This is a genomic window from Paraburkholderia sp. RL17-373-BIF-A, assembly GCF_046030175.1.
In the GTDB taxonomy this organism is placed as follows: Bacteria; Pseudomonadota; Gammaproteobacteria; order Burkholderiales; family Burkholderiaceae; genus Paraburkholderia.
The window spans coordinates 1-51,641 of the sequence record NZ_JARESO010000058.1 but is presented as its reverse complement, the minus strand read 5'-3'; the positions used below and the strand labels follow the sequence as shown (position 1 = coordinate 51,641).

Annotated in this window: 48 protein-coding genes, 2 tRNA genes and 3 pseudogenes; 14 read left to right on the top strand and 39 right to left on the bottom strand. The window is 61.3% G+C overall.

Going from position 1 to position 51,641, the window contains the following annotated elements:
• Positions 1 to 95 precede the first annotated feature (95 nt).
• Complete coding sequence (locus tag P0D80_RS40005; protein WP_408291974.1) at positions 96 to 401, top strand: type 2 periplasmic-binding domain-containing protein; 306 nt, start codon at positions 96 to 98, stop codon at positions 399 to 401.
• 50 nt (positions 402 to 451) lie between these two features.
• On the opposite strand, the gene P0D80_RS40000 is transcribed toward P0D80_RS40005, so the two are convergent.
• From P0D80_RS40000 to P0D80_RS39985, 4 genes are all read right to left on the bottom strand, one after another.
• Entirely contained in the window at positions 452 to 988 is a 537-nt protein-coding gene (locus P0D80_RS40000; protein ID WP_408183539.1) for a carboxymuconolactone decarboxylase family protein, read from the bottom strand.
• Positions 989 to 1,060: 72 nt separating this feature from the next.
• Positions 1,061 to 1,198 (bottom strand): hypothetical protein, encoded by a 138-nt coding sequence (locus tag P0D80_RS39995; RefSeq protein WP_408291972.1) that lies wholly within the window; start codon positions 1,196 to 1,198, stop codon positions 1,061 to 1,063.
• A 39-nt stretch (positions 1,199 to 1,237) separates the two neighbouring features.
• Complete coding sequence (locus P0D80_RS39990; protein WP_408291970.1) at positions 1,238 to 2,251, bottom strand: MBL fold metallo-hydrolase; 1,014 nt, start codon at positions 2,249 to 2,251, stop codon at positions 1,238 to 1,240.
• Positions 2,252 to 2,343: 92 nt separating this feature from the next.
• The gene (locus tag P0D80_RS39985) at positions 2,344 to 3,540 is read right to left on the bottom strand and encodes an MFS transporter (RefSeq protein ID WP_408183542.1); all 1,197 of its coding nucleotides are present in this window, start codon (positions 3,538 to 3,540) and stop codon (positions 2,344 to 2,346) included.
• 165 nt (positions 3,541 to 3,705) lie between these two features.
• Between P0D80_RS39985 and P0D80_RS39980 the strand changes: the two are divergent.
• Positions 3,706 to 4,349, top strand: a pseudogene (locus P0D80_RS39980) (LysR substrate-binding domain-containing protein).
• On the opposite strand, the gene P0D80_RS39975 reads toward P0D80_RS39980, so the two are convergent.
• Positions 4,270 to 5,073 carry a hypothetical protein gene (locus P0D80_RS39975; RefSeq protein ID WP_408291968.1) on the bottom strand — a complete coding sequence of 268 codons (804 nt, stop codon included), beginning with the start codon at positions 5,071 to 5,073 and terminating at the stop codon, positions 4,270 to 4,272. The pseudogene P0D80_RS39980 and the gene P0D80_RS39975 overlap by 80 nt on opposite strands.
• A gap of 399 nt (positions 5,074 to 5,472) precedes the next feature.
• Here P0D80_RS39975 and P0D80_RS39970 point away from each other — a divergent pair, with 399 nt between their 5' ends.
• Together P0D80_RS39970 and P0D80_RS39965 are read left to right on the top strand one after the other, a co-directional pair.
• Positions 5,473 to 6,210 (top strand): SEL1-like repeat protein, encoded by a 738-nt coding sequence (locus tag P0D80_RS39970; protein ID WP_408291966.1) that lies wholly within the window; start codon positions 5,473 to 5,475, stop codon positions 6,208 to 6,210.
• 372 nt (positions 6,211 to 6,582) lie between these two features.
• Positions 6,583 to 6,987: a GFA family protein gene (locus P0D80_RS39965; RefSeq protein ID WP_408291964.1), complete on the top strand. Its 405-nt coding sequence runs from the start codon at positions 6,583 to 6,585 to the stop codon at positions 6,985 to 6,987.
• Between the two features lie 67 nt (positions 6,988 to 7,054).
• Here the strand turns inward: P0D80_RS39965 and P0D80_RS39960 are convergent, their stop codons facing one another.
• Positions 7,055 to 7,501, bottom strand: coding sequence for an anthrone oxygenase family protein (locus tag P0D80_RS39960; RefSeq protein ID WP_408291962.1), 447 nt, complete (start codon positions 7,499 to 7,501; stop codon positions 7,055 to 7,057).
• 305 nt (positions 7,502 to 7,806) lie between these two features.
• On the opposite strand from P0D80_RS39960, the gene P0D80_RS39955 reads away from it, so the two are divergent.
• Positions 7,807 to 8,055 carry a hypothetical protein gene (locus P0D80_RS39955; protein ID WP_408291960.1) on the top strand — a complete coding sequence of 83 codons (249 nt, stop codon included), beginning with the start codon at positions 7,807 to 7,809 and terminating at the stop codon, positions 8,053 to 8,055.
• A 246-nt stretch (positions 8,056 to 8,301) separates the two neighbouring features.
• Positions 8,302 to 9,222 carry an AEC family transporter gene (locus P0D80_RS39950; protein WP_132381484.1) on the top strand — a complete coding sequence of 307 codons (921 nt, stop codon included), beginning with the start codon at positions 8,302 to 8,304 and terminating at the stop codon, positions 9,220 to 9,222.
• 69 nt (positions 9,223 to 9,291) lie between these two features.
• Here P0D80_RS39950 and P0D80_RS39945 read toward each other — a convergent pair whose 3' ends face one another.
• The 17 genes and pseudogenes from P0D80_RS39945 to P0D80_RS39865 form a co-directional block, all read right to left on the bottom strand.
• Entirely contained in the window at positions 9,292 to 10,293 is a 1,002-nt protein-coding gene (locus tag P0D80_RS39945; protein ID WP_408182262.1) for a D-2-hydroxyacid dehydrogenase, read from the bottom strand.
• A gap of 13 nt (positions 10,294 to 10,306) precedes the next feature.
• On the bottom strand, positions 10,307 to 10,810 hold the full coding sequence (locus tag P0D80_RS39940) for an aromatic-ring-hydroxylating dioxygenase subunit beta (protein WP_132381481.1): 504 nt from the start codon (positions 10,808 to 10,810) through the stop codon (positions 10,307 to 10,309).
• Positions 10,803 to 12,077: an aromatic ring-hydroxylating dioxygenase subunit alpha gene (locus P0D80_RS39935; RefSeq protein ID WP_408291957.1), complete on the bottom strand. Its 1,275-nt coding sequence runs from the start codon at positions 12,075 to 12,077 to the stop codon at positions 10,803 to 10,805. Before P0D80_RS39935 ends, P0D80_RS39940 begins: the two co-directional genes overlap by 8 nt.
• A gap of 73 nt (positions 12,078 to 12,150) precedes the next feature.
• The gene (locus P0D80_RS39930; protein WP_408291955.1) at positions 12,151 to 13,149 is read right to left on the bottom strand and encodes an ABC transporter substrate-binding protein; all 999 of its coding nucleotides are present in this window, start codon (positions 13,147 to 13,149) and stop codon (positions 12,151 to 12,153) included.
• Positions 13,150 to 13,291: 142 nt separating this feature from the next.
• Positions 13,292 to 14,020 (bottom strand): GntR family transcriptional regulator, encoded by a 729-nt coding sequence (locus tag P0D80_RS39925; protein ID WP_408182256.1) that lies wholly within the window; start codon positions 14,018 to 14,020, stop codon positions 13,292 to 13,294.
• A 136-nt stretch (positions 14,021 to 14,156) separates the two neighbouring features.
• Positions 14,157 to 14,744, bottom strand: coding sequence for a UbiX family flavin prenyltransferase (locus P0D80_RS39920; protein WP_132381473.1), 588 nt, complete (start codon positions 14,742 to 14,744; stop codon positions 14,157 to 14,159).
• 52 nt (positions 14,745 to 14,796) lie between these two features.
• Positions 14,797 to 15,801: an ABC transporter substrate-binding protein gene (locus P0D80_RS39915; protein WP_408182269.1), complete on the bottom strand. Its 1,005-nt coding sequence runs from the start codon at positions 15,799 to 15,801 to the stop codon at positions 14,797 to 14,799.
• A 71-nt stretch (positions 15,802 to 15,872) separates the two neighbouring features.
• Positions 15,873 to 17,468, bottom strand: a complete 1,596-nt coding sequence (locus tag P0D80_RS39910) for a UbiD family decarboxylase (protein WP_132381471.1) — start codon at positions 17,466 to 17,468, stop codon at positions 15,873 to 15,875.
• Between the two features lie 38 nt (positions 17,469 to 17,506).
• A complete protein-coding gene (locus tag P0D80_RS39905; protein WP_408182255.1) occupies positions 17,507 to 19,042 on the bottom strand; it encodes a class I adenylate-forming enzyme family protein in 1,536 nt (511 codons plus the stop codon).
• On the bottom strand, positions 19,029 to 19,928 hold the full coding sequence (locus P0D80_RS39900) for a VOC family protein (RefSeq protein WP_408182253.1): 900 nt from the start codon (positions 19,926 to 19,928) through the stop codon (positions 19,029 to 19,031). Before P0D80_RS39900 ends, P0D80_RS39905 begins: the two co-directional genes overlap by 14 nt.
• Complete coding sequence (locus tag P0D80_RS39895) at positions 19,928 to 20,362, bottom strand: PaaI family thioesterase (RefSeq protein WP_132381465.1); 435 nt, start codon at positions 20,360 to 20,362, stop codon at positions 19,928 to 19,930. Before P0D80_RS39895 ends, P0D80_RS39900 begins: the two co-directional genes overlap by 1 nt.
• A gap of 16 nt (positions 20,363 to 20,378) precedes the next feature.
• Positions 20,379 to 21,392, bottom strand: coding sequence for a zinc-binding dehydrogenase (locus P0D80_RS39890; protein ID WP_408182252.1), 1,014 nt, complete (start codon positions 21,390 to 21,392; stop codon positions 20,379 to 20,381).
• A 96-nt stretch (positions 21,393 to 21,488) separates the two neighbouring features.
• Positions 21,489 to 22,298, bottom strand: a complete 810-nt coding sequence (locus P0D80_RS39885; RefSeq protein ID WP_408182251.1) for an ABC transporter permease — start codon at positions 22,296 to 22,298, stop codon at positions 21,489 to 21,491.
• 10 nt (positions 22,299 to 22,308) lie between these two features.
• The gene (locus tag P0D80_RS39880) at positions 22,309 to 23,088 is read right to left on the bottom strand and encodes an ABC transporter ATP-binding protein (RefSeq protein ID WP_408291950.1); all 780 of its coding nucleotides are present in this window, start codon (positions 23,086 to 23,088) and stop codon (positions 22,309 to 22,311) included.
• Entirely contained in the window at positions 23,085 to 23,828 is a 744-nt protein-coding gene (locus P0D80_RS39875; protein ID WP_132381458.1) for a GntR family transcriptional regulator, read from the bottom strand. The genes P0D80_RS39880 and P0D80_RS39875 overlap by 4 nt, the downstream gene beginning before the upstream one ends.
• Positions 23,829 to 24,009: 181 nt before the next feature.
• Complete coding sequence (locus P0D80_RS39870; RefSeq protein WP_408291976.1) at positions 24,010 to 25,050, bottom strand: porin; 1,041 nt, start codon at positions 25,048 to 25,050, stop codon at positions 24,010 to 24,012.
• 414 nt (positions 25,051 to 25,464) lie between these two features.
• A pseudogene (locus P0D80_RS39865) lies at positions 25,465 to 25,731 on the bottom strand (hypothetical protein); the annotation flags it as partial.
• Positions 25,732 to 25,827: 96 nt separating this feature from the next.
• Between P0D80_RS39865 and P0D80_RS39860 the strand changes: the two are divergent.
• Positions 25,828 to 25,920: pseudogene (locus tag P0D80_RS39860) on the top strand (IS6 family transposase); the annotation flags it as partial.
• 281 nt (positions 25,921 to 26,201) lie between these two features.
• Here P0D80_RS39860 and P0D80_RS39855 read toward each other — a convergent pair.
• The 7 genes from P0D80_RS39855 to fdnG all read right to left on the bottom strand — a co-directional run bounded on the left by P0D80_RS39855 (position 26,202) and on the right by fdnG (position 35,463).
• Positions 26,202 to 26,297 (bottom strand) — tRNA-Sec (locus tag P0D80_RS39855).
• A 30-nt stretch (positions 26,298 to 26,327) separates the two neighbouring features.
• The gene (selB, locus tag P0D80_RS39850) at positions 26,328 to 28,241 is read right to left on the bottom strand and encodes a selenocysteine-specific translation elongation factor (protein WP_408291948.1); all 1,914 of its coding nucleotides are present in this window, start codon (positions 28,239 to 28,241) and stop codon (positions 26,328 to 26,330) included.
• The gene (gene selA / locus P0D80_RS39845) at positions 28,238 to 29,668 is read right to left on the bottom strand and encodes an L-seryl-tRNA(Sec) selenium transferase (protein WP_408291946.1); all 1,431 of its coding nucleotides are present in this window, start codon (positions 29,666 to 29,668) and stop codon (positions 28,238 to 28,240) included. Before selA ends, selB begins: the two co-directional genes overlap by 4 nt.
• A gap of 35 nt (positions 29,669 to 29,703) precedes the next feature.
• Entirely contained in the window at positions 29,704 to 30,699 is a 996-nt protein-coding gene (fdhE, locus tag P0D80_RS39840; protein WP_408291944.1) for a formate dehydrogenase accessory protein FdhE, read from the bottom strand.
• Between the two features lie 110 nt (positions 30,700 to 30,809).
• On the bottom strand, positions 30,810 to 31,466 hold the full coding sequence (locus tag P0D80_RS39835; RefSeq protein WP_132381418.1) for a formate dehydrogenase subunit gamma: 657 nt from the start codon (positions 31,464 to 31,466) through the stop codon (positions 30,810 to 30,812).
• Entirely contained in the window at positions 31,453 to 32,385 is a 933-nt protein-coding gene (gene fdxH, locus P0D80_RS39830) for a formate dehydrogenase subunit beta (protein ID WP_408259338.1), read from the bottom strand. Before fdxH ends, P0D80_RS39835 begins: the two co-directional genes overlap by 14 nt.
• Before the next feature lie 9 nt (positions 32,386 to 32,394).
• The gene (gene fdnG, locus P0D80_RS39825; RefSeq protein WP_408291942.1) at positions 32,395 to 35,463 is read right to left on the bottom strand and encodes a formate dehydrogenase-N subunit alpha; all 3,069 of its coding nucleotides are present in this window, start codon (positions 35,461 to 35,463) and stop codon (positions 32,395 to 32,397) included.
• A gap of 99 nt (positions 35,464 to 35,562) precedes the next feature.
• On the opposite strand from fdnG, the gene P0D80_RS39820 reads away from it, so the two are divergent.
• The 5 genes from P0D80_RS39820 (at position 35,563) to P0D80_RS39800 (ending at position 39,695) form a co-directional block, all read left to right on the top strand.
• A complete protein-coding gene (locus tag P0D80_RS39820) occupies positions 35,563 to 36,018 on the top strand; it encodes a beta-xylosidase (protein WP_408291940.1) in 456 nt (151 codons plus the stop codon).
• A gap of 197 nt (positions 36,019 to 36,215) precedes the next feature.
• Positions 36,216 to 37,280, top strand: a complete 1,065-nt coding sequence (gene selD / locus P0D80_RS39815; protein WP_408291938.1) for a selenide, water dikinase SelD — start codon at positions 36,216 to 36,218, stop codon at positions 37,278 to 37,280.
• Positions 37,281 to 37,409: 129 nt separating this feature from the next.
• Complete coding sequence (mnmH, locus tag P0D80_RS39810; RefSeq protein ID WP_408291936.1) at positions 37,410 to 38,477, top strand: tRNA 2-selenouridine(34) synthase MnmH; 1,068 nt, start codon at positions 37,410 to 37,412, stop codon at positions 38,475 to 38,477.
• A gap of 24 nt (positions 38,478 to 38,501) precedes the next feature.
• On the top strand, positions 38,502 to 39,557 hold the full coding sequence (locus tag P0D80_RS39805; protein ID WP_408291934.1) for a permease: 1,056 nt from the start codon (positions 38,502 to 38,504) through the stop codon (positions 39,555 to 39,557).
• A 3-nt stretch (positions 39,558 to 39,560) separates the two neighbouring features.
• Positions 39,561 to 39,695, top strand: a complete 135-nt coding sequence (locus tag P0D80_RS39800; RefSeq protein ID WP_258194915.1) for a hypothetical protein — start codon at positions 39,561 to 39,563, stop codon at positions 39,693 to 39,695.
• A gap of 179 nt (positions 39,696 to 39,874) precedes the next feature.
• Here P0D80_RS39800 and dhaK read toward each other — a convergent pair whose 3' ends face one another.
• The 9 genes from dhaK to P0D80_RS39755 all read right to left on the bottom strand — a co-directional run bounded on the left by dhaK (position 39,875) and on the right by P0D80_RS39755 (position 49,496).
• Positions 39,875 to 41,578 (bottom strand): dihydroxyacetone kinase subunit DhaK, encoded by a 1,704-nt coding sequence (gene dhaK, locus P0D80_RS39795; protein ID WP_408291931.1) that lies wholly within the window; start codon positions 41,576 to 41,578, stop codon positions 39,875 to 39,877.
• Between the two features lie 292 nt (positions 41,579 to 41,870).
• Positions 41,871 to 41,947 (bottom strand) — tRNA-Val (locus P0D80_RS39790).
• 78 nt (positions 41,948 to 42,025) lie between these two features.
• Positions 42,026 to 43,516 carry a M81 family metallopeptidase gene (locus tag P0D80_RS39785; protein WP_408291929.1) on the bottom strand — a complete coding sequence of 497 codons (1,491 nt, stop codon included), beginning with the start codon at positions 43,514 to 43,516 and terminating at the stop codon, positions 42,026 to 42,028.
• Positions 43,513 to 44,793 carry a Zn-dependent hydrolase gene (locus tag P0D80_RS39780; RefSeq protein WP_408291927.1) on the bottom strand — a complete coding sequence of 427 codons (1,281 nt, stop codon included), beginning with the start codon at positions 44,791 to 44,793 and terminating at the stop codon, positions 43,513 to 43,515. Before P0D80_RS39780 ends, P0D80_RS39785 begins: the two co-directional genes overlap by 4 nt.
• Before the next feature lie 33 nt (positions 44,794 to 44,826).
• Entirely contained in the window at positions 44,827 to 45,528 is a 702-nt protein-coding gene (locus P0D80_RS39775; protein ID WP_408291925.1) for an ABC transporter ATP-binding protein, read from the bottom strand.
• The gene (locus P0D80_RS39770) at positions 45,525 to 46,292 is read right to left on the bottom strand and encodes an ABC transporter ATP-binding protein (RefSeq protein WP_132381396.1); all 768 of its coding nucleotides are present in this window, start codon (positions 46,290 to 46,292) and stop codon (positions 45,525 to 45,527) included. Before P0D80_RS39770 ends, P0D80_RS39775 begins: the two co-directional genes overlap by 4 nt.
• The gene (locus tag P0D80_RS39765) at positions 46,289 to 47,344 is read right to left on the bottom strand and encodes a branched-chain amino acid ABC transporter permease (protein ID WP_408291923.1); all 1,056 of its coding nucleotides are present in this window, start codon (positions 47,342 to 47,344) and stop codon (positions 46,289 to 46,291) included. The genes P0D80_RS39770 and P0D80_RS39765 overlap by 4 nt, the downstream gene beginning before the upstream one ends.
• Positions 47,341 to 48,201, bottom strand: coding sequence for a branched-chain amino acid ABC transporter permease (locus tag P0D80_RS39760; protein ID WP_106314729.1), 861 nt, complete (start codon positions 48,199 to 48,201; stop codon positions 47,341 to 47,343). Before P0D80_RS39760 ends, P0D80_RS39765 begins: the two co-directional genes overlap by 4 nt.
• Before the next feature lie 86 nt (positions 48,202 to 48,287).
• Positions 48,288 to 49,496 carry an ABC transporter substrate-binding protein gene (locus P0D80_RS39755; RefSeq protein ID WP_342960070.1) on the bottom strand — a complete coding sequence of 403 codons (1,209 nt, stop codon included), beginning with the start codon at positions 49,494 to 49,496 and terminating at the stop codon, positions 48,288 to 48,290.
• A gap of 275 nt (positions 49,497 to 49,771) precedes the next feature.
• Between P0D80_RS39755 and P0D80_RS39750 the strand changes: the two genes are divergently transcribed.
• Together P0D80_RS39750 and P0D80_RS39745 are read left to right on the top strand one after the other, a co-directional pair.
• The gene (locus P0D80_RS39750) at positions 49,772 to 50,620 is read left to right on the top strand and encodes a FadR/GntR family transcriptional regulator (RefSeq protein ID WP_132381392.1); all 849 of its coding nucleotides are present in this window, start codon (positions 49,772 to 49,774) and stop codon (positions 50,618 to 50,620) included.
• A 423-nt stretch (positions 50,621 to 51,043) separates the two neighbouring features.
• On the top strand, positions 51,044 to 51,508 hold the full coding sequence (locus tag P0D80_RS39745; protein ID WP_408182225.1) for a hypothetical protein: 465 nt from the start codon (positions 51,044 to 51,046) through the stop codon (positions 51,506 to 51,508).
• The last annotated feature ends 133 nt before the right edge of the window (positions 51,509 to 51,641 follow it).

Below are 51,641 nucleotides of genomic sequence, written 5' to 3'. Positions count from 1 at the left end.
CGGGATGCCACCGGGCGCCGTCTTGAGCCATTGATCGCACGCGGCCTCGTGTGACGCGTTCCGCTTCGGGACGCGCCGCGAGGCACGCGCTGTCGATGGGCTTTGTCGCCGTGCCACGCCATTACGTACTGGCCATGTTATCCCGCGAACCACTCCGTCATTTGGTGATGCCGTACGATCTGCCTTGCTACACCGTGAAGCAACATCGGCATGCGCGTTTCCATCGCGATCCCGGCAATGTCTGGTTGAGACAAACCATTGCCGATCCTATGCCCTCTGCCGTGATGAATCACCCGTATGATCGGCCGCCCGAAACAAATCTCATCTGCGACTTTGAGGCCTTCTTTAAACTCCTCAAGTCGCGCTCACTTTCCGGTGCAAACCGAGGAAGGGACCTTTAAAAAATCCCTTCACGTGTAGCTCCAGCCCGTCGCGAGAGCTGCCTCCCGTATTAATCCGCGGCAGGGAAGTCAAGCGTAGTGTCGTTGATACGGTTGAACAGGTTGGTGAAAGCAATGCTTGCTACCGCCATTGTGACGTCGACAATTTGCGTATCGGTGACACCTGCTTCTTTGACGGCCTCCACCACATCGGCAGGAACCGTGCCGCTGGTGGTGATCAGATGTAACGTAAACCTGGCCAACGCATCATTGCGCGCATCGCCCGACGGCTGCGCCTGACGCAACGCCAGAATGTCTTCGCGGCCCAGACCTATTCTCTTTCCCATCAGTGTGTGTGCGGCCACACAATAGTCGCAGCCGGTAGTCTGGCTGACGACCAGTTTGACGACTTCGATATCCATAGCGCTCAAGCTGCTTTTTTTGAGCGAGGCTTCCAGGTTCAATACGGCTTCCAGCGCAACCGGACTATTGCCGCCAATTCCAATATATGAATTGGGAACCTTTCCGACCGTGCTTTTGACAGCGCTGAATAATTCGGCTGCACGGCCTGTGGCTTCGGACAATGCGATTGTGTAGAGACGGCTCATGATGATTTCCTTTACGTAATACGTCGGTTGAGAAAAATCTGTGTCATGGTTTGTTGTATTGAGAGCGGCTATTTACGCACCCGTATCGGCGATCAACGCCTCCACTCTGGAGAAGCCCGCCAGTTGTTCGTTGGTAAGAACCACCGCACTTGTCATCGCCGGGGCGGGATGCCAGGCCACGAGGGTTTGGCCGTTGGTGTTTTCGCGCACGAGCCAACCAGCGGCAAACCAAGAATTAGATACGTCTTATTACAGGCCGTCGTAGACCATCTTCGTAAATTGACTGCCGTTGAACACAAAATTCCCCCATTTGGCGTCGAAGGCCGCCGTCGGCTTGGCGGCAATAATTTCGTCCAGTGATTTGCCTTGCGATTTCAAGGCTGCAACGTTGTTGCGTACCGTGACCAACATGTCGCGGAATTCGATCAGTTGGGCGCGTGTACCCACTGCGCCGTGGCCGGGAACGACGATGGTATGGTCTGTCGTAAATGCCACAGCCTTGTTGGCCCATTGGATCGCACCGTCGATGTTGCCGCCGTCTTCATTGTCGATATACGGATAGATTCCGTTCCAGAAGGTGTCTCCCAGCGCTAGTACGTCAGCGTTTTCGAAGTACACCCATAGATCGCCATCGGTATGGCCATGACCGAAGTTTTCCACTTCGATGTTCGTTCCTGCGAAGGTGAAGGTCTTTTCATCATTGACGATCAGCGTCGGGCGCGCGCCTGCCGGCACCGGATCGAAGGTCCAATTCCAGGCATCGACATGCGTCGTCTCGGTCAGATGCCTCACGGTATTCTTGTGTGCAACGATGGTGGCGCCAGCTGCATGCATCCATGCATTGCCATCGGTATGGTCCCAATGCCAATGCGTGTTCACCACGTATTTCAGCGGCGCGGGACTGATCTTGTCGAGCGCGGCTTGCAGTTTTTCTTGCGATTTGCTGATGCCCGCGTCAACCAGAAACTTGCCTTCCTTGCCCGACAGGACGGTAATGTTGCCGCCCGAACCCATTAGCACGGTGATATTTTCTCGCAGGGGTTCCACGACGATATCCCCATCGGCACGGCGTAAATACCGGGCGCCCGCACCGGTATGAAAATAGTCGTCTGGCGCGGCGTCCTCTCTTGATGAAGACTGACTGCCGGTTCCGGCGAAGGCTACCGTAGAGGTCAACGGTAAACCGGCAGCAATGACGATCGCTACACACAACAGTTTGGAAAGTGCGCCTGATCTTTCTGCTAACTTGAAAAACGTATTCATGGTTCTTCGCCTTCGTTGAGCAGACTCAATCGTCTGCATGTGTGTCGAGTATGGGGATAGCCGGTTTCGCGATAACTGTGAACTGCCCGACTTCATTGAAGGCAGAGCCTGCGGCATTGCTGCCGATGCGCCGCCAACCAGCTGCCGATCAATAGGGCCGAAAAAAAGGCACCGGCAACGCAAACTCCTGACCAGCCCGCCTTGTAATAAGCCACGCTAGCCGCACTTGAACCGATTGCGCCGCCAAAGAAATAACAGGTCAGATAAATGGTCGTGATTCGGCTCCGCGCGTCTGGAGCGAGTGCATAGATCACACCCTGGTTGGAGATGTGCAAGCCCTGTACGCCCACGTCCAAAAGCAGAACGCCAACGATCAATGACGTCAGCGAGTGCGCACCAAGGTAAATGAACACGAACGACGCCAGAATCGCGCTGCTGAAAAGTCCGGTCGCACGATGTCCATGCCCGCGATCTGCCATTCGCCCCGCCGAGCCGGCCGCGAGCGCACCAGCGGCGCCGGCCAGACCAAACACTCCGATCTTCGCCTCGGAGTAATGGTAGGGAGCGGCATTGAGAAGAAATGTCAGTGCGGTCCAGAAGATACTGAAGCAGGCATAGCCCAGAGCGCCATACAGTGAGCGCAGGCCGATCGTTGGGTGTCGATCCAGCAGTGTCAGCAGAGACCGCAGCAACTGACGATAGCGCCAGGCTTGATCACTTCTTCGGTCTTGCGGCAATGCTCGCAAAAGGCACAAGGTGAGAAGCAGGATCAAAAATGCGGCGACACCATAAACGATTCGCCAGCCCGCCAATTGCGCGATGGTTCCGGAGACTGTTCGTGCCAGCAGGATGCCGAGAAGCAAACCGCTCATCACGGTGCCTACTACGCGTCCACGCTCGTCGTCTGATGCGAGCGAAGCGGCGAACGGAACTTGCAACTGTGCAGCGCACGAGGTGGCACCGAGTAGCATGCTTGCCGCGGCAAACAGCTTGAAGTCAGGGCTCAGAGCTACTGCGAGCAACGCGAGCACCGTGAGCAGAAGCAAGGATACGATGAGTGTGCGCCGATTCAATACGTCGCCGAGTGGCACGATCAATAGCAGGCCACACGCGTAGCCAAGCTGGGTGAGCGTAACCAGGAAGCCAACCCGGGCCGGACTATAGCCGAAGGTACTCGCAATAGCGGCCAATAGCGGCTGTGCATAGTAGATGTTCGCGACAATGACGCCGGAAGCAAGCGCAAACAGTAGCGTCAGCCGTCTCGTCAGATCAGGTGTTCGGGCAGACATGAATGTCCTTGTCACGAGTGGGGGCCGCGTCAGGTGTGGTCGGAAAACCGTCGATCGGCTTTTGTACCGTCATCGCCTCAAGCCAGGGGTTGACGAGATAATGATGGGCGTTGGCTATAGCGTCCAAGATCGGTTTACTATTCGACCAATAAGCATCTCCTATAGTTGAGGCGTCTTGCTACTGCGGCACATTCGCGACTTCCAACACTGTCGCAACGGATCAAGCAGTTGGGATACGCAATGGGTGCGCAACTCCTGGAGCGGTCAGGACGCACAATCCGGCTCACTGATGCAGGCAGAGGCTATGCACGGTACGCCCGCCGTGCACTGCAGGATCCGGATGCCGGAAGGCGGGCCATTCATGAGGTGCAGGGACTGACTCGCGGTGATCTTCGATTGGCGATGACGCCGTCGCTCACCGCCTCTTTGATTGGCCCGTTGGTGGAGAACTTCAACGCGCGCTATTCGAGGATCAATCTCAGCGTTACGGAAATGAACCGGGATCGCGTCGAGACCCTTCTTGCGCAACCCGACGACGCCCGTTATCCATTCGTGAGTTCGAAAAGGAATCGCTCGTGCTGCTGAGCAGCGATTCTTCGACACGTGAACATATAGACCGCTATTGCCAGGCGCAACGCGTCAAACCCCAAATTGCGATCAAGGCGAATTCGCTCAGCGGGATCATCCAGCAACAGTCACCCGCCGCCGACGTCTCCTTTTTCGCGGCGGTTAGCGCTTCGTATCGTCTTGCCTGGAACCCAGGGCCGCAGCAATGCGGTTTTGTGCAGCGACGAGTTGGTCATCAGTAGTCGCCACCAGCCATAGACGTGCGTGCTCCGCAATCTGGCGGTTGTGGTCCTTCAACGGGCCCATCGCGGCGGCTGCCTTCCAGACCACCGAGCCAATTCGGCTTCGCCTGCCCGATGGCGCGCCTACAAGCAGGCAGTACGGTCCCAGTGGAAGCGATACAAACGGAAGCGCCGGACTGGCGCGCACGCGCCAGTCGATGAAGGGTGTCTCGCTGATAAGCAGCGGCGTGGGCAAGCCGTAAAGCACACTGAAATCGTACAGCGCCAGTTGTTCCGGCATGCCGGCGTAACTACGCCGGATGTCGTCGACAACCGCCGCGCGGATCTCGTCCTCGAACATGGGTTCCTGCGCGTAGCGGGCAAATGCCTCTCGCGCCGCCAATTGATATGCGCTGAACAGGCCGAGTTCAATGCAGTCCTGCACTGCGCGTTGAACCTCCGCTACAGAACCGGCCTCCTCTGGCTTGCCCAACTGCGCAGCCCGCAAAAACCGCGCAAGTCCCGCCTCCTGGATCGCAGGCCCATCCACAGATACATCGTCTTGAGCGTCCTTACCAAGGGGCACGTAGGTGTATTTCTCGGCTGCGAAATGCGATTTCTTGCCTTCATCAAACTTGATCTCGCCATCGACGCAGTCCAAATAGCGAGTCCCGATTCGACCATGCTCCCAAACCCAATTTTTCAGGAGTGGACGTAGTGGATGCAGTCTGTCGTGATCGGTCATTGAAACCTCCAGGTGCCCCAGTATAGTTCCAAGTTGCGGATTGTTCCGCGGACGACATGGCGATCGTTCAAACCGTTGGATCGGCCCTCTCCAATCAAGCCAGGCAGAGCCCTGCTGGCTCAGCAGCGACCGGCCCGACAGATCAACATCGACCCACGACGGTCCATCAGGTATATGTAAAGCGGCCATTCAATGCTGCCGTTTCTATCTTGAACACCGCTTGGCGCTCAGATTGGGCGTTATCGCGCAAATGCCTGTTTCTTAGAATGGGATTGACTGCATGCGAAACCAACGGTATTTTTTCTGACGGGGCATCACGCCCCCTGCGCCGCCTCACAGTTCATTTCGGTTCCGTGCCGGCTGTGAAGGCTCGTCGGCACGGATACTCGGACCGAAGCCATGCGTATCTACTTCCAGAACGCGTCTATCCCGACGCGGGCCGCCAATCGACTCAAATATCGCCTTTCTCTAAAGGAATCCCAGGCGCGCCAGGTGACCTCCGAAGTCTTCGGCTATAGAGACTGGACCGACCTCCACAGCGAGCTGGGCAGCAAAGCAGCTTCCGCGCTCGACGAGGCGTGTGACAGCGCGACGCTAACCGAGAGACGCGTCTATCAGGTGTCGCAATTGCTCGCATCGTCAGTTGATCTTCACGGCGAATCCGCGGACGACTTCGTTCGCTGGTGGCAACCATCGGCCGCGCATGCGCACGAAGAGGGTCGCAACGCGCCAGAAACGCCGTTTGCCGGTTCGAAGGAAGATCTGAGTTTTCAAGAGGCGCTTAGCACGTTGGCTCACGCCGGGCAGCATTCCGTTGGCCACTTCGAGCAAGCGCTCGTGACTGGCATACACAGAACGGAAAACGAAAGCTCGCTGAGGTTTGTAGAAACGATTGCTGATGAGTTGCTAAGCGGCAACCGAAACCGGGAACCCGAAGTGGCTCGTCACCTCCTTGAGGCTTTGGCCTCGCGAGGACTGCCCCGGTCGATACTTAACCTGGCGACGAGTTTGACGCTTGGCGATGGTGGGCCCAAAGACGAAAAGAGAGCCGCGGACTTGCTTGAGCAGTTGGCCGGATCTGCTTCAACCCCCGATGATCTGAAGCGGATTGCCGAATCGCGCCTAGGCACCGCCTAAGCACTGGGCGCTCCGCAGAAACCCAGTACGTCAATAGCTCTGCATTTGCGGGAGTGAGCGTCGGAGACGGGCGACGTCCCCGTAGCATTCAACTCCAGACCGTATCGCGACGCGCGGCGAAAAAAAGGGGGATCAACCAGCGGGTCCGGCGAATGCTGCTCGTACCTATGGGCTCGTAGCGGTCATCCAGAAAACGATTCGTGCGATCGCGGGCCGTCGAACGATCGCAAGGGAGCGGGCATTGTCGATTGGGCGCTCCGGGACATGCCGGGACGGCACTCGAATGAAGCGGCGGGTCGCCGATATGGCTGCATTGCCCGCGCCTGCGTCGTATCCTTGAAGACGTTCGCGACTGAACATGCGGAGACGAGGATGAAGACCGACAACGCATTGGAAGGAGGCTGCGCATGCGGCGCTATCCGCTATCAGGTCACCGTTGTTCCGACCGACGCCGGCTTTTGCCACTGCCGCTTGTGCCAGAAGACTACCGGCGCAGCGGTGACCGCATCCGCGTCGGTGCCGATCGGCGAGTTCAGGTACGTCAGGGGTGAGCCGCGGGTGTATGAGTCGAGCACTTGGGGCGAACGGCGCTTCTGCGGTCATTGCGGTACGCAACTCGAGTATCGCGAGTCGGCGACGCCGCAAACGGTCGAAATCAACTACGCGACGCTCGACGATCCCACAAGAGTCCGCCCGTCATGGCACGTGTGGTGCGCGAGCATGTTTCCTGGCCTCTCGTTGAGCGACGACTTGCCGAAGTATCAGGACGGCGCGTAGCCCGCTTCGCGGACTCTCGAAAGTCCGTTCGGTTCAGACGGCTCGGGCGGTTCGCGACGCCTGCGGCTCACACGTGCTGCATCAATGCGGCGGTCAGAAAGATCAGCGATGCGGCAAGGCTCGACACGCTGCGCACTGCATGAAGTCTGCCCCACTTGTCGAGCAACGCCCTCGTTTCAGCCGATGCGAGATCACGCCCTTGCGCTAAAAGTTGCGCGTTGGTGGGCTTAATGATGATCAAGGTGAACGGTACGACACTGCCTATGAGTAGCGCACCGACTAGCCATAATGCGGCTCCCCCGAGCCACCATGCCACGATACCGGCAATGCAACTCAAAACGGCCAACGGTGCTTGCATTATCGTCGCCCGACGGTAGCTCGGCGCCCAGACCGTCGCAGCCGTCCTGGTGTCGCATTGCATCCGGGCTGGATGTTCGACGAGACTGATGTAGATCGCCGCCCCAGAAAAAACGGTACAACCCAGCGTGGCGATGAATTGCGCAACTCCCAGCATGCAAGCCTCCCTAGAGGGCGATGGCCGATGAACTCCTGATTGATACATACCTCTATGCCTTTCCAAAGACCCGCAACGTGTGGCCGCCTGCCTCCGGTCGCAGCATGCATGGCCTGATAGGTTCGCGGCACCCCGATTTGGTCGGGTCGAAAATGCATAACCTATTGGTTATTGTTACCATGAAAAACATTAACTATCGTAAATTTCAAGCTGATCCTACTCTCTAGTCACCCCTCACGTCGTGCCTCGCTTGCAGCGCTCGAGCCGCCGGCAGCGTGACCGGGGCGAGGTCGAAGGAGAGGGTCATGAACACCGCCGAGAAGTCCCTGCATTACGTGGTCGAAAAGTGGCTTGCACCCGTTCCGCCGGTGCGGATCCGCGTGGTTCAGTTCGGTCGTATGCGTGCTGACGGCAGCCGCTACGTGCATGTCGAGGCGTCGGCTCCGGCCGGCTCGCGTGCAATCTTTTTCTTTCGGCACGATGACGGCCGCTGGTGCGTATTTCCTCCCCGGATCGCGCAACCGTCGATGACCGGTTATCTGCTTGCGGCTTGAACTGCGTCGCACGCCCGGCAAAGCAACGGACAAAAAACGAAACGGCATCGCCATGCAGTCCGCCCAGATGCAATGCAGCGAATCCGAGTTATTCGCTTCGTGAAAAATGTCGACGGTCAGCGGCCCGGTCTTAGCGGGAGATCAATTACGACTTCACCGCGCGTCGCGCCAGGTTTTCTCGGATAATGACGCCCAGTCAGGGATGAGCGTTGATGCGCCCAAGTCCCATAGCTATGGGAGGTCACTATGCATCTCGCCGGCACCATACTTCCGATCTTTGCCATCATTCTAACGGGATGGTTTGCCGGCGCCTCCGGCTACATGCCGCGCGCGCTGGCCGCACCGCTGATGCGCTTTGCCTACTACGTGGCGATGCCCTCCCTGGTCTTCCTGACGATCGCCGATCAGTCGCTTCACTCGCTCCTTGACTGGCGCTTTCTTGCTGCGTTCGGCGGCGGTTCCATGATTTGCTTTGTGGCTGTGATGATGTTTGTACGAATCGCGTGGGGCGCAGGCGTCGGAAAGAGCGGAATATTGGCTGCTGCCGTGTCGATGACGAACACCGGATTCGTTGCGCTCCCTATATTGAAGTCGCTTTTTGGCCCACCGGGCGTGCTCGCGGCTGCGATCGCAACCGTCTTCGTCGGCGCCATCATGTTTCCGATACTGGTACTGCTGCTCGAGATCGGGCGATACGATACATCGCGCAATATACGCACGGCGGCGCTGTTGCGGCAGATCGCCACCAATCCCGTCATCCTTGCCACGATTTTCGGACTGCTTTGGTCGATGCTCGGTTCGGAACTGTCCGGACCGGTCACGTCATTTCTCACGGTGCTCGGCGAAGCGTTGACGCCATGCGCGCTGTTCGCAATTGGACTTGATCTAACAATCGCCGAACTGCGCGAGCGGCTAGGTCTCTATGCGTTGCTGACGGCGCTCAAGCTGGCCATCATGCCGCTCGTGGTCTACGCGCTTTGCCTTGCGGCAGACCTCGACCGGACTGCGACCGTCGCCGCCGTCGTGTGCTCTGCCGTGCCCACCGCCAAGAGCGCGTACGTGCTCGCGGTTGAATACGACGTCGAAAAGGCCGTAGTGGGCGCAGTGATCTCGATGACTACGCTGTTTTCAGTCGTCACGCTGCTCGCCTGGCTTTACGTTTTGTAGCGCGGAGTCGCCATGGTCGCAGAACCTTTCTTCGGACCGTGATAACCGAGATGTCGAACTTCTTCCGGGTCAATAACCGCGTGTGCGGTCGACGATGTTCGTCAGCGGCTCGCCGCGCAGGAATCGCGCGAAATTGCCCAGCCAGAGTTCAAGCACCCGCAGATTGTAATCGGGCGCATCGCACGAAATGTGCGGCGTGACGACGAGTCCCGGCACGTCCCACGCCGCATGTTCCGTCGGCAAGGGTTCAGGGTCGAACACGTCGAGCAGCGCGCCGCCGCACTCGCCCGAACGCAGCCGCTCGAACAGTGCCGCATAGTCGATCAGCGCTGCGCGCGAGAGGTTGACGATGCCCGCACCGGGCCGCATGCGGGCGACGCGCTCGGCGGAAAGAAGACCGCGCGTCGCGGGCGTAAGCGGCGCGGTGACAACGACGAAGTCGGCTTGAGGCAGCCAGTCGTCGAGTGTGGAGATCGTCGCGAGCACATCGACCGCTTCCGCCGTCGGCGCGGCGCCGCTCCGGTTCAATGCAATCGTTCGCAGGCCGAGCAAACGTGCCGCGCGGCTCGCCGCCATGCCCAGATCGCCGAAGCCGATTATCAGCGCCGTCTTGCCGCGAATCGATGTGGTCAGCCGCACGTCCCAGCGATGCGCCCGCTGCGCCTGAAACACGGCCGGCAGTTGCGCATTCAGCATCAATAATGCCATCTGCGTGTACTCGAAGGCTTTCTCACTATGAACGCCGCTACTGTTCGTCAGGATCAAGTCGGGACGCAAGCGATCGAGCGGCATCAGATGATCGACGCCAGCACCCGTCGTGTGAATCCAGCGTAGACCTGGCGCGTCGTTCACCACGTCATGCGGAAATCTCGACGCCAGCAGGAAGTCGACGTCGTCGAGCGGACGCGCGAACCGTTCGCCGTCCCAGCCGAACGTCACATCGATGCGTTGTGCGAGATCGGGATGCCGCGCGCAGGCGGCCTGCCACACGGTTTCATGAAGATGAAAAGGTGGCGGCTGACGCCGCTGACTTTCGAGGTGCAGCCGGTAACGGCGGGTGGGCTCGGTCATCCGGGCAGCATCCTTAGAGAGGAAGTGCAACGAGCGTGTCGTAGCGGCACGAATCCGTGACGACCGTGCGCTCATGCAGCAACGCGCGGCCGCCCGCGAGGACGACCTGGTCGACGTAACGCCCCGCGCTAAACACGACCATCCCCCCTTCATAGCCGGTTCGCACGACCATGTAGCTGGTTTCGCAACCGATCAGCCCGTCTTCGACGCTGACGACTTCGGTCGGCCCAAGCACGTGACGGTAGACATGCGGCTCGAACACATTGACCGACTGGATCGAACTGACGCGATCCAGCAGCATGCCGCGCGTGTTGCAGAACCAGATACCGAAATCGCGGCCCGCTTCGAAATCGGTGCGCGTGAGAATGCGGTAAGTGCAATCTTCAGTGAAGAACTCCGGCCAGCGGCCGAGATCGCCATTGTCGATCGAACTGCAATAGTGGGTCATCAGGCGTGCGATACACGCGCCCGTCTGGGTGCTGACCTCCAGGTCAGGATAGCGCGCAACACTAGACATCCATCAGCTCTCTATAGAATTTCCAGAAGCCGCGCACCGAGGTTTCGGTTGCGCGGGTCGCCATCGGACCGGTGCCCTTGCCGCCCATCTCGATCACCGCAGCGTCGTCAAGATCGCCGCGAATGCCCTTTTCGACGAACGCGCCGATCGTGCCGTCTTCCATCGACACATAACCCGCGGGGCCGACCAAATTGCTTTGCTTGCGCCGGATGAGCGTTTGCTCCGGCGTGTCTTCCTCGAAACCGAGCACCGTCCAGATCAGTTCGCATCGATCCACGCCAAGCGGCACCACCTGCCGCACGCCTATCGAATTCATGATCTGATGCAGCACGAAGCCGGGGAAAATGCTCTGGATCGCGTTCGTGATCTGGTCGGGATACTCCATCCACTGATCGATCAGCGAAGGATCCTTCAGACCAAAATCGTCGCGCATGGCACGAATCACACCGGAGTCGTATGCCTGATCGCCGATGTCGGTATAGCGCTTCGTAAAGGTGATGTGATGCCGGCTGTCTTCATCCTGCAACGTACCGCCTTCCGCCGACAGCCGGTTGATCTTGAAGGTCGAGAAAAACGCGTGCAGCAGGCTCGGGTGATAGTTGTCGCGGCTATTCTCGACGTAGAGCTTCCAGTTGTTGTGCATCACCTGGCTATAGCGGCCAAGTATCTTTACGCGTCCATATAGCGTGCGCTCCATGTGCCGCACCATCGTTGGCCCGAGATAGTCCTTCAGTGCAGGGGCCTCGTCGGAGAATGAGCCGAACACAAGGCCGCGGATGGTCTCCACGCGCAGCTTCGTCAAACGGAACTTCGACTTGTCGAAATCCTCGGGCATACCACCTTTACCCTGCACGCCCTTCTCGAATGCGACGCTCGTCAGTTCACCGTCGAAGTTATAGACCCAGTTGTGATAGGGGCAAACGAAGTTCGAACGCTTGCGGTGACCCTGCGCTTCATAGCAAAGCACTGAGCCCTTGTGCACGCACTTGTTCACAAGCGCACCAATGGTGCCGTCCTGCTGGTGCACAACAATTACCGAGGTATGACCGACCCTGGTCGTAATGTAGTCACCCGGTTTGGGAATCTCGATGTCGAGGCAGAGGAAACTCCATGTGGGCCCACGGAACACGGCATCCTGCTCGCGCTCGTAGGTCGCCGCATCGGAGAACACACGCAGCGGCACGCGCGTAATGCCCTCTTCCGGCCAGCGGATCCGACTAGCGGGAAATCCAATGGTCGCGACCGTACCGTCGCACTTTTCCGTCATATTGCTGCTCCGTTGATGAAGGCCCGTACTCCGGTGTGGCCACAGCGGCCACGGGCCCATTCCCAATATCCGCTCATTTGACTGCTTCCGAGTCGAGATAAGGCTTCTGATAGAAGAGATCCGCGGGAAGCTCGCCCTTCAGCGTGCCGGCGGCCTTGAAAACTTCGAATGTGCGTTTCAGTGTGTCGATGTCACCCGATTTGAACGAGACCGTATTCATGGTCGTCCAGTGGTCGCCGTAAAAACGCGCTCCCTGGTCGCTCATGTTGCCGGCCTTCTTCAGTATCGCCACGACCGCGTCGGGATTGGCCGCGCCGAAGGCCAGCGCCTGGCGCATTGCCGCGAGCACCTTCACCGCATCCGCCGAGTTGTCCTTAAGCCACTCGCTGCGCATCACGGCGACACCGATATAGGGCGGTGTGCTCGCCTTCGTCATCTGTTTCCATTGATCGGACAATGTCGTGATCACGCGGACTTTCTGCGCACTGTCCGGCACTTGCGCCACCGTGGTGGGACGCATGACGGCGGCATCCACGTTCTTCTGAACGAGGAACTGCGCAAGACGCGGCTCGTCGCCCGCCACCAGGCGATAGTCGGCAAGCTTGAGTCCGTAATTGCCGTCGAGCACGGCGGTGCCGACGCCAGTGGTCGCACTGCCGATTGGCGACATGCCGATTTTCTTGCCGCGCAGTTCACCCGCGGAATGGATGGGCGAATCGGCAAGCACGACGATTTCCGCATCGACGATCTGCGTGGCGGCCACCATCCGGACCGGCACACCCTGCTGGCTCAGGCTGAATGCCCCCGCGAGGCTGGTGCCGAATGCCAGATCGATCGCGTTCGAAGCCAACGCGGTGGTCGGTCCATTCACGTCCGGAAAGTGGACAAACTGCACCTGCAGGCCCTGCTTCTCAAAGAACTTCTGCGCTTCGAGCACGGCACCGAAACCGAGGCTGGTGCCACTGGTCCAGTAGCCCACTCGCAACGGCGCCGCCGCATACACACTGGTGAGGCACACGCCGACTAACGCGAGTGCGCATACTGCCTTTAGAACGGAACGAAATGATTTCATTGTGCTTTGCCTGAAATAGCGACGCCGTCGGTCTCCCTGGCATCGTCTTTAAAGGATTACTAAATGTCCTTATCAAAACATGAAGCACGGTGCAACCATCCGTCGAGAGGTTCCGCCTGAAAGCAAAGGCGGAAACTCCGTATCACTTGCCGATCGCTACCAGCGGCGCGTGCTCGAAGTCCTGTTTCATGCTGCGGAGCACACGCTCCATCGTCATGTCGCGAAACTTCTCGATGTGCCGGCGCGCAATGCGCGCGCCTGCCTTGCCGTCGCCCGCCGCCAGCACCTCGACCAACTGGCGGTGATCGTCGGAAATTTCCGGGCTGTCGTCTTCGTCGCTGAAACCGAGTGCCACCAGTCGCGTCATTTCGTCGAACAGCACCGAGATGCTGCGCACCAGACGGTCGTTGCCCGACGCCATCGCAATCACCAGATGAAATTCACGGTTCGCATCGAGGAAAAAGCCGATCCGGTTGCCGTGATTCTTCGACGCCGTATTGCCGCGCGCTGTGCGGTCGATCCGCATCAACGCCTTCGCGTCCACCTTGCCGGCCGCAAGCCGCGCGGCTTCGGGTTCGAGAATGAGTCGCAGCGCAAACACCTCCTCGACATCCTTCAGCGTGACCGGCACGACGACGTAGCCGTGTCGCGGAACCGAACGTACCAACCCTTCGTGTGTGAGACGCGCAAGCGCCAGCCGGCATGTCGACTTGCCGACGCCGTATTGATCCATCAGCGCAGCCTCGGTCAGCATGCTGCCCGGTTTCAGCGAACAGGACAGTATCGCCTGCCTCATCGCCAGATAAGTCGACTCGCCCAACAACTTGCCCTCGGCCGCCGCCTTGCCCCCAGAAATCACTTTTCCTTCCATGTGGCCCCCCGTGCGCTCTATCCTGGAATGGCTGTGTATTATGCTTACGTCTTTCTGTAGGCACCTCACCAACCTCAACTCATTCTAGGAGATGCATATAGGGAAGTAAACTGGACACAAAAAAGCACATCGCGTATCAGCCGGCAGTGCCGCTCCATCGGCGTACGGTTCGTGATTCGATATCGAACAGGTCAAGCACGCGCCCGAGCGTATGATCGACCATCTGATCGAGCGTTTCCGGCAGCGCATAGAACGCCGGCACTGGCGGATAGACGATCGCACCGGCGTCCGTGACGGCGGCGAGGCTGCGGATATGACCGGCATGCAACGGCGTTTCGCGCACCATCAGCACGAGACGGCGACGTTCTTTCAGCATCACGTCTGCCGCTCGCGACAGCAGCGAACTGGTGCAGCCGGTAGCCACTTCCGACAGCGTCTTGATCGAGCACGGCGCAACGATCATGCCGTCGACGCGAAACGAGCCGCTCGAAATGGCCGCACCGATATCGGTGTTCGGATAGTTGACGTCGGCGAGCGCCTGCAGATCGGCGAGCCGCATTTGCGTTTCCTGTGCGAGTGTCACCTGCGCCGAACGGCTGACCACCAGATGCGACTCGACCTCCAACTCGCGTAACAGACGCAGCAGACGCACGCCGTAGATCGCGCCCGACGCGCCGCTGATACCGACCACGAGGCGTCGCCGTGCGGCGGATTGGGATTTCATGCGATACCTCCGTTATCCACCGGATGCGGCCATTGCCCGCGCAAACACGTCATCATGGCTTTTGACCCGCTATGATCTTCTTTGCCGTTTCGTACGGCCCGGTGACGAATACATCGGGCGGAAGCGTCCCTTTGATCGCGCCGCTCGCCGCGAAGATCTGCTGCTCGCGCTTGAGCGTATCGATATCGACTGGTTCGAAGGAAATGCTGTTCAGCTCGGCCCAATGCGCGGCATAGATCTGCGCGTCGCTTGCAGGCAGATTCGCTACTTTCTGCAGGATCGTCGCGACTTGGTCCGGATGCGCGTTGCCCCAGGCGATTGCATTGTGAATCGCAACGATCAGCTTCGCGACGGATTGCGGATCGCGCTGGATCAATTCCGTGCGTGCCGCAGCCACACCCAGATAAGGCATCGCATCGGACTTCGTCAGCTTGTGCCATTCTTCCACCAGCGTGCCCAGACGCCGTGTCTTCACTTCAGTCAATTGCGCGACCGTGACGGAGCGCAGCGCCGCGGCGTCGACCTGATGCTGTACGAGAAACTGCGCGAGACGTGCCTCGTTGCCCGGCACCAGTGAATAATCGCCGGCGTTGAAGCCATAGTTCGCTTTCAGCACCGCGGCCGTCATCAGCGCGACCGAACTTCCCGACGGTGACATACCGATCTTCTTGCCGCGCAACTGCGCAATCGATTGGATCTGCGAGTCGGCAGGTGTGACAAATGTGACATCGGCCGGCGCTGTTGCACCGAAGATCTTGACCGGCACGCCGGTCGCCGCGATGCTGAACGCGCTCGCGCCTGCCACGCTGAAGCTCACGTCGATCACGTTGGCGGCGAGTCCGCTCGCCGGCGCGTTGACCTCGGCGAAGTGCACGAAACGCGCGTCGCCGATGCCGGCTTTCTTCAGGAAGTCGCCTGTTTCCAGCACGGCGCCGAGGCCGAGGCTCACGCCACTCGTCCAGTAGCCGATGCGCAGCGGCGCGGCTTGCGCGGAAAGCGCAAGCACGGAAATCACGGCGGCGAACAGCACACGCCTTGCAAGCAGGTAAGGTTGCATCACGTCAGCTCATCAACGGGGTGAATGGAGCGCTGCCGGCCTGCGCAGCGCACTGAAGGACATCGCGGCAATCAACGCCGCGTCGGCGGCACGGCGTCGAAGCGCGAACCGCGCACGCACAACTTGCCTTCCGCGGTTTTCCACAACTGCTTGCGTTCATGCAGTTCGCCGAGCGCGCGGGCCAGCGTGCGGAAGTCGTATTTCGACAGCCGCTCGGCGAGTTCGGTGTAGTAAAGCGGCGTGTCGCCGATGAGCGCGATCGCTTCGGCTGCGGCAGCCTCCACCTGTTCCGGCTCCGACACATGCACCGTATCGGCCTTGCCGCCGACGTAGTCCGCGATCTTCGCCGTGTCTGCGTACGCGTACGAAATGCGCTCATAGCGCTCGTGCGGAATGCCTTCCGAGATCGTTGCGTCCACACCGACCTTGGCGCCCGTCGGCACCATGCCAGGCGGCATCACCGGCAGACTCGGGTCGAGCGGCTTCGCGCGTGCGCCGGGGATCACGATCAGATCGCGGTCACCCTGCACGCGCGTCGCGATCGCCCATTCGACCTGTTCGCCGTTGAACACGTCGATGTCGTCATCAACGACCACCACGTGCTTCAGATCCATCACCGACAGCGCCGCCAGCAGCGCGTTCTTGCCTTCGCCGGCCTGCTTCCTGATCGAAATAACCGCGTGCCAGAATGCGCGGCCACCCAACGTTACGTTGATGTCCTTTACCTGCACGCCTGCCGTGCGCAGCGCGCTGCGAATCGCCTGATAGCGCGTCGGTGCCGCGAGCCACGTGTTTTCCCACGGCATGTGCAGCGAGTAATACATCGCATCGCGCCGATGCATGATCGCCTTGATGCGCACATCCGGATTCCAGTGCAGCCCGCCCATCAATGCGGTGAATTCGCCGAAACGGCCTTCCGGTTGCGTCCAGCCCGTCGGCAGGATTTCCGCTTCGATCACGATTTCCGAGTCGGCGATATACGGCAGATCGACGGTCTCGCAAGGCGCCAGTTCGACCGGCACGCCACGAATGCCGCCCGCGATCGCCATCTCATCGACACCGATCGGCGCGCGATAGCCGGCGCCCATGATTTCCATCGGATGGTTACCGATCGAAATGGAAATCGGGCACGGACGTCCTTGTTCATACGCACGCTGCGCGAACATGCGCATATTGTTCGGCGTCACGATGTCGATGCCACTCAGCGCTTTTTCCTTCACCATGAAGCGATAGATGCCGCTGTTCAGGCCGTACTCCGGATCGCGCGAAATCACGATACCCGCGGTAATCATCGGGCCACCGTCGAAAATCGAAGACATCGGAATGGGCAGGCGGAACAGATCGACATCGTCGCCTTTGTAGATCACTTCTTTCGTGGCCGACGTCGCGACGTATTTAGGCGGAATCGGGTTCTGGATGCCATGCGCCAGCATCTTCTCGATTTCCGAGTAGCTGTCGCAGCCCATTGCCATCATCGCGCGCTCCTGCGTGCGGATGATGCCCGACAGCAGCGGCATGTCGTAGCCGATCACGTTATGAAACAGCAGCGCCTTGTCGCTCTGGTCGACGAGCGTGCCCACGTGGCGGATGTCGACGGGCTGCCGTATATCGATCAGTTGCTGTGCCGCGCGCAGCCGTTCCAGGAACTCGCGAAAGTTCTCGTTCATACTGAACTCCATAATGTTGAATGTCGTGTCGGTTTCACTTATGCGGTCTCGCTATCCTGCAACGACGCAAGCGCTATCGCTTTCAATGCGGCGCGATCGATCTTGTTCGTCGACGCAAGCGGCAATGCATCGACAAACCACACGCGTCGCGGGTGCTGGTATGCGGGCGCATGAGTCAGCGCGTGCTGTTTGGCTTGCTCTTCCGTTAGCGACGCGCCCGCGCGCCGCACGACGAACGCCACCGGCTTGGTTCCCTTGATGTCGTCGGCAACCGGTACCACGCAAGCCTGGACAATATCCGGGTGTGTCTCCAGCATCTGCTCGACTTCACCCGGAAAGATGTTTTCGCCACCCGACACGAACATGTCGTCCGCACGGCCGACGAATGCATAGAAGCCCTGTTCGTCGCGGTGAAATACGTCGCCCGTTACATAGAAGCCATCTGCTGTCACCGGTAGCGGCAGGTCCGGCCGGTTGTGGTAACCGAGCATGACGGCCGGGCTTTTTACAGCCAGCACGCCGGTCGCCACACCTGTCGGCGGTGCGTCGAGCAACTTCACGCTCACTTCGGGATGCGGATATCCGACCGACAGCAAAGGCGGTTCGATCCTTTGCGGATGGGGCCCGAACACGATCGGCCCGCCCTCGGTCGTGCCGTAGACGTTAGTGAGCTTCGCATTCGGAAGTACCTCGCCGATTTGCGCAAGCAGACTCTCGCTAACGGGCGCCGAACCCATCCGGATGAAGCGCACCGACGAAAGATCCGTGCGCGCAAGCAACTCCCTTTCGCGCAGCATCATCGCGATCATCGGCGGGACGGAGGTGAGCCACGTGACCCGATAGCGCTCGATTGCCGTGATGTACATGCGCGCGGTGAATTGCGGAAGCAGCACGACCGTACCGTTCCCGTACAGCGACATCAGCACGAGCGTCAGCGCGTTCATGTGATACATCGGCGCGGCCACCAGAAAGCGATGCGCCGCCGGTGGCTGCGCGCGCGCACGCGTACGCGCCACCCACAGATGGCTGCCGTGCGAGAGCATCACGCCCTTGGGCTTGCCAGTCGAGCCGGACGTATAGAGAAACATTGCCGGCATGTTGGGCGTCGGCACGAAAGTCTCGAACGGGCCCGGTTCGACGAATGAAGCGAAACTTTCCTCTCCGGTCGAATCGAATACGACTGTCGGCAGATCGTCCGGGCAATCGGCAAGTCGCGCGGCGTCGCAAAATACCAGACGTGCACCGCTATCGCGGATCACAAAAGTGGAGAGCGCGGGCGGAAACCTGTAGTTGACCGGCACCGCGACCATTCCCGCGCGCATGATACCGAGCAGCGCCGCGACATACTCGGCGCGATTCGCCGCAAGAATGGCGACGCGTTCGCCGACTTTCAGGCCGCGCTGCACCAGTGCACGCGCGACGCCGTCAGCCAGCGCGTCGAGTTCCCCGTAGGTCATGCGCGTATCGTGCCACGCGCAACCTGTTTCATCCGGTTCCCCAAGCGCGATCACTGCAAGCTTGCACGGATCGCCGTCGGCTTCGATCAGATCGCCGAGATTCTCAGGCGTGGGCATGTTCAACTGCTCCGATAAATTCAATGACAGTATTGAGTTCGCCTAACAGCAGGGCTACGGACGATGCGTCACTCTGCGCATGGGCCGACGGCATCAGTCGCACGACGCTCTCGTCGGCATGGGACGCGAGCGCGTCCAGACGTGCACGCATCGCGGCAAGGTCGCTTACCTCGACGACGACCGCGCCAAAATAGCTGTCGCGCCCAGCTGCGTTACATACGAGGTCGCCATAGCGCGCGCGGTAGGCCGCGCCATCGACAAAGTCCAGATCGAAATCACCCAACGCAATGCGCGAGTGCCGGGCGGACGGCGATTTGAGATCCGACTCCCCAGCGATCAGCGCATAACGGCGCGCTTCGTGCTGCGGGTCGTCACTCACGATCACACATTCCCTCAAGCGCTGCGCGCCGTTCGGATGCTTCGTCCATTCGGCACGGAAGACCCATTCCGGCGTCAGGTGCTCGCAGAAATAGACGCGCCCGGCGGACAGTTCTTCGGCCGCGAGCCGGGTCGTCCTGAAACGGGCGATCTGCTCGACGCCTTCAATATCGACGGGTCGCGTGAACGACTGCGGTTCAGTGGCGCGCACGCCGGCGTCGATCAAACGCGCATAGGTTTCCTGCGCGTCGTCCGTCTTGAACACGAGACCGTCTATACCTAGACGGCTTTCGAGAATCTCGCGTCGCAACGTGGTGGCGCCGGGCGGCAGGCCAACCAGTTCGAGATAATGTCCATCGAACATCATCAGGTGATTGACCGAGCCAAGCGAGTGATAGCCGCGCGGCGTCAGCGCGAAGCCGAGCGCTTCGAAACACGACGCCGCGGCGTCGGTTTCGAACATCGCGTTCACGACGACATGGTCGAGCGTCGATGTCGCCGTGTTCATCATGCCTTCGGCGCGGGTGCCGGCGCGGTCGAATAGACGCCCCGGCCGCTTGCGAGCAGCGCGCCGGACTGGTCATAGATGTGCGCCTCCGCAACCGAAATCGCGCTGCCGAACTTCACGACCTTGCCGCGCGCGATGAGGTCGCCCGGCATCGCCGCGCGGTGATAGTCGACGCGCAGATCGATCGTCGGTACGCCGCGGCCCGTTTTCGACACCAGCGCCCAGTCGGCCGTGAGGTCGACCAGCGCGGCAAGAATGCCGCCGTGCGTATAGCGGCGTTCGGGGTTCACGACCCACTCTTCGCGCCACGTCGCGGCGATTTCGATCGAGTCGTCGCCGACTTCGAGCACACGCAGACCGAGCCACTGATGATAAGGACCGCGCGTGAGCATTGCCTGAACCTGCTCCGCGGTAAGTTGCTGGTTATCAGCCATTCGAGTCTCCGTATTTTTATGGGGTAACGACAATCTTGCCGAGCACTTCCCGATCGCGAATCATGCGCAGGCCTTCGGCGGCCTGTTCGAGCGGCAACACCTTGTCGATCTGCACTGCAATCTTCCTGGTACGGATCAATTCCATCAGTGCAGAGAGGTTGTCGTCATAGAAACTGTTCGATCCGATCACGCGAATCTCGAAGCTCCAGATGTAGCGAAGGTCTTCCTTGGGATCGTGGCCCGCGGTCGCGCCGCAGACAAGCAGACTACCGCCGCGTTTGATGCATTTGAGCGACGGCACCCACGTATCGCCACCGGTGAAATTGATCACGACGTCCGCGCCGCCTTCATAGCTCCGGCGTTGCGGCTTGCCGTACTTCTCGATGACCCACTTCGAGAAATCGGTGTCGCGATAGTTGATGACGTGGTCGGCGCCCATGGCCTTGAGCCGTTCAGCCTTGTCCGCGCTGCCGGCGGCCGCGATCACTTCCGCGCCGAGCATTTTGGCAAGCGTCACGCAGCCGGTTCCGACACCGCCGCTCGCACCCAGAATGACCACACGATCCCCCGGCTTGATAGTGTTGTGCGTGACGAGCATCCGGTGCGCTGTACCGTAGGCGACCGGCAAAGACGCCGCTTCTTCGAAGGTCACGCCTTCTGGCATTGCGATCAACTGGTCCGCGCTGACGAGGCAGTACTGCGCCATGCCGCCGTCGAGCATTTCGCCCATCAGACCTTTCTTCTTGTTGAGCGGGTTGACAAGCACGCGCGCACCGACCGACCAGTTTTCGACGTTGTCGCCAACCTCCGTGATCTCTCCCGCCATATCCAGACCGATGACCACAGGCAGCGGCACCTTGATGCCCGGCATGCCCTTCACCGTAAAGACGTCGTGATAGTTGAAAGACGACGCGCGCACGCGGATGACCACGTGACCCGGCACCGCCTTCGGCATCGGCAGCTCACCGACATGGAGTTTGTCCACGTCACCGTGTTCAGAGAGAATCAAAGCCTTCATCGTACCGTTCATATGTACTCCTATTTATAGAATGCAGACGCTCTACTTCTTCGTAAATTTCGATTACTTCAGCCCGCGGCGCGGCAGCAGTGCGTCGCGAGCCATTCTTTATGCTCGTTTCTTCCAGCGGAACAGGTGGTTTTCAAGCGGCTTGAGAATGCCGTACTCGAGCACCACCATCAGCACGACCATGGTGAGCGTCCATGCGAACACCTGATCGGTCTGAACAAGGTCCGCCGCCTGACGCAGCCGGTAGCCGACGCCGTTCGACGAACCGATCGTCTCTGCCACCAGCGACACCCGCCAGCCGAAGCCGAACGCAAGGCGCGCACCGGAGAAGAAATACGGCAGCACGGTGGGCAGATAGATCTTGGTCATCACCTTGCTGCGCGACATCTGAAAGCTGCGGGCAAGCTCTACGTATTCGGCGTTGACGCTTTGCGCGCCCTGCCACACGTTCGTGAGAATCAGCGGCATCGCTTCCATGAACACGACGAAGATGGTCGTGCCGTTCGAGATACCGAACCAGATCAACGCGAAGATGGCCCAGATCGCAGCGGATACCGTGTTGACCACCGACAGCACCGGCTCGCAGAAACTACCGAGGCGACGGTTCGCGCCGAGCAGGATGCCGAGCGGCGTGCCGACCAGCGCGGCCAGAAGGAAGCCCGCAACGACGCGGTACAGCGTAATGCCGAGGTCCTCGGCAAAGGTGCCGGTGGCGATCAGGTCAAGCAGCGCGTTCCACGTTTTTTCCGGGCCGGGCAGGATGAAGGCCGGCACGCGTTGCGCCGCCAGCCACCACAGGATCAGGAATATGGCGAGCAGCGAAAGACGTTGACCGGCGACTTTCGCAAAGCGGGTCAGGCGGCCAAACCGTGCGGGGAAAACAGAACTGGCGGTCGAAACAGAAGACATCGCAACGTCCTTAAATGAGGGCGCGCACGCGGCGCACCGTTTCCGCAACTTCGGCGGCGAGCGGATCGCGCGGCCGCGGCAGGTCGATCATCAGCGCATCGCGCACACGTCCCGGCCGCGGACGCAGGACAACCACCTTGTCCGCGAGGACGATGGCTTCTTCCACGTCGTGTGTGACGAATACGACGGTCATCTTCAACTGCTCACGGATTCGCAGCAGTTCCGCGTGCATCTGCGAGCGCATCTGCGGATCGAGCTTGGAAAACGGCTCGTCCATCAACAGGATGTATGGCTTCACGACGAGGCTGCGCGCGAGTGCCACCCGGCTACGCATGCCGCCCGAGAGTTCGTGCGGATAAGCGTGTTCGAATCCCTCAAGGCCGGTCATCTTCAGCGCGGCCAGCGCGCGTTCGCGCCGCCGTTCGGCGTTGAGCGAGCCCGCTTCGAGACCGAACTCCGTATTCGCCACGATAGTGCGCCAAGGCAGCAGGCGGTCTTCCTGGAACATGTAGCTGACCACGCGGGTATCGTGAGTCGGCTCGCCGGCAACTCCGTCGATCCGCACGCCGCCCTGGTCCGCCTGCACCAGTCCCGCGATGATGTTGAGCAACGTGCTCTTGCCGCATCCGGACGCGCCGACGATCGCTAGCACCGAACCCGAAGGCGCGGTCAGGCTGATGTCTTCGAGCACCGCCAGCCTGCCGTAGTGCTTCGAGACGTGCTCAACTTCCACCGCGTTGCGCGCGGTGGCAGCCTTCTCAAACATGGCCTGGGTAGTTACCGCGTTCATCGTGCGCCTCGCAACGGGACGATCGGTGCGCCTGCATGCGTGTCGCGCAGGCTCGCCATGACCTTTTCCATCGTCATGTCGCGAAACGTCGCCACATGCCGGTGCGCGATCTGCTCGGCACGCTTGCCGTCGCCGCTCGCGAGCGCGCTGATCATCGCCGTGTGGTCATGCCGGATCTCCGGCTTCGTGTTCTGCACGCCGAAGCCGAGCGACACGAGCCGCGCCATATCGTTGAGCAGGCCACCCAGCATGCGAACCAGCCGGCTGTTGCCCGAACATTCGGCGATCGCCATATGGAAAGCGGCATTCGCGTCCATGAAGATGCCGATCCGGCTGCCGATGCCAAGCGACGTATCGTCGTTGCGACACGCGCGCTCCAGCCGGTTCAACAGGTCGATATCGGCCTTGCCCGCGGCGAGGCGCGCCGATAGCGGTTCGAGTTCCAGGCGAAGCGCAAACACTTCTTCGACGTCCTTCAACGTAATCGGCGTCACCACGTAACCCTGACGCGGCACGATGCGCACAAAGCCTTCCTGCGCGAGACGCTGCAGCGCCACCCTGCAGGTTGCCTTGCCGATGCCGTAGCGTGCGGTCAGCGCGCTTTCCGTCAGCGTGGCGGCCGGTTCGATTACACAGGACAGAATGTCCTGACGGATCGCCGAACACGCCCGCTCACTGAGAAGTTTTGCTTCGTTCGAACAGTCGATCAATTCCACCGTCGGAGCTGCAGGATCTTTCACGACACCTCTCCTTCGTCTCGTAAGCTGCTCACGTGGATCTGCGTGGGCAGGTGATGAGTTAACTTAGAACAGCCATTAAAAAAATGCACGGAAAAAAAACGTGACTTCTGAGCTGTTCAGCCAATGCGTTGAGCCCTATCGCATGCCATATACGCATGACGCTCACGGCGCGCTCATGCCCTTAGAACGAATGCAGAATCCCGAGCTGTGCGCCCGTCACCCCGTCTCCACGCGCCGGCGTGTTCGGTGTGATGGGGCCGTTGGCGATCAGCGCATAGGTCGCGCCGTGACGGTTCACGAGCCGCTCAAGCGTTCCATAGATGAGCGTCCGCTTGCTCAAGCTGTAAAACGCGCCAACGCTTACTTCGCCCGCGTTGTTATGCTGGCCTGAGCTGTCCTGCGCGTAGCCGATGCCGGCCGCGAGTCGTAGCGCGGGCGTGAGGTTGTACGTCGTCGATAGCGAATAGACGCTGTGATATTTGCCTTCGACATTGGTCGCCGTATTCGAGCCGAGGTTGTTGCCGCGGTAGTAGCCGAAATAACCCGTCAAACTGCCGAACTGATAGCTGCCGCCGGCGAACGTCGTCTTCGTATTGATTTTTCCGTTCGCGCCATTCTGTTCCGCGTGGCTGATGCCGAGGTATAGCGGCCCGCGCTGATAATCGATCGAACCGACATAGGCGTTCAACGCGTCATGCGGCGACGTCTGACCGCCCAGGCTTGCACCCGCGGAAAACGTGAATCCCGCGACGTTCGGCGACCAGTACGTGATCATGTTGTCGTAACGGAATGCGAACGTCGAAGCGTTGTGAAGAAACGAGCCGTACGTACCGCCGGAAAATGCGTCGAACTTGCTGTGCATCAGCAGCAGCACCGAGTTCTGGCGCCCAAAACGGAATTCGCCATACGGCGTGCCGAGACCGACCCACGCACTGCGACTGAAGGCGAGCGTGGAATCCGTCGCGGCCCCGGAGTTCGTGAGAATGCCGTTCTCGAGGTCGAACGTCGCACGCAGGCCGCCGCCGAGATCTTCACTCCCTCTGATCCCTATGCGGCTTGCCGACAAACCGCCACTCTGCATCGCAGTCTGTGCACCTTTGCCGCCTGCGTTCGTGTAACCCAGGTACGTATCGAGAATACCGTACAGCGTGACATCGGCTCGGGCCGGCGTCATTGTCACGGTGCCGAGTGCAACGAGCGCTGCAGAACAAGCCAAAGCCATCTTGCGCATTTCAAATTCCCGTTTCGGTAAATGGTTAATATCGGATTACTAAACATCTCGTCGTGAAATACTCTGTCGATTAATATTTGCATGTGACGTGTACGATAAACGCACACCCGTGAGGTGCTTACAAATAGTCGGTAAGCGCTCGACGATTGACTTTAGAACGACAAAAAAGAGAAGCACAACAACTATTTCTGGACATCTCAAGCGTGAGATGCTTACGCGCGGATCGCGCCCTCTCGATCAGGCTTCACTATTTTTCAGTGCGGTGTCGGGTGAGTGGTTCGCCGCTGCAGGTTGAACTGCACGGCAAGACCGCCACGTAGAGCTGCTACTGGGCGAGCTATTAAGTGAACATCGCCTAAAAGCCGGGCAACAACTGGGAGGGGCAATCGTTGGGGCGCTGTCACGTTAAATTGCGCACGACACAATAGCGGAGATGACACACGCTTGCTCAGAAGATGACGGAACTTGGGTGGCCTCGGTGAAACGATGCCTGGTGGTGAAGCGTGCGGCGAGCTGTTTGCGATAGAGTGAGGTGCGTAGCAGGTGTCGCTTGAGCGCGAAGTGCTGACGGATCGGACCGAAGCTGGCTAAGAAAACCTGCGTGCGTTCAGGATCGCGGAAGCCACGCATGCGTCGCTCGCGTTCGCGCGTCGGCTGATGACTTCTATGAGCAGAAAGTTGTAAAGGCCATTTGCGAACTGCCTCACAAAGGATAGGTCAAGTCTTGCTCCTCGCTGGCGCGGAAGCGCACAGCTGGGTCAAGGGAGGATCCGTCAATCCAAATATCTCAACAACCTCGTCGAGCAGGACCATCGGGCGATCAAGCGGCGACGGCGAGCTTCAGTTTCAACTTTGACATTCTGACGCTGCTTTCGTGACTAAAATATGCCGCTTTCAAACGGTTGCTTCGCCTCGCACGTTGCTGTCAATGGCGCTGTCCGACCTGTTTCAGACTGTCACCACTTTGCGACCGTACAGGTCGTCTCGGATAGCGGTTGATGTCACCGCGTGAGTAGCAAAGGTGATTTTCCGAGCGTTGTCGCAGAACGCTTTGCAGGTGGTGGCACGGCACTCGGCGGTGGTGCGCCAAGCAAACGCAACAAAACGTAATAATAAATTCTGCCGGCCATTAAAGCCTTAACTGGCGGAAGGCAGCCGGAGTCGAACCGACCTGAGAGCGTCTGACGCCCTCAACTGGGTTTGAAGCCCAGCCGCGCCACCGGACACGAATGCCTTCCTACGGTGATTGAACTACACGTTGCCGATGATCAGAGCAGATCGAGCCAGCGACTATCCGTGCGCAGCAGATGCAGGCCACGGTGGAAGCGAGTATACCCAACCCGGTCGAAGAATTCCAAAAGCTGAATCGCGCGTTTGCGGCCCAATCCGGTGACGTCGCGAAACGGTGCGGCCGCAACCGTACCGGCATTTTTTTGCGCCTCGTCAGCCGCAATCAAAGCCAGTTCGCGAATCATCTCCGGGTGATAGAAGAGGTCGCGCACGACCTGAAACAGTTCGCCCTGCCGCGCGAGCTTGCGCATCAATTGACGCACACGCTCCTCGGATACGCCGTGCGCGTTGGCCAGATCGCGTACCCACGGCGGATCGAAACGCCCCGCTTTGACTGCGGGTAGCAACGTCGCCGCGAGCGCGCGATCAACGTCGTCGAGCGTCACCGTGTGGCCCGGCAGATGCAGCCACGGTCCGCGTTTGACGATCTCGCCACGCGTCGCGGCATCGTCGACAAGCGCGCGCCACAGCGCGTCGTCCACCAGCGGCGCGGCAATGCGTCGCAAGCGCGAGATGTCCGGGCCCAACTCGTCCGGCGAGCGTTCGTGGTACTGCGCGAGCGTCGTCGTCAATCGCGTATTGAGCGCTTGCCAAAGCGCGTCGGCGACTAGCAATGCGTCCTCGCCTGGCAGTTCCACGACACGCGTGTTGGGCGGCAACGCGAGCGCGGCCGCCGGCATGCCCGTCAAACTTTCCAGCAGCGAGCGCGACAAGCCATGCGCCGCTCTCGCGAAGATGGCGTCGAGCGTGCCGGTGTCGAGCACCGTCTGAAGCGCGTCGAGCCACGCCAGCCGCTCGGCCGAACGACGCTTGCGCGACGGCGCGAACGGGTCGAGTACATGGCCACCGCCGATCGTGCGATTAGCCTGCGCGTTGCGCACCACGAACCGATCGCCCGGCAGCGCGCAAACCGGCCGCTCGAACACGAGTTGAACGCGGGCACGCTGACCGGCGCCGAGCGTGTCGCCATCGAGCAACGCGACATGCGCGACCTGGTGCTGCGTGCCCAGATGCACATGCAACGGCGCCCAATGCTCCAACGTAAGCGGTGCATCGGCGAGCAGCGTCAGCATGACGTCGATTCGCTGCGACGCCTGCGAGAGCCGCGGATCGACGATCCAGTCGCCACGATCGATCGCGCTCTTCTCGATGCCCGCGAGGTTCAATGCGCAGCGCTCGCCGGCGCGGCCGCTTTGCGCCGGACGATTCTGCGCATGAATGCTGCGCACGCGCACCGGTTGATTCTTCGGCGCGAGCAGCATCGTGTCGCCGACCGCCACGCGGCCCGACACCACGGTGCCGGTCACGATCGTGCCCTGGCCCGAGAGCGTGAAGACACGATCGACCGCGAGACGGAACAGGCCGTCGTCGCGCTTCATCCGCCACGCCGCGGCCGCCGCGTGCAGGTGCGCCTTCAAGGCGGCCACGCCGGGATCGTCGGCGCGCACCGCGCAAGTATCGAACACGGATGCGTCCTCGAGTACGCTTCCGCTTAGAAACGCGCTGACTTCGTCGTGCACTTCGCGCAGACGCTGCGCGTCCACGCGGTCCACCTTGGTCAACGCGACGGCACCTTGCCGAATACCGAGCAGCTCGATGATCGCCAGATGCTCACGCGTTTGCGGCATCACACCGTCGTCGGCGGCAATCACGAGCAGTGCGAAATCGATGCCGCTCGCACCCGCGGTCATGGTATGCACGAGCTTCTCGTGGCCCGGCACGTCGATCAGGCCGAGCACGTCGCCATTCTCGAGCGGCACGTACGCGTAGCCCAATTCGATGGAAATGCCGCGCGCCTTCTCTTCTTTGAGCCGGTCCGTATCGACGCCCGACAGCGCTTTCACCAGGCTCGTCTTACCGTGGTCGATATGTCCCGCCGTACCGACGATCATGCGCGCACGCCCTTCAGTTGCTCGATCAGTTGCGCTTCATCGGCGGCTTCGAGACAGCGCAGATCGAGGCGCAATGCATCGTCCGCGATACGGCCGATCACGGGCCTCGCCATCTCGCGCAGCCGCTTTTCAAGCGCGAGCAATTGACGGCCACCGCGTTTACCGTCCGCCATTCTGACGACGAGGCCATAACTCGGTAGCACGTCGACCGGCAAAGCGCCGCTGCCGATCTGGCTGAACATCGGCTCCGCCGTCACCGCATAGCGTTCGCCGAATGCGCGCTGCAACGCGGGTTGCACGCGCTCCGCGGCGAGCCGGATGTGGTCGGCGGGACGGGTCAACAAGCGCAACGTGGTGAGCCGCTCCGTGAGCTTCTCCGGCGCACGGTACAACTGCAGCACAGGCTCCAGCGCCGCGAGCGTCAGTTTGCCGACGCGCAACGCGCGCTTGAGCGGATGCTTCTTGATCTTCGCGATCAGATCGCGCCGCCCGACGATCAAACCGGCTTGCGGACCACCGAGCAACTTGTCGCCGCTGAACGTGACGAGGTCCGCACCGGCTTCGACGGTTTCACGCACCGTCGTTTCGCGCGGCAAGCCCCATTGGCTCAGATCGACCAGCGTGCCGCTGCCGAGGTCCACTGCAACCGCAAGACCGCGCGCATGGGCAAGCGGCGCGATTTCATCCAGACCGACCTCTTTGGTGAAGCCGCTAATCGCATAGTTGCTCGCGTGGACTTTCATCAGCAGCGCGGTTTGCGGGCCGATGGCTTCCTCGTAGTCCTTCAGATGCGTGCGGTTCGTCGTGCCGACTTCGCGCAGCTTCGCGCCCGCGCGGCTCATGATGTCGGGAATGCGAAACGCGCCGCCGATTTCAACCAGCTCGCCGCGCGACACGATGACTTCTTTCTTCGACGCCAGCGCGGACAGCGTGAGCAACACTGCGGCCGCGTTGTTGTTGACCACGGTGGCCGCTTCGGCGCCGGTCAGTTCGCAGATGAGCGCGTCGATCAGATCGTCGCGATCGCCGCGCTTGCCGGTGCCCAGATCGAACTCGAGGTTGGCGGGTTGCGTGAGCGCTTTCATCACGGCCTGCACCGCTTCGTCGGGCAGCAATGCGCGGCCGAGATTGGTATGCAACACCGTGCCGGTCAGATTGAAAACGCTGCGCAAGCGCGACTCGTTGCGCTGGCGCAGCGCGGCTTCGACTGAACGCTTCAGTTGCGCGACGTCGAGCGCGCTCACGGACGCATCGCCCGACTGCGCGCCGGCGCGCCAGGTGTCGAGCGCCTCGCGCACCGCGCTCAACACCTGGGTGCGGCCGTATTCGCCGATCAATGCCGCGAACTCGACCGACGCCAGCACCTTTTCCACCGACGGCACGCGCGCCATCAGCGCCTGCAATTCAGAGCCGCTTACATCGCTCACGAGGCCATCCCTTTTCTAGTCGCATCCACTCGCTGCTAGTCGGACTCGCCGGAAGAGTCATCCGTACCGACGCCCTGTTCGGGCCACAGCCACGGATGCGGCGACGCCCGCCGGTAACCTTCCGCCCCCATCAGCAAATCCAGCGTAAGACTGGCGAGATCGTCCGCGAACGGTTCGAAATCGTAGTCCTTCGACTGAATGCCGATCTTTCGATAAGTATGGCATTCGTCGCACGATTCCGCTTTCAGCGCGGCGTTCTTCGATTCCGCTTCGCGCGTGGCCTCGTCGGCATCGGGCGAGCCGACCGTGTGATAAGCGATGCCCTTGGTCGAATCGCAGTTCGAGCACTTCGTGCGAACCATGTGCCACTCGGTCGAGCACAGGCCGCATTGCAGGTAGCGGTAATTGTCATACGCGCCGCCCACGCGCACGATGCTCGCCACCGGATGCGATCCGCACACGGGACACAGGCCGAGTGTCTCGATGTACGGCACCTCGCGCTTGTCGATATCGGCAGCGAGGTCGGTCCACACCACTTGCAGCGCGGCCACGATGAACGGCGCGCTCGCCGGATCGACCTCTTCGAAGCGCTGCGCAAAGATTGCGTCGGCCTGGAATTCGAGCGTAGCGGTGTCGAGCGTGCGCAGTCTGGCAATCAGCGCTTCGAGCGGCGGCGTGAGCGGGCCCGCGGTTGCCACCTTGTCGAGCAACTGGCGCAGCACGTCGCGCCAGGCCGGATCGCGCACGCCGGAAAGCGCCGGAATCAGCGGCATGGAATGCTGCTGCGCACTCGCGATCAACTCGAGGCTGGGCGGCTGCGCCTTGAAGCTCGTCATCACGGCTTGCTGCGCATCGGCGAGCACGGCCATCAGGCGCAAATAGCCGGCGATCGGATTGTTGAGCGCCGCAAGCTGGCGCAGCCGCGCGGCGCGGGCGGAAAACACCGCGAGCCGTTCCGGCGTGCGAATGCGCGGAATCGCCGAATGATCGAGCGATTCGATATCGCCGGCTTCGAGAATACGTTGAACCACAGTATCGACCTCTGAAAACTAAGGAGCCGCCGCCGTTCATCGAACAAGGACGGCGGCTCGGGTGCAGCGCGCCGGAATCCGCGCTGCCTGGGTTGCCTATGCGTGGCCCGCTATTTACCGATGATTTCCTTGAACCAGTTCGGATGATGTTTCCGCGCCCAGCCGTAGGTCACCGTGCCGCGCGTCATGGCGCCGATCGACCCCTTGATCCACAGCGCCGCATAAATATGCACGACGATCCCGACGATCAGCACGAACGCCGCCGCGGCATGCACGAGCGCCGCGAGCCGGATGATCTCGATCGGAAAATAGAACGAGAAATAGCGGCGCCAGATCACGATGCCACTCGCCAGCAACAGCAGCAGACAGATCACCATGGTGAAAAATAACAGCTTTTGACCGGCGTTGTACTTACCGATCGCGGGGAGCTTTTCCTCGCGATTGTTGAGCACGTCGTCGATCTGCCTCATCCACTGAAGGTCGGCCTTGTCGAGATAGTTGTGATGCCAGAAGCGCAACGCAAGAATCAGAAACGACAGGAACATCACGCAGCCGACGAACGGATGCAGAATCCGAGTCCATTGCCCGCCGCCGAAGATCGCGTAGAGCCACGACATGGCCGGATGAAACATGGCGAGGCCGGACAGCGCCAGCAGAACGAACGTGATCGCGGTGATCCAGTGATTCGTACGCTCGTTCGGCGTGTAGCGCACGATCAGACTGTTGCCCTTCACGTCCTTCAGATCGGTATGCTCAGGGTGCTTCATTGGATGCCTCCCGCGAACGGCGTGCCTCGTCGGCTTCGTGCTGGGCTTCGGCCTCATCAGCCTCCGACACCTCATTCGGACCGACGCGCGTGTAGTGGAAGAACCCGGCTATGGCCGCGAACGCAATGCCCGCCAGCGCCAGCGGCTTGGCCAGCCCCTTCCACACGGCAACCATCGCGCTGATCTTCGGATTCTGCGGCAAACCGTGATACAGGTTGGCCTTGTCCGCGTGATGCAGCACGTACATGACGTGCGTGCCGCCCACGCCGGCAGGATCGTACAAACCGGCGTTCTGGAAACCGCGTTCCTTCAGATCTTCAACCCGGTCCGCGGCCTGCTGCTTCATGTCCTCCTTGGTGCCGAACATGATCGCGCCGGTCGGGCACGTCTTCACGCAGGCCGGTTCCTGGCCGACCGCCACGCGATCCGAACACAGCGTGCACTTGTATGCCCGGTTGTCCTTCTTCGAAATGCGCGGCACGTTGAACGGGCAACCGGTGATGCAATAGCCGCAGCCGATGCAGTTTTCCTCGTGAAAATCCACGATGCCATTGGTGTACTGCACGATCGCGCCCGGCGACGGACAAGCCTTCAGACAACCGGGATCCTCGCAGTGCATGCAGCCGTCCTTGCGGATCAGCCACTCGAGATCGCCTTCGGTGTTCTCGTATTCCGAGAACCGCATGACGGTCCACGAATGCTCGCTCAGGTCGCGCGGGTTGTCGTAGATGCCGGTTGTCGTGCCGATTTCATCGCGCAGATCGTTCCATTCCATGCAGGCGGTCTGACACGCCTTGCAGCCAATGCACTTCGACACGTCGATGAGCTTGGCGACCGTGCCCGTGACCGGCTCACGCACTTGCGGTTCAGGCAAGGTCGTGGCCGAGAGGCGTTTGATGTCCAGTGATTGCAGTGCCATCTCTTCTCCCTATGCCTTTTCGACCTTGACGAGGAACGATTTGAATTCCGGTGTTTGCGAATTCCCATCGCCCACGGAGGGCGTCAGCGTATTGACGAGATAGCCTGGCTTCGCGAGTCCCTTGAAGCCCCAATGCAGCGGCAATCCGACTGTCTGGACTTTCTTTCCTTCGATCATCAGCGGTTTGATCCGTTTGGTGACGAGCGCCACGGCAATGATGTGCCCGCGATTGGACGACACCTTGACGCGATCTCCGGCCACCACGCCCACCTCCTTCGCCAGATCCTCGCCGATCTCCACGAACTGCTGCGGCTGCACGATCGCATTCAGGCGCGCGTGCTTGGTCCAGTAGTGGAAATGCTCCGTCAGACGATAGGTGGTCGCCGTATGCGGGAATTTCTCGTGCGTGCCGAACGCGGCCCGGTCATCGGGGAACACGCGTGCCGCCGGACTGCTGACGACCGCCTTGTTGTTCGGATGCAGCGGGTTGTAGCCGAGCGGCGTTTCAAACGGTTCGTAGTGCTCCGGGAATGGCCCTTCCACCAGACCATCGCGCGAGAAGAAGCGCGCCACGCCTTCCGCGTTCATGATGAACGGATTCATGCCGTTTTCGGGCGGTTCGTCCGCCTTGAAGTCGGGAATGTCCGCGCCCGTCCACGCCTTGCCGTTCCAGGCGATCAGCTTGCGCGTCGGATCGAACGGCTTGCCGCTGACGTCGCACGAAGCACGGTTGTACAGAATCCGCCGGTTCGCCGGCCAGGCCCACGCCCAGTTCAGCGTATTGCCGATGCCGGTCGGGTCGGAGTTGTCGCGGCGGCCCATCTGGTTGCCCGCCTGGGTCCATGCGCCGCAGAAGATCCAGCAACCGCTCGCGGTACTGCCGTCGTCGCGCAACTGTGCGAAGCTCGCCAGTTGCTCGCCCTTTTTGGCAAGCACCTTGGTTTTGTCGGTCGGGTCGGTGACGTCGGCAAGCGCCTTGCCGCTGAACTCCATGGCGATCTCTTCAGGCGTCGGGCTTTCCGGGTCGGCATACGGCCAACTCATCTTGAGAATCGGATCGGGATACTTGCCGCCGTTCTTCCTGTAGGCCTCGCGGATGCGCAGCCACAAGCCCGACATGATCTCGAGATCGCTCTTCGCTTCTCCGGGGCCGTCCGCGCCCTGCCAGTGCCATTGCAGCACGCGGCTGGAGCTGACCAGCGAACCGCGCTCTTCCGCGAAACAGGTGGTCGGCAAACGGAACACTTCGGTCGCGATCGAAGTGGGATCGACGTCGTTGAACTCGCCGAAATTCTTCCAGAACTCGGAGGTTTCGGTGGCGAGCGGATCCATGATGACGAGCCACTTCAGCTTGGCCAGACTCGCGCCGATCTTCGCCTTGTTCGGCGCCGCGGCGAGCGGGTTGAAGCCCTGCGCGATGTAGCCCGTCATCTTGCCTTGATTCATCAGCTCGAAGACCTGCAGCATGTCGTATGACTTATCGAGCTTCGGCAGGTAATCGAAACCGAAGTTGTTCTCGGCGGTCGCGCTATCGCCCCACCATGACTTCATGAAACTGACATGGAAAGCGCGATAGTTGCGCCAGTAGCTCAACTGATTCGGCCGCAGCGGCTGGCTCGCGCGCTTCGCGATGTAGGCGTCGAAGTCCTGCTCGGCTTCCAGCGGCAGCGTCATGTAACCCGGCAACAGGTTCGACATCAGGCCGAGGTCGGTCAAACCCTGAATGTTCGAGTGACCGCGCAGCGCATTCATGCCGCCGCCCGCAATGCCGATATTGCCCAGCAGCAATTGCACCATCGCGCCGGTGCGGATGATCTGCGCGCCGATCGAATGATGCGTCCAGCCGAGCGCGTACAGGATCGTGCCGGCGCGCCCCGGGACAGCCGTCGATGCGAGCATCTCGCACACCTTGAGGAATTTTTCCTTAGGCGTGCCGCAGGTGCTCTCGACCTGCTCGGGCGTGTAGCGCGAGTAGTGCTGCTTCATCAGTTGATAGACGCAGCGCGGGTGCTGCAACGTCGGATCGACTTTGGCAAAGCCGTCGTCGCCGCGTTCGTAGTCCCACGAACTCTGGTCGTACTTGCGCTTGTCGGCGTCGTACCCGGAATAGAGACCGTCGGTAAATGAGAAATCCTCACGAACGATGAACGGCATGTCCGTGTAGTTCTTTACATACTCGTGCTGGATCTTGTCGTTGGTGAGCAGATAGTTGATCACCCCGCCCAGGAACACGATGTCCGAGCCGGTCCGAATCTGCGCGTAATAGTCCGCAACCGATGCCGTGCGCGTAAAGCGCGGATCGACCACGATCAACCTCGCCTTGCGATGCGCCTTGGCCTCAGTGACCCATTTGAAACCGCACGGGTGCGCCTCGGCCGCATTGCCGCCCATCACCAGAATCACATCCGCGTTCTTGATGTCGACCCAATGGTTCGTCATCGCTCCACGGCCAAACGTCGGGGCAAGACCTGCCACCGTCGGGCCGTGTCAGACACGTGCTTGATTGTCGAATGCGAGCATGCCAAGACTGCGGACAGTCTTGTGCGTCAAATAACCGACTTCATTGCTACCGGCCGATGCTGCGAGCACGCCGGTGGTCAGCCAGCGGTTGACCTTCTTGCCGTCTGCCGTTGTCTCGACGAAGTTGGCGTCGCGATCTTCCTTCATCAATTTCGCAATGCGATCGAGTGCGTCTTCCCACGACATGCGCTTCCATTCATTCGAGCCGGCCGCACGGTACTCCGGATACTTCAGACGGCTCGGGCTGTGAATGAAGTCGATCAGGCTCGCGCCCTTCGGGCACAGCGTGCCGCGATTGACCGGGTGATCGGGATCGCCTTCGATGTGGATGATGCTGGACTTTGCGTTCTTGGCGTTGTCGCCGAGTCCGTACATCAGGATGCCGCAGCCTACCGAACAGTACGGGCAGGTATTGCGGGTTTCGGTTGTGCGCGACAACTTGTACTGACGGACTTCCGCTAACGCGGGCGTCGGTGAGAAGCCCATGAGGGCGAGACTCGATCCGGCTAGCGTGGTGGCGGAGACCTTCAGAAATTGTCGCCGGGACATATGGGTCATTGAATGGCCTCGGCTCTTTATGGGGACACTGATAACGATTATAGAGACCGGTATGAAATCCTGCAGCGAGAACTTAGGCCTTCTACAGTGCAACTAAATATGAAATGCCACAGCCGATTTCAACAAAGTCGAGGCATTGTTATTGCTGAATCAGTGAGTCACCCACCGACACTTACTCCAGATCTTTGGGCACTTATGACCTATCCCCTTCTCAAAACTTCTCTCGCAGGCAATCTTTACGGCGCCGTGAAATCGTGTGCGTCGGTCGGCGTTGTCTCGCTTGCGCTGGGTGCCGCGATACTCGCGCTGAGTCCGCCCGGCATTGCTCAGATCACACAAGGCAGCGGTTCGTCGCAGCAGGAGAACCGCACTTCTTCGATGGGATCGGCGCCCGATTCATCCGCGTCCGCAGTCCATGAATCGCACAAGCCTCAGACAAAAGATGGCGGTTCGGCGAACTCGCGCGGCAAGACTGACGGGAAGAGCCACAAATCCCAAGGCGCGGGCGGCTTCGATAACGGCCTCTATGGCACCGGGGCCGGCAGCAACAAATAGCGAGTGAGTTTGCCGCGCTTTTGTCGCACTTTTGCGTCAAGCGCATTGCGACCGTGCGGCGCGTTGCGGGCAGGCGCGGAGGAATGCACGGCGTGTTTCGCGTTCTGTCCGGATCGCTTCGGCGACCGCCGGTCCCTGCGCATTGCACGAACAACCATCATAATGGCGGTCATTCGTAGCCTGAAATGCCCGCCACAATGACCAACACCCCCAGCCACGCAAGCGCTTCGCCCCGTCTGACCAGTCTGTCGCACGGCGGCGGTTGCGGCTGCAAGATCGCGCCCGGCCTGCTCGCCGATCTGCTCAAGCGCAGCGCGCCGCTGCCGTTCTTTCCCGATCTGCTGGTCGGTAACGACACAGCCGACGACGCCGCCGTCTACAAACTCAACGACGAACAGGCTATCGTCGCCACCACCGACTTCTTCATGCCGATCGTCGACGACCCGTTCGACTTCGGCCGCATCGCCGCGACCAATGCGCTGTCCGACGTCTACGCGATGGGCGGCAAGCCGCTGATGGCGCTGGCAATCGTCGGCATGCCGATCAACGTGCTGCCGCACGACGTGATCGCAGCCGTGCTGAAGGGCGGCGAATCCGTGTGCGCCGAGGCCGGCATCCCGCTCGCCGGCGGCCATTCGATCGATTCGGTCGAGCCGATCTACGGCCTCGTCGCCATTGGCGTGGTCGATCCGAAGCGCGTCAAACGCAACGCGGGCGGGCAAGCGGGCGATGTGCTGATCCTCGGCAAGCCGCTGGGCGTGGGCATTCTCTCGGCAGCCCTGAAGAAAGACCGGCTCGACGCCGCCGGCTACGCCGCCATGATCGGCGCGACGACCAAGCTCAACCGGCCGGGCGCGGACCTGTCCAGGCTCGACGGCGTGCACGCGCTCACGGATATCACCGGCTTCGGCCTGCTCGGCCATACGCTGGAACTGGCGCGCGGCTCGAACCTGACCGCGCGCGTGCGCTATGCAGATCTGCCGTGGCTGCCAGACGTGGTGAGCCTCGCGGAAGCCGGCATTTTCACCGGCGCGTCGGGACGCAACTGGGACGCATACGGCAAAAACATCGTTCTGCCCTCCTCATTTCCTGCGACGGCGCGCACGCTGCTCACCGATCCGCAAACCTCGGGCGGCTTGCTGGTCTCGTGCGCGCCGCAAGCCGTCGACGAGGTTCTCGCCCTGTTCCGCGCCGACGGGTTCGGCGAGGCGTGTGTGATCGGCGAAATGGTCAGTGGAGAAGGGCGCGTCGAGATCATCTGAGCCGCGAGCGGAAGAAGGAACGATGCGGGGCGCGCGGCCGGGAAACAGCGCTAAGTGCCCCGCCGGCCGCTATTCACGGCGCGTGCGATAATTTCACCCTTCCCGCCGGCCCGTTTTGTCCCTAACTCCTTGAAAAACCTACTCGTCAGCCTCGAAAAAGCAGGTGATTTCGATGAAATCATCGATGTGCGCACGCCTCTCGAATTTGCGGAAGACCATATTCCGGGCGCGCTCAACGCGCCCGTGTTGAGCAATGAAGAGCGCGTGCTGGTCGGCACGACGTACAAGCAGGTATCGCCGTTCGAAGCCACGCGGATCGGTGCGGCGCTGGTCGCGCGCAATATCGCGCACCATCTGGAAACGACTTTCGCCGACCGGCCGCGCAACTGGCGGCCGCTGATCTATTGCTGGCGCGGCGGCAAACGCTCGGGTTCGGTGACCACGCTGTTCAATATGATCGGCTGGCAGGCGCGCCAACTCGATGGCGGCTACAAAACGTATCGGCGGGCCACGCTCGACACGCTCGTCACCTTGCCGAAGACGTTCTCGTACATCGCGCTGGTGGGCCCGACCGGCAGCGGCAAGACGCGCCTGCTCGCGGCTCTGCACGCGGCGGGTGCACAGACGCTCGATCTCGAAGCGTTGGCCGCGCATCGCGGCTCGCTGCTCGGCGCCTGGGCCGGCGTGGCGCAGCCGTCGCAGAAGCGTTTCGATACGCTGCTCGTGAGCGCGTTGCGCACGTTCGATCGGGCACGGCCGGTGTTCGTTGAAGCGGAGAGCCGGCGCATCGGCTCCGTCGCGCTGCCGCTCGCGCTGCTCGAGACGTTTCATCAGGGCCGCTGCGTCGAGGTGATCTCGAGCCGCGAAGATCGCGCGGCATTCCTGCTGCACGACTACGCCCATCTGTTCGACGATCCCGATGCGCTGAAGGGGCAACTGCAACGGATGATCGGTTTGCATAGCCGGGAACGTGTCACGGGCTGGCAAAAGCTCGTCGACGACAACCGCCGTGCCGAGCTCGCGCACGAGTTGATCGGGCGTCACTACGATCCGGCGTATGCGCGCAGCAGCCACCAGCATTTCGTCCAGTTGCCGCGCGCATTGCAATGGAATTTCCGCCCCAACGACGCCGATGTCGTCGACCAGGCAAAAGCACTGCTCGTACAGCTCGACAGCAGCGCGCTCGCTGTCAACTGATTAAAACCAACGTTCAAGACCACCATGCAATCAACCCTTCGACAACCACGAGTCGCTCTTGGCTGGATCGTCTTTCTGCTGATCGCTGTGGTCGGCCTCTTCTATGTGAAGTGGTTCCCGTACTACAACCGCGCGTTCGTGGCCGCGAGCCAGCACTCCATCGGCAAATCCATCCTGATGGGCACGTCGGCGAGCGCGCCGGCGGCATCGTGGCAGGCTGCCATCAATTACGCCTTCGCCTACGGCAAAGCGATCTGGCAAGCGATGGTGCTCGGGCTGCTGCTCGGTTCGGCGGTGCAAGCGCTGATTCCGCCGCAATGGGTCGCGCGCGCGCTCGGCCGCACCGATTTCAGCAGCGTCGTGAAGGGTGGCCTGCTGTCGTTGCCGGGCATGATGTGCACGTGCTGCGCGGCGCCGGTCGTGGCGGGCTTGCGGGCGCGTCAGGCGGCGCCGGGCGCGGCGATCGCGTTCTGGCTCGGCAATACCGCGTTGAATCCGGCTACGCTGATCTTCATGGGCTTCGTGCTCGGCTGGCAGTGGATGGGCCTGCGCCTCGCCCTGGGCATCGTGATGGTGTTCGGTCTCGGCTATCTGGTGAACCGGATGGTTACGCCGAAGGAAGCCGAAGCGTCGCGCGAAGCGATGGCGCAACTGGTCACCAGCGATGTGCCCGGCACTGCCTTCGCACGCTGGGTGAAAATCCTCGGCACGATGACGCTGCGGCTCATTCCCGAATACATCGTGCTCGTGCTGATTCTCGGCGCGGCGCGCACGTGGCTGTTTCCGCATGTCGGACCGGATATCGACAACAGCCTGCTGTGGATCGTCGCGCTGTCCGTTGCCGGCACGCTGTTCGTGATTCCGACAGCGGGCGAAGTGCCGATCATCCAGGCCATGCTCTCGTTCGGTATGGCGGCCGGCCCGGCTGGCGCGTTGCTGATGACGCTGCCGCTGATCAGCGTCCCGTCGATGGCCATGCTCGGACGCTCGTTTCCGCGGCGTGTGCTGACGGTGGTGGCGTTGGCCGTCGTGGTGTGTGGTGTGATCAGCGGGTTGCTGGCTGTCGCATTGGGGTTTTAAAGCATGAAACGTATTGCCGCATTTGCTTTGACGTGCTGGTCGGCTGCCGGCCTGCTTTACTTCGGACAGCATTCGGTGGCGCTGATCGTGGTGAGCGGGGTTGTTGCGCTGGCTGGGTTCGATCTGCTTCGTCCATGATCGCGCGCTGATGCGAAAGCGTGAGCGTGGATCGCTTACGCGAAGCGTATTTCGACGGCGCGTCTTATTTGTAGAGACATGAGCGTCGGCGCTCGGATCGCACGGCTAACAGCATGAGACCTCTGCTCTGCTGTTAGCCGTTTTTTGTTTCGCGCAATCGAGCGTTTGCGCGAGTTCGCTTACTTCTTCAACGCCTCGCAAATCGCAGCGAGCCACAACGCCACCGCATGCGCACCCGGATCCACGTGACCTAGCGCGCGATCGCCGACATAACTCGAGCGCCCGCGCCGTGGATGCATCGACGCCGTTTGCGAGGCACCTTCGGTTGCCGCGTCGACGGCCGCGTTCAACGCGGCATCCAATGCCTCCTGGCGCGCGAGAGCGGATTGCAACGCGTCGGCGGCCGGCTTCAATGCATCGACCATCGTGCGATCGCCGGGATGCGCACCGCCCAGTTCCATCAAGCCGTCGACGCCCGCGCTGAACGCCGCCGCCCATTCTTTCGGCGTCGATCCGCCTGACCGTTCGAGCGCAACCGCCGCGCGCACCAGCATCACCGCGTAAAGCGGGCCCGACGTGCCGCCGACCACGCGCCGCAGCGTCGCCGACATCCCGCTCAATACGGCGCCTGGTATTGTCTCAGCCGGATAGCCATCGAGCTCCTGAAGTATCGCGCGCGCGCCACGCGAAAGACTGATGCCGAGATCGCCGTCGCCGACGCGTTGATCCATGTCCGTCAACGCCGGCTCCGCTTTCAGCAGGCACGCGCAAACGGCTTCGATCACGCGGCGCAACGTCGCTTCACGCGACAGCGTCGCACCGCTTGCGCGCTCCGGTTCGGCAGGCGCGGGCCGCACGGAAACCTGCGCGATGCGGCCGCTCAGCGCGGGCCACGCACTCGTATGCGCGGCGGCGTCGAGCCAGCGGAGCCGTTGGTCGTCCACGCGCAGCAGCGTCAGCGAGATGCCCGCCATTTCCAGCGCGCTCAGGAACGTGCCGGCCCAGGCGCGTTCCACCTTGATGCCGCGGCCCGCCAGATAACGCAGCGCGGAACCGGCCACAATGCTCAATTCGCTCGACGGCGTGCCGCCTAAATTGTTCACCAGCAACGCCACCCGCTCACCGGCCTGCAACGACAGATCGCCGACGATCTTCGCCAGCAGCTTGCCGACGATCGCGGCGGCAGGCTCCATCGCACCGCGCTCCACACCCGGTTCGCCGTGAATGCCGAGACCCCATTCGATCTCGCCGTCCGCCAGCTCGAAGCCCGGCTTGCCCGCAGCCGGCACCGTGCACGCGGTGAGCGCGACGCCCATCGTGCCGAGCGAAGCCGCCACGTCGCGCGCGATCTGCGCGACTTCCGCCAGTGGGCGGCCCGCCGTGGCAGCCGCGCCTGCAATCTTGTGAACCAGTACGGTCCCCGCGAGCCCGCGACGGCCCGCGTGATCACCGCTTGCCGTCAGCGCGACGTCGTCGGCGACGATCACCATTTCCGTGGGGATGCCTTCTGCGCGCGCGATCTCGGCCGCGAGGCCGAAGTTGAAGCGGTCGCCCGTGTAGTTCTTCACGATCAGCAAGACGCCTGCCTTTCCGGCCACCGCGCGGATCGCGTCGAGTACGGCGTCGGTGGACGGCGACGTAAAGACTTCACCCGCGACCGCTGCGCTCAGCATGCCGGAGCCCACATAACCGCCGTGGGCGGGCTCGTGGCCCGAGCCGCCGCCCGAGATCAGCGCGACTTCGCCGCGCGCCGCTGCGGCCTCGGCATCCGCCCGCACGACGATCGTGCTGCCTTGCAACAGGCAGAGCTTGGGGTTGAGCGCCGCGAGTCCGTCGAGCATGTCCGGGACGACCGCGGAGACCTCGTTGATGAGCTTCTTCATTGCGTCAGCTTCCTTTTAAGCTGCCGGCGCTTTCGTCGCGCGCTGACGGCAGTTTATTCAGTGGCGAAACAGGAAGGCTTAACTGTACCGCGCATTGGCGAAAGACGACGTGATACGGCAACGTTGAACGCACAAGGCATTCGCGGCGCACGAGCGACGCTGCGTCGAGTTCAAGGCTATGGAGCGGGGAGAAACTGACAGGACAGCGGCACAACGAACTGTGCGCCGAGGCGATGCGAGAACCTGACAGTAGACGAAAGCGAAGCCGCTTTCGTCTACGTCACGGATGCGTTGGTAGGCTCGATTGGATTCGAACCAACGACCCCCACCATGTCAAGGTGGTGCTCTAACCAACTGAGCTACGAGCCTTTAGAGGCGCGAATTATAGAGAACCCGCACGCTCAGCACAAGCCCCTAACGGCACTTCTGTCGACTAGCGCGTTGCACTCAGTTCGTGGATGCCCACTCGGTCTGCGTATCGAGCGGAAAAACCGGCCGCTTCACGCGCTTGAAAGCGAACAGGCCATAGTCCGAACTCGTCACGCCGCGGCTGTCGCACTCCACCAGCGCTGCGGCGATCGGCACGAACACCGGCCGGCAGTACATGCGCGATTTGAGCAACAGGAAACGCGCGCGACGCGGATCGATGCCGACGCTCTCGAACACACCGAGGTCCCACGGTTCGTGCGTGCGCTCGGTCATCACGAGCTTGACGGTGCCTGTGTCGAGGACCGCGGCGCGTCCCATGAAGGCGCGCTGTCCGGTGTACGTCGGGCCGCTGATCACGTACTCGCCGTCGGTCAGCGCGCGCACCACGCCGGTCACGGCAAGCGGCGGACGTGGCTTGAGCGCATCGCTCGCGACCTTGTTGCCGATGGTCACCGTCACCGTACTGCCGACGCCGGCCGACATCAACGCCGCGACCGCTTGCGGATCGCACAACGGCCCGCTCACGATGCCGTCGAGCTTCTGCTTCAAGGCTTCTTCGAGCAGATCCATCGTGTCGCATGTGCCGCCCGACATGCAGTTGTCGCCGTGATCGAGCAGCAGCACGGGCTTGTCGGCGTCCACCGCGAGCACGGCGGCTTGTGCGACGGATTCAGCGAGCGGCGCGCTGCGATACACGAAATCTTCGCGCTCGTTCCAGATCTGCCGCGCGATGCGCTCCGCTACCGCTTCGGCGTGAGTACGATCGCCATTGCCAACCACCACGACGCTGATGCACGGTGCCTCGATATCAGCGAGCGAGAAGCCCGACAGCACCGACACCGCGAGCATGCCGTCGGCCTCGGCGGCGCGCGCGGCATCCACAGCGCGCTTCATCGCGCCTTCGGCAGTCGCGCTGCGCAGCGTATGCGTGAGCAGCGGCGGCTGGCGCCATGCGATCACGGGCTTCGCCTTGCCGTGGATCAGATCGAACATCAGACGCGCCGCGTGCGCGCCGGTTTCATACATATCGACGTGCGGATAGGTCTTGAAACTGACGATCACGTCCGCGTTGTCGATCATCTTTTGCGTGACGTTGCCATGCAGATCGAGTGCGACGGCGATCGGCGCATCCGGCAGCAACGCGCGCACGCGTTCGAGCAAGTCGCCTTCACCATCGTTGGAATTCTCGGCGACCATCGCGCCGTGCAGATCGAGCATGACGGCGTCACAACCTGTCGCGGCCGACACGATCGCTTCGCAGATTGCATCGTAAGCGGCGGCCTCGACCGGCCCGCTCGGATTCGCCGACGCCGACACAGGCGTTACGATGTCGGCATGCTCACGCTCGGCTGCGTCGATGAACGCGGCCATCGCCGTCTGCATGCCTTTGTTGTCGTTGAACGCGTCTTTGCCATAGGTCGGACCGTTACGGCCGAATGCTGCCAACGGCGTGGCCACCGGCGAAAACGTATTGGTCTCGTGATTCATTCGCGCGATGAGGATCTTCATGCGTCTGCGCTCCCCGCTTTCTGCGCGGCGCTCAGCATGGCCTGCAACAGCACGTTGCAACCGGCTTCGAGATGATCCGCGCGTGCGTCTTCGATTTCGTTGTGGCTGATGCCGTCTTTGCACGGCACGAAGATCATCGCCGCGGGCGCGACTCTAGCAAGATAGACAGCGTCGTGGCCGGCGCCGCTGATCACATCCATCGATGAAAAGCCGAGCGTGTCCGCGCCCTGCTTCACGGCACCGACCAGGTCTGCGGCGAACGGTTGCGGCGGGAAATACACCACCTGTTCGACGTCCACCGTGATGCCGCTTTTCCCGCCTGCCACCGAGCATGCGGCGCGCAACGCGCTGTCCATTGCTGTGAGCGAGGCATCGTCGGCGGCGCGCAGATCGACGGTGAGCGTCACGCGGCCTGGAATCACATTGCGTGAATTCGGATGCACGTCGAGCCAGCCAACCGTGCCGCGGCCGTGAGGCGCGTGATCGAGCGCGATGCGATTGACGGCGTAAATCAGATCGGCGGCGACCAGCAGCGCGTCGCGGCGCAGTTCCATCGGCGTCGGGCCGGCGTGCGCTTCCATGCCGTGTACCGTCACGTCGTACCAGCGTTGGCCGAGCGCGCCTTGCACCACGCCGATTGTTTTATCGTGTGCTTCCAGGACGGGGCCTTGTTCGATGTGCGCTTCGAAATAGGCGCCTACCGCATGTGGTTTTGTGACTTCGCCGGCATATCCGATCCGGGACAGTGCGTCACGCACCGTGACGCCTTCTCGATCGTGTTGTTCGAGCGCATGCTCCAGGGTGAATGCACCGGCGAACACGCCGGAACCCATCATCACCGGCACGAAACGCGAGCCCTCCTCGTTGGTCCACACGGCGACTTCCAGAGGCGCGAGCGTCTGCACGTTGGCGTCGGTTAGCGTGCGCAACACTTCGAGTCCCGCGAGCACGCCGTAATTACCGTCGAACTTGCCGCCTGTAGGCTGCGTGTCGATGTGGCTACCGGTCATCACGGGCGGCAAATCGTCACGCAAACCCGCGCGGCGCGCGAAGATATTGCCGATTGCGTCGATCCGCACGCTGCAGCCGATCTCCTTCGCCCACGCGATAAAGAGGTCGCGCGCCTGACGGTCCAACTCCGTGAGTGCGAGCCGGCACACACCGCCTTTCGCGGTGGCGCCGATCCGCGCGAGTTGCATGAGACTGTCCCAGAGCCGCGCGCCGTCGACTCGCAGATCGGCGAACGTCGCGACGGTTGTTGATTCATGAACTTGCATCGATGCTTCCTCGTGTTGAAGACTGAGTGCGCGTCAGACCACGCCGACGCCGAGATAACGGTCCTTGATCGAGTCGTCCGCGGCAAACGACGCGTTGTCGCCTGCATAGACGATCACGCCTTGTTCGATGATGTAGTGCCGATCCGCGAGTTGCGTGCAGACTTCGAGGTTCTGCTCGACCAGCAGAATCGCCACGCCCGCCTCGCGAATCAGCTTGAGTTGCACGACGATTTCTTCGACGATCACCGGCGCGAGGCCTTCGACGGGTTCGTCGAGCATCAGCAAACGCGGGTGATTCATCAGCGCGCGGCCAATGGCGAGCATCTGCTGTTCGCCGCCGGAGAGCTGCGCGCCCCCATTCGTACGCCGTTCCTTTAAGCGCGGAAAAATTCGGTAGATGTCGTCGAGTTGCCACGGCGAATCTTTGCGAGCGCCGAGCCGCAAGTTTTCTTCGACCGTGAGCAGACGAAAGATACCGCGGTGCTCGGGCACAAAGCAGACGCCTCGCGACGCGATCTTGTGCGGCGGCAGGCCGCTGATCTTGGCGCCGTTGAACGTGACCGTGCCGCGCTGAGGCGCGACGACACCGGCGATCGCTTTCAGCGTGGTCGATTTGCCTGCGCCGTTGCGGCCCAGTAGCGTGACCGTTTCACCATCGTTGATCTGCAAGGACACGCCCTGCAGGATGTGGCTCTTGCCGTAAAAGCCGTGAATCTGCTGCACGTCGAGAATCATGCGCGGCCTCCGGTGATCATGTTGCCGAGATAGGCGCTGCGTACGCGCTCGTCGCCGCGAATGTCGTCGGGACGGCCTTCCACCAGCACTCGCCCTTGCTGCATGACGGTGATCGTGTCGGAGATGTCCATCACGATGCCCATGTTGTGTTCGATCAGTACGACCGTGTAGTCGTCGCGCAGGCCGCGAATCAACTGCTTCATGTCGTCGAGGTCGTCGATGCCCATGCCCGAGGTCGGCTCGTCGAGAAAGATCGCCTTGGGGCGCGCGGCGAGCGCCATGCCGACTTCGAGCCGTCGCTGCTGACCGTGCGACAGCGCGCCCGCCGATACCTCGCTGAACCGCTGCAACGCGAGCCGCTCAAGCACGCTGTCGACGATGTCCGCATGCGTGAGCGCGCCGTGCGGCGGCGTCCACGCATTCAACGCACGCACCGCGTCGACACCTTGCGCGGCGAGCCGTAGATTTTCTCGCACACTCAAATTGGCGAACAGGCTCGTCACCTGAAACGAACGCGCGACGCCGCGCCGTACGCGTTTATGGTCCGGCTCGTGCGTGACGTCGTGGCCGTCGAAAACGATCTTGCCCTCGGTGATCGGCAGCGTGCCGGTCAACACGTGAAAGAGCGTGGTTTTGCCCGCGCCGTTCGGACCGATCACAGAATGCACCGTGCGCGGCATGATGTTCAAAGTGACATCGGAGAGCGCCGTGAATTTGCCGTAGCGCTTCACAACGCCACTCGCTCGCAGAATAGCTTCGCTCATACGCGCTCCTTGCCTGCGTCGTTGCCTTCGTCGGCGGATGATTTGCGGCGTAGCGATTGCCAGATGCGTTGGCCCAATCCCCACAGACCGCGCTGCATGAACAGGCTGACGGCAATCAGCACGATGCCGAGCAGCAACAGCCAGCGCGGCCACAATGTGGAAAGCCAGTCGGCGAACAGCACGTAGAAGGCGGCACCCAATACGGAGGCAAACAGATTGCCTGTGCCGCCGATCACGGTCATCACGAGAATCATCTCGCTCGTGTGATAGTCGATGTTGGAGAGCGGCGCGATGCCGGTCATCAGCGCGTGCAGCGCGCCCGCCAGACCCGTGACCGCGCCGGAGATCACGAACGCCATCAGCTTGAAGCGTTTGACGTCGTAGCCAACCGCAGCGGCGCGCGCTTCATTGTCGCGAATCGCGAGCAACGTGCGGCCGAATACAGAGTGCGATACGCGCATCAACAGCCAGAACACCACGAGGAACAACACGGCGACGAAACCGTAGTACTGCCACGGCGAGGTCAACGGCACGATCGTTTTGCCGAATAGTCCGAGCGCCGGGCGCGGGATGTCGAGCAAGCCGTTGTCGCCGCCGGTCAGATCGGGCGTGGTGTAGGCGAGGAAGTAGAACAGTTGGCCGAACGCAAGCGTCAGCATGACGAAGTAGGTGCCGCGCTGGCGAATCGAAAACCAGCCGACCAACGCCGCGGCCGCCGCGCCGGTCACTACCGATGCAAGCAACGCCACAGGCACCGGCAAGCCCATTTTGGTGAGGACCAGTCCCGCGCAATAGCTGCCGAGCCCGAAGAAAATGCCCTGTCCAAACGAAAGCAAGCCTGTGTGCCCAAGCAGTAAGTTGCAGCCGAGGGCGGCGAGTGCGAACACGAGCACTTCAGTAGCCAGCGATCCGGAGCGCAATGTAAGCGGCAAAACGCACACGACCAGCAACGCGAGCAACAGGAAGCGATAGCGATGTAACGAATGCTTCAGGCTCGGGCGAGCCCTTGCGGAAGAAGCGCTCTGCACGATAGGTTTCGACGTATCGATCATGCCGCCCTCCCGAGCAAACCGTTCGGTCGCAGCAACAGGACAGCGGCCATCGCGACATAGATCATCAATCGCGCGCCTTCCGGCCACAACGTGCTCATCACGCTTTGCACGATCCCCACCAGCAATCCGCCGACCAGCGCGCCAAGAAAATTACCCATGCCGCCGACCACCACCACGACGAACGCGACGCTGAGCGCTTCGATACCCATGAACGGATCGACGCCGCGAATCGGCGCGGCGAGCACGCCCGCCAACGCGGCCGTCGCGGCGCCGAGCGCGAACACGAGGCTGAAAACGCGCAGCACGTTGATGCCGAGCAGCGAGACCATCTCAGTCGATTCGCTGCCCGCGCGCACCGCGCTGCCGAGCCGCGTGCCTTCCAGCACCCACCACAAAAGCGCGGCCAATACCGCCGTGAAGCCGATCACGAAGAGACGGTACTTCGGATAGACGAAGCTGCCCCAGATCACCACGCCGTTCAGCACGTCGGGCACGGCCACGTTATCGCCGAGCGGTCCCCAGATCAGGATCGCACATTCCTGTACGACGAGTGCGAGACCGACTGTGACGAGGATATGAAACTCATGCTGCTGCGCATAGACGTGCCGCAGAATCAGTTTCTCGACGACCCACGCAAGCGCGCCCACCACGATCGGCACGACCACGAGCGCGGTCCAGAAGCTCATCGACCACTGCATCGCCTGATAGCAGAAGTACGCGCCGAGCAGATAGAACGCACCGTGCGCGAAATTCACGAAGCGCAACAGGCCGAACACGATCGACAAACCGACCGCGAGCAGGAAATACAGCATCCCCACTCCGATACCGTTGACGATCTGCAGGAGATAAACGTTCATGGCGTCCGTCTAAAGGGTGGTGCGAAGGGAAAACCGCGGTACGATGCTGCGATATGCGCGCCGCGCTCGCATGCGGCACGGAGGCGTCAGGCCATCTTGCAGCCGGTTTTGTCGAGCGGCAGGAACGATTGACCTGAGCTCACGATATCCGCGTAGTCGTCGGCGTTTTTCATCTTGTTCTTCGCCTTGCCCTTCAACAGATAATAGTTCTTCAGCACCTGATGGTCGCCTTTGCGGACTTCTTCCGGGCCTGTCAAACCGTCGTATTTCATGCCTTCGAGGGCGGCGACCACTTTCTTCGGATCGACGTTGCCTGCTTTTACGATGCCGTCGAGCAGGATCTTCGTGCAAATATACGAGCCTGCGAGGCTGTAGTTGGGGTTTGCCTTGAATGCGGCGTTCGAACGTTTGACGAGATCGCGGTTGAGCGGCGAATCGATATCGTGCCAATACTGTGCGCCGAAATAGACACCTTCGCACAGGTCCGCGCCGAGCGATTCGAATTGCTCGAGTCCGGACGCCCAGGCCATCAAAATCGTGCAATTGTTCTTCATGCCGAAGCTCACAGCCTGGCGCAACGTATCGGACGATTGCGAGCCGAAGTTCAGAATCAGCAGCACGTCAGGCTTCGCAGCGACTGCGTTCGTCAGGTAGCCGCTGAACTCCTTCTCATTGAGCGAGTGGTAGCTGTTGCCCACATGCTCGATGCCCTTCTCTTTGAAGATCGCCTTGGCTGCCGAGAGCAAACCGTCGCCGAACACGTATTGCGGCGTGATGGTGTACCAGCGTTTCGCTTTGGGCATCATCTGGATCAGTGGACGCACGGTCTGCTCGATCGCGCCGTAGGTCGGCACGGACCAGCGGAACGTGGCGTCGTTGCAGTCCTTGCCGGTGATTTCGTCCGCGCCTGCCGTCGTGATGAAAATGCCGCCAGCTTTCTGGACTTCCTTGCCCATTGCCAATGCTTCGGAGGACAGAATACCGCCGGCAAAGAAGCGCGCATTCTTCTGTTGCGCGATTTCCTGCACACGGCGCACAGCGGTTGCGGGCTTGCCTTCCGTGTCGAGCACCGTATATGCAAGCGGTTGACCCAGCACCTTGCCGTATTGCTCGATAGCGAGCTTCATGCCGAGGTCGGCGTATTTGCCGTTCGCCGCGAATGGACCCGACATCGGCACCGGACAGGCGAACTGCAAGGTGCCGGCCTGCGCGAACGCGCTTCGCGCGACCAGCGAACCCAACGTCCCCGGAACGGCCGACAACGCGGCCAGCTTCAACATATTTCGGCGATTCAAAATGACGCTCCTTAGGAAAGAGACACGCACTGACCGACTACGAAACTGCACGCATTGCGCGAACGACTACTTGAGCTTGCTGGCCGCAGTGAAGTTTTCCACCACATCGGCTTTGTTCTATTTATCATGATAAATAGGTTGGACTTGATCGTAGGTACAATAAATTCGGGTGTCAATAAGGCAAAATTCCTGGCGGCATCGAGGCAGCCTGCCGGGCTGCGACTGCGCCGGCGAATCGGTCGACGATCGTGCAGGACAAACTGGGAGCATCGAATATGGCCATGGACCGCGCCAAGGCTGGCGCCGCGATTGAGATCAAACAGCAAAAACGCGGCGATCTGGTCGCGGAAGAAATCAAGCGGCTCATCACCGAGAAAGACCTGAAGCCAGGCGACCGGCTGCCGCGCGAGGTGGAATTGCAGCAGCTCTTTTCGGTGAGCAAAAGCACGATCCGCGAGGCGTTGAAATCGCTCGAGGTGCAAGGTCTCATCAAAGTGACCACCGGCCCGAGCGGCGGCGGCATGGTGGTGGAAGTGCCGCTCGATCGCACGTTGCAACTTCTGCAAAACTATCTGTTCTTCAAGGACGTATCGATCGACGACATCTATACCGTGCGCAAACTGCTGGAGCCCGAGCTCGCGGCAGGGGCCGTGCCGCATCTGACGGAGCAGGACTTCGAGGCGCTCGACGCGAGCATTGCGTGTTGCGACCGACCGGCTTCGTCACACGGCGGGCAGGACATCGTGCGGCAACGTCAGGAGGACGTGAATTTCCACGACATCCTCGCGGCGGCGAATCCGAATCCGTTCCTGCGTTTTAGTTGCGAGTTGATCAATGAAATGATCCGTCAGCTCATCGAGTTTCGTAACGACACGCCGCAAGCTGAGCATGAACGGTTCGGTCAGGCCAACGTCAAGATTCACAAAGCGATTACGAAGGCAGCGCGTGAGCGTGATGTGGAGAAGGTGCGTGAGTTGATGGTGATTCATATGACCGAGGCGCCACGCTATGTGAAGCGGATGAAGGGGAAGCTGCGTGGACGTCTCATCCTGGATTCGGAGATTCGGCGGCGCGTGCGGGCGCGAAGTGTGGCGCCGTCTGCGGATGAGGGTGATGAGGAGTGAAGCGGGGGTTTCGATGCGGGTTGCGGGTGGGTTGCGAGTTGCGGGTTTCAAGCCGAGGGCAATTCCGCTATGGACGCCGGTTGGGCGTCTTGCTTGGAGAGCGGAGACCGTCTGCTCTGACGAAGAGATGCAAATGGTTTGATGCGGCCGGCATAGGGCAGAAGGCTTGGCGCGCTCGCGATATCGGCGCCACGTAGCGCGGGATCCGGGTGGGTGAAATGCCTTTCGCATAAAGGAAGATCGAAAGGCATCGCGCTCAGGTTAGGAGGATGCAGGCGCCGGGCCCCGCGAGAGGGAATCGTGGCGAAAGCAGCAGCTAGTCGGCGTTCCAGTCGGTCCGCCTGTGGCATGCACGACGGAGGGCTCAATCTTTTGCGAGCCGCGCCGTTATTGCATCTGCACAGGCATAAACATTGGACCTTCATGGCACAACCTATTCCGTTTTCCCGCCACACTGGCGCTGCGCGTGCCCGGCATGCCAAGGCCATGCTGTTGCCGATCGCCCGGCAGACCGCCGACGACCTCGCACTGCGGGTCCATCTGGCACTCGACGCCTTGCGCCGCGGCGCGGGCAGCATGACCGACGCGCAAACGCTCACGCAGATCATGCTGTTGACGGGCTTTCTGGCGGAATCGGGTTTCGGCTCGGCGACCGGTGAGCAACTGGGTGCGGCGGAACGCGCAGTATCGGCGGTGTTCGATATCGGCCGTGAAACCGGCAATTGGAAACTGGATGACGCCGGATTCGCGCTTTTTGCGACAATCGCGACGAATTACGACCGGCAGTTGCACAGCGCGCCCCTTTGGGCGATTACCGATGCGAGCGAACGACTCGATCGGTTTACCGCGGGCATGTCGTATCAGACGCCGGCGCGTAAGCGGGCTTGATTGATCACGTGATGTGAAACGACGAGGGAAGCCTCGTCGACGAGGTTTATGCGACTGGTGAGGCGCACAGTGTACTGGCTGGGCGCGACGCGGTGAGCCGCGAAGGCGTAGATGTATTGACGGGCTACGCGAA

Excerpts from the sequence above, each read along its gene's own strand:
- P0D80_RS40005 (WP_408291974.1), top strand. The coding sequence starts at position 96 with ATGGGCTTTGTCGCCGTGCCACGCCATTACGTACTGGCCATGTTATCC.
- P0D80_RS40000 (WP_408183539.1), bottom strand. The coding sequence starts at position 988 with ATGAGCCGTCTCTACACAATCGCATTGTCCGAAGCCACAGGCCGTGCA.
- P0D80_RS39990 (WP_408291970.1), bottom strand. The coding sequence starts at position 2,251 with ATGAATACGTTTTTCAAGTTAGCAGAAAGATCAGGCGCACTTTCCAAA.
- P0D80_RS39985 (WP_408183542.1), bottom strand. The coding sequence starts at position 3,540 with ATGTCTGCCCGAACACCTGATCTGACGAGACGGCTGACGCTACTGTTT.
- P0D80_RS39975 (WP_408291968.1), bottom strand. The coding sequence starts at position 5,073 with ATGACCGATCACGACAGACTGCATCCACTACGTCCACTCCTGAAAAAT.
- P0D80_RS39970 (WP_408291966.1), top strand. The coding sequence starts at position 5,473 with ATGCGTATCTACTTCCAGAACGCGTCTATCCCGACGCGGGCCGCCAAT.
- P0D80_RS39965 (WP_408291964.1), top strand. The coding sequence starts at position 6,583 with ATGAAGACCGACAACGCATTGGAAGGAGGCTGCGCATGCGGCGCTATC.
- P0D80_RS39960 (WP_408291962.1), bottom strand. The coding sequence starts at position 7,501 with ATGCTGGGAGTTGCGCAATTCATCGCCACGCTGGGTTGTACCGTTTTT.
- P0D80_RS39955 (WP_408291960.1), top strand. The coding sequence starts at position 7,807 with ATGAACACCGCCGAGAAGTCCCTGCATTACGTGGTCGAAAAGTGGCTT.
- P0D80_RS39950 (WP_132381484.1), top strand. The coding sequence starts at position 8,302 with ATGCATCTCGCCGGCACCATACTTCCGATCTTTGCCATCATTCTAACG.
- P0D80_RS39945 (WP_408182262.1), bottom strand. The coding sequence starts at position 10,293 with ATGACCGAGCCCACCCGCCGTTACCGGCTGCACCTCGAAAGTCAGCGG.
- P0D80_RS39940 (WP_132381481.1), bottom strand. The coding sequence starts at position 10,810 with ATGTCTAGTGTTGCGCGCTATCCTGACCTGGAGGTCAGCACCCAGACG.
- P0D80_RS39935 (WP_408291957.1), bottom strand. The coding sequence starts at position 12,077 with ATGACGGAAAAGTGCGACGGTACGGTCGCGACCATTGGATTTCCCGCT.
- P0D80_RS39930 (WP_408291955.1), bottom strand. The coding sequence starts at position 13,149 with ATGAAATCATTTCGTTCCGTTCTAAAGGCAGTATGCGCACTCGCGTTA.
- P0D80_RS39925 (WP_408182256.1), bottom strand. The coding sequence starts at position 14,020 with ATGGAAGGAAAAGTGATTTCTGGGGGCAAGGCGGCGGCCGAGGGCAAG.
- P0D80_RS39920 (WP_132381473.1), bottom strand. The coding sequence starts at position 14,744 with ATGAAATCCCAATCCGCCGCACGGCGACGCCTCGTGGTCGGTATCAGC.
- P0D80_RS39915 (WP_408182269.1), bottom strand. The coding sequence starts at position 15,801 with ATGCAACCTTACCTGCTTGCAAGGCGTGTGCTGTTCGCCGCCGTGATT.
- P0D80_RS39910 (WP_132381471.1), bottom strand. The coding sequence starts at position 17,468 with ATGAACGAGAACTTTCGCGAGTTCCTGGAACGGCTGCGCGCGGCACAG.
- P0D80_RS39905 (WP_408182255.1), bottom strand. The coding sequence starts at position 19,042 with ATGCCCACGCCTGAGAATCTCGGCGATCTGATCGAAGCCGACGGCGAT.
- P0D80_RS39900 (WP_408182253.1), bottom strand. The coding sequence starts at position 19,928 with ATGAACACGGCGACATCGACGCTCGACCATGTCGTCGTGAACGCGATG.
- P0D80_RS39895 (WP_132381465.1), bottom strand. The coding sequence starts at position 20,362 with ATGGCTGATAACCAGCAACTTACCGCGGAGCAGGTTCAGGCAATGCTC.
- P0D80_RS39890 (WP_408182252.1), bottom strand. The coding sequence starts at position 21,392 with ATGAACGGTACGATGAAGGCTTTGATTCTCTCTGAACACGGTGACGTG.
- P0D80_RS39885 (WP_408182251.1), bottom strand. The coding sequence starts at position 22,298 with ATGTCTTCTGTTTCGACCGCCAGTTCTGTTTTCCCCGCACGGTTTGGC.
- P0D80_RS39880 (WP_408291950.1), bottom strand. The coding sequence starts at position 23,088 with ATGAACGCGGTAACTACCCAGGCCATGTTTGAGAAGGCTGCCACCGCG.
- P0D80_RS39870 (WP_408291976.1), bottom strand. The coding sequence starts at position 25,050 with ATGGCTTTGGCTTGTTCTGCAGCGCTCGTTGCACTCGGCACCGTGACA.
- selB (WP_408291948.1), bottom strand. The coding sequence starts at position 28,241 with ATGATCGTCGGTACGGCGGGACATATCGACCACGGTAAGACGAGCCTG.
- P0D80_RS39835 (WP_132381418.1), bottom strand. The coding sequence starts at position 31,466 with ATGAAGCACCCTGAGCATACCGATCTGAAGGACGTGAAGGGCAACAGT.
- fdxH (WP_408259338.1), bottom strand. The coding sequence starts at position 32,385 with ATGGCACTGCAATCACTGGACATCAAACGCCTCTCGGCCACGACCTTG.
- P0D80_RS39820 (WP_408291940.1), top strand. The coding sequence starts at position 35,563 with ATGAAATGCCACAGCCGATTTCAACAAAGTCGAGGCATTGTTATTGCT.
- selD (WP_408291938.1), top strand. The coding sequence starts at position 36,216 with ATGACCAACACCCCCAGCCACGCAAGCGCTTCGCCCCGTCTGACCAGT.
- P0D80_RS39805 (WP_408291934.1), top strand. The coding sequence starts at position 38,502 with ATGCAATCAACCCTTCGACAACCACGAGTCGCTCTTGGCTGGATCGTC.
- P0D80_RS39800 (WP_258194915.1), top strand. The coding sequence starts at position 39,561 with ATGAAACGTATTGCCGCATTTGCTTTGACGTGCTGGTCGGCTGCCGGC.
- dhaK (WP_408291931.1), bottom strand. The coding sequence starts at position 41,578 with ATGAAGAAGCTCATCAACGAGGTCTCCGCGGTCGTCCCGGACATGCTC.
- P0D80_RS39785 (WP_408291929.1), bottom strand. The coding sequence starts at position 43,516 with ATGAAGATCCTCATCGCGCGAATGAATCACGAGACCAATACGTTTTCG.
- P0D80_RS39780 (WP_408291927.1), bottom strand. The coding sequence starts at position 44,793 with ATGCAAGTTCATGAATCAACAACCGTCGCGACGTTCGCCGATCTGCGA.
- P0D80_RS39775 (WP_408291925.1), bottom strand. The coding sequence starts at position 45,528 with ATGATTCTCGACGTGCAGCAGATTCACGGCTTTTACGGCAAGAGCCAC.
- P0D80_RS39770 (WP_132381396.1), bottom strand. The coding sequence starts at position 46,292 with ATGAGCGAAGCTATTCTGCGAGCGAGTGGCGTTGTGAAGCGCTACGGC.
- P0D80_RS39765 (WP_408291923.1), bottom strand. The coding sequence starts at position 47,344 with ATGATCGATACGTCGAAACCTATCGTGCAGAGCGCTTCTTCCGCAAGG.
- P0D80_RS39760 (WP_106314729.1), bottom strand. The coding sequence starts at position 48,201 with ATGAACGTTTATCTCCTGCAGATCGTCAACGGTATCGGAGTGGGGATG.
- P0D80_RS39750 (WP_132381392.1), top strand. The coding sequence starts at position 49,772 with ATGGCCATGGACCGCGCCAAGGCTGGCGCCGCGATTGAGATCAAACAG.
- P0D80_RS39745 (WP_408182225.1), top strand. The coding sequence starts at position 51,044 with ATGGCACAACCTATTCCGTTTTCCCGCCACACTGGCGCTGCGCGTGCC.